The sequence below is a fragment of the Brevundimonas sp. genome, from assembly GCF_051860745.1.
In the GTDB taxonomy this organism is placed as follows: domain Bacteria; phylum Pseudomonadota; class Alphaproteobacteria; order Caulobacterales; family Caulobacteraceae; genus Brevundimonas.
In genome coordinates this window covers 1-56,337 of the sequence record NZ_JBHYDN010000006.1, presented here as the reverse complement: position 1 = coordinate 56,337, position 56,337 = coordinate 1, and the positions used below count along the sequence as shown (strand labels likewise).

The 56,337-nt window shown below is 67.3% G+C and carries 51 protein-coding genes (1 of these 51 only partly in view); 29 read left to right on the top strand and 22 right to left on the bottom strand.

Going from position 1 to position 56,337, the window contains the following annotated elements:
* A protein-coding gene (cobS, locus tag ACTIEW_RS08825; RefSeq protein WP_439477538.1) for a cobaltochelatase subunit CobS crosses the window boundary here: on the top strand, positions 1-862 show its 3' portion. Its footprint begins 143 nt before the window's first position; the window shows 862 of its 1,005 coding nt (coding positions 144-1,005); its start codon lies off the left edge, out of view; the stop codon is at positions 860-862.
* Here cobS and ACTIEW_RS08820 read toward each other — a convergent pair.
* A complete protein-coding gene (locus ACTIEW_RS08820; RefSeq protein WP_439477537.1) occupies positions 859-1,479 on the bottom strand; it encodes a DUF2239 family protein in 621 nt (206 codons plus the stop codon). The two genes, cobS and ACTIEW_RS08820, sit on opposite strands and share 4 nt — an antisense overlap.
* Before the next feature lie 283 nt (positions 1,480-1,762).
* On the opposite strand from ACTIEW_RS08820, the gene ACTIEW_RS08815 reads away from it, so the two are divergent.
* Positions 1,763-2,068 (top strand): CsbD family protein, encoded by a 306-nt coding sequence (locus ACTIEW_RS08815; RefSeq protein WP_439477536.1) that lies wholly within the window; start codon positions 1,763-1,765, stop codon positions 2,066-2,068.
* A gap of 3 nt (positions 2,069-2,071) precedes the next feature.
* On the opposite strand, the gene ACTIEW_RS08810 is transcribed toward ACTIEW_RS08815, so the two are convergent.
* The gene (locus ACTIEW_RS08810) at positions 2,072-2,761 is read right to left on the bottom strand and encodes a TorF family putative porin (RefSeq protein ID WP_439477535.1); all 690 of its coding nucleotides are present in this window, start codon (positions 2,759-2,761) and stop codon (positions 2,072-2,074) included.
* A 133-nt stretch (positions 2,762-2,894) separates the two neighbouring features.
* On the opposite strand from ACTIEW_RS08810, the gene ACTIEW_RS08805 reads away from it, so the two are divergent.
* A complete protein-coding gene (locus ACTIEW_RS08805; protein ID WP_439477534.1) occupies positions 2,895-4,544 on the top strand; it encodes a sensor histidine kinase in 1,650 nt (549 codons plus the stop codon).
* Between the two features lie 29 nt (positions 4,545-4,573).
* On the opposite strand, the gene clpA is transcribed toward ACTIEW_RS08805, so the two are convergent.
* From clpA to ACTIEW_RS08790, 3 genes are all read right to left on the bottom strand, one after another.
* Entirely contained in the window at positions 4,574-6,886 is a 2,313-nt protein-coding gene (gene clpA, locus ACTIEW_RS08800; protein WP_439477533.1) for an ATP-dependent Clp protease ATP-binding subunit ClpA, read from the bottom strand.
* Positions 6,887-6,899: 13 nt separating this feature from the next.
* Positions 6,900-7,235 (bottom strand): ATP-dependent Clp protease adapter ClpS, encoded by a 336-nt coding sequence (clpS, locus tag ACTIEW_RS08795; RefSeq protein WP_305305470.1) that lies wholly within the window; start codon positions 7,233-7,235, stop codon positions 6,900-6,902.
* Between the two features lie 317 nt (positions 7,236-7,552).
* Entirely contained in the window at positions 7,553-8,092 is a 540-nt protein-coding gene (locus tag ACTIEW_RS08790) for a phasin family protein (RefSeq protein ID WP_439477532.1), read from the bottom strand.
* A 252-nt stretch (positions 8,093-8,344) separates the two neighbouring features.
* On the opposite strand from ACTIEW_RS08790, the gene ACTIEW_RS08785 reads away from it, so the two are divergent.
* From ACTIEW_RS08785 to ACTIEW_RS08750, 8 genes are all read left to right on the top strand, one after another.
* Positions 8,345-9,766, top strand: a complete 1,422-nt coding sequence (locus tag ACTIEW_RS08785; protein WP_439477531.1) for a D-alanyl-D-alanine carboxypeptidase — start codon at positions 8,345-8,347, stop codon at positions 9,764-9,766.
* Between the two features lie 118 nt (positions 9,767-9,884).
* A complete protein-coding gene (locus tag ACTIEW_RS08780) occupies positions 9,885-11,936 on the top strand; it encodes a TonB-dependent receptor plug domain-containing protein (RefSeq protein ID WP_439477530.1) in 2,052 nt (683 codons plus the stop codon).
* A gap of 182 nt (positions 11,937-12,118) precedes the next feature.
* Positions 12,119-12,508, top strand: coding sequence for a 30S ribosomal protein S6 (gene rpsF / locus ACTIEW_RS08775; protein WP_056615127.1), 390 nt, complete (start codon positions 12,119-12,121; stop codon positions 12,506-12,508).
* Between the two features lie 12 nt (positions 12,509-12,520).
* Positions 12,521-12,799, top strand: coding sequence for a 30S ribosomal protein S18 (gene rpsR, locus ACTIEW_RS08770; RefSeq protein ID WP_284221729.1), 279 nt, complete (start codon positions 12,521-12,523; stop codon positions 12,797-12,799).
* A 1-nt stretch (position 12,800) separates the two neighbouring features.
* Complete coding sequence (gene rplI, locus ACTIEW_RS08765; protein WP_439477529.1) at positions 12,801-13,385, top strand: 50S ribosomal protein L9; 585 nt, start codon at positions 12,801-12,803, stop codon at positions 13,383-13,385.
* A gap of 163 nt (positions 13,386-13,548) precedes the next feature.
* Positions 13,549-16,026, top strand: a complete 2,478-nt coding sequence (locus ACTIEW_RS08760) for a TonB-dependent receptor plug domain-containing protein (protein ID WP_439477528.1) — start codon at positions 13,549-13,551, stop codon at positions 16,024-16,026.
* A gap of 194 nt (positions 16,027-16,220) precedes the next feature.
* On the top strand, positions 16,221-16,598 hold the full coding sequence (locus ACTIEW_RS08755) for a hypothetical protein (protein WP_439477527.1): 378 nt from the start codon (positions 16,221-16,223) through the stop codon (positions 16,596-16,598).
* Positions 16,599-16,716: 118 nt separating this feature from the next.
* A complete protein-coding gene (locus ACTIEW_RS08750) occupies positions 16,717-18,207 on the top strand; it encodes a replicative DNA helicase (RefSeq protein WP_439477641.1) in 1,491 nt (496 codons plus the stop codon).
* Positions 18,208-18,210: 3 nt separating this feature from the next.
* On the opposite strand, the gene ACTIEW_RS08745 is transcribed toward ACTIEW_RS08750, so the two are convergent.
* From ACTIEW_RS08745 to ACTIEW_RS08715, 7 genes are all read right to left on the bottom strand, one after another.
* The gene (locus ACTIEW_RS08745; RefSeq protein ID WP_439477526.1) at positions 18,211-21,393 is read right to left on the bottom strand and encodes a discoidin domain-containing protein; all 3,183 of its coding nucleotides are present in this window, start codon (positions 21,391-21,393) and stop codon (positions 18,211-18,213) included.
* Positions 21,390-22,214, bottom strand: coding sequence for a carbohydrate ABC transporter permease (locus ACTIEW_RS08740; RefSeq protein ID WP_439477525.1), 825 nt, complete (start codon positions 22,212-22,214; stop codon positions 21,390-21,392). Before ACTIEW_RS08740 ends, ACTIEW_RS08745 begins: the two co-directional genes overlap by 4 nt.
* On the bottom strand, positions 22,211-23,143 hold the full coding sequence (locus ACTIEW_RS08735) for a carbohydrate ABC transporter permease (RefSeq protein ID WP_439477524.1): 933 nt from the start codon (positions 23,141-23,143) through the stop codon (positions 22,211-22,213). The genes ACTIEW_RS08740 and ACTIEW_RS08735 overlap by 4 nt, the downstream gene beginning before the upstream one ends.
* Complete coding sequence (locus ACTIEW_RS08730) at positions 23,140-24,414, bottom strand: extracellular solute-binding protein (protein ID WP_439477523.1); 1,275 nt, start codon at positions 24,412-24,414, stop codon at positions 23,140-23,142. The genes ACTIEW_RS08735 and ACTIEW_RS08730 overlap by 4 nt, the downstream gene beginning before the upstream one ends.
* Complete coding sequence (locus ACTIEW_RS08725) at positions 24,411-25,856, bottom strand: glucoamylase family protein (protein WP_439477522.1); 1,446 nt, start codon at positions 25,854-25,856, stop codon at positions 24,411-24,413. Before ACTIEW_RS08725 ends, ACTIEW_RS08730 begins: the two co-directional genes overlap by 4 nt.
* Positions 25,857-25,950: 94 nt before the next feature.
* Entirely contained in the window at positions 25,951-28,929 is a 2,979-nt protein-coding gene (locus tag ACTIEW_RS08720) for a TonB-dependent receptor (RefSeq protein ID WP_439477521.1), read from the bottom strand.
* Complete coding sequence (locus ACTIEW_RS08715) at positions 28,929-30,017, bottom strand: LacI family DNA-binding transcriptional regulator (RefSeq protein ID WP_439477520.1); 1,089 nt, start codon at positions 30,015-30,017, stop codon at positions 28,929-28,931. The genes ACTIEW_RS08720 and ACTIEW_RS08715 overlap by 1 nt, the downstream gene beginning before the upstream one ends.
* Before the next feature lie 256 nt (positions 30,018-30,273).
* Here ACTIEW_RS08715 and ACTIEW_RS08710 point away from each other — a divergent pair, with 256 nt between their 5' ends.
* The gene (locus ACTIEW_RS08710; RefSeq protein WP_439477519.1) at positions 30,274-31,644 is read left to right on the top strand and encodes a GH1 family beta-glucosidase; all 1,371 of its coding nucleotides are present in this window, start codon (positions 30,274-30,276) and stop codon (positions 31,642-31,644) included.
* A 4-nt stretch (positions 31,645-31,648) separates the two neighbouring features.
* Here the strand turns inward: ACTIEW_RS08710 and ACTIEW_RS08705 are convergent, their stop codons facing one another.
* Entirely contained in the window at positions 31,649-33,580 is a 1,932-nt protein-coding gene (locus tag ACTIEW_RS08705; RefSeq protein WP_439477518.1) for a carboxylesterase family protein, read from the bottom strand.
* 144 nt (positions 33,581-33,724) lie between these two features.
* Between ACTIEW_RS08705 and ACTIEW_RS08700 the strand changes: the two genes are divergently transcribed.
* A complete protein-coding gene (locus tag ACTIEW_RS08700) occupies positions 33,725-34,102 on the top strand; it encodes a response regulator (protein WP_439477517.1) in 378 nt (125 codons plus the stop codon).
* A gap of 3 nt (positions 34,103-34,105) precedes the next feature.
* Here ACTIEW_RS08700 and ACTIEW_RS08695 read toward each other — a convergent pair whose 3' ends face one another.
* The 4 genes from ACTIEW_RS08695 to queF all read right to left on the bottom strand — a co-directional run bounded on the left by ACTIEW_RS08695 (position 34,106) and on the right by queF (position 37,674).
* A complete protein-coding gene (locus ACTIEW_RS08695; protein ID WP_439477516.1) occupies positions 34,106-35,686 on the bottom strand; it encodes a phytoene desaturase family protein in 1,581 nt (526 codons plus the stop codon).
* A gap of 143 nt (positions 35,687-35,829) precedes the next feature.
* The gene (locus tag ACTIEW_RS08690; RefSeq protein WP_439477640.1) at positions 35,830-36,639 is read right to left on the bottom strand and encodes a DUF817 domain-containing protein; all 810 of its coding nucleotides are present in this window, start codon (positions 36,637-36,639) and stop codon (positions 35,830-35,832) included.
* A gap of 142 nt (positions 36,640-36,781) precedes the next feature.
* A complete protein-coding gene (locus tag ACTIEW_RS08685; RefSeq protein WP_439477515.1) occupies positions 36,782-37,216 on the bottom strand; it encodes a VOC family protein in 435 nt (144 codons plus the stop codon).
* Positions 37,213-37,674 carry a preQ(1) synthase gene (gene queF, locus ACTIEW_RS08680; RefSeq protein WP_439477514.1) on the bottom strand — a complete coding sequence of 154 codons (462 nt, stop codon included), beginning with the start codon at positions 37,672-37,674 and terminating at the stop codon, positions 37,213-37,215. The genes ACTIEW_RS08685 and queF overlap by 4 nt, the downstream gene beginning before the upstream one ends.
* Before the next feature lie 198 nt (positions 37,675-37,872).
* Between queF and ACTIEW_RS08675 the strand changes: the two genes are divergently transcribed.
* From ACTIEW_RS08675 to ACTIEW_RS08650, 6 genes are all read left to right on the top strand, one after another.
* The gene (locus tag ACTIEW_RS08675) at positions 37,873-38,799 is read left to right on the top strand and encodes an NAD(P)H-dependent flavin oxidoreductase (RefSeq protein ID WP_439477513.1); all 927 of its coding nucleotides are present in this window, start codon (positions 37,873-37,875) and stop codon (positions 38,797-38,799) included.
* A gap of 32 nt (positions 38,800-38,831) precedes the next feature.
* A complete protein-coding gene (locus ACTIEW_RS08670; RefSeq protein ID WP_439477512.1) occupies positions 38,832-39,536 on the top strand; it encodes a TorF family putative porin in 705 nt (234 codons plus the stop codon).
* A gap of 50 nt (positions 39,537-39,586) precedes the next feature.
* Positions 39,587-39,799, top strand: coding sequence for a hypothetical protein (locus ACTIEW_RS08665; protein ID WP_439477511.1), 213 nt, complete (start codon positions 39,587-39,589; stop codon positions 39,797-39,799).
* A gap of 172 nt (positions 39,800-39,971) precedes the next feature.
* Entirely contained in the window at positions 39,972-40,184 is a 213-nt protein-coding gene (locus ACTIEW_RS08660; protein ID WP_055828888.1) for a cold-shock protein, read from the top strand.
* A 249-nt stretch (positions 40,185-40,433) separates the two neighbouring features.
* Positions 40,434-40,646, top strand: a complete 213-nt coding sequence (locus ACTIEW_RS08655; protein ID WP_055828885.1) for a cold-shock protein — start codon at positions 40,434-40,436, stop codon at positions 40,644-40,646.
* 101 nt (positions 40,647-40,747) lie between these two features.
* The gene (locus ACTIEW_RS08650) at positions 40,748-41,014 is read left to right on the top strand and encodes a hypothetical protein (protein WP_439477510.1); all 267 of its coding nucleotides are present in this window, start codon (positions 40,748-40,750) and stop codon (positions 41,012-41,014) included.
* Here ACTIEW_RS08650 and ACTIEW_RS08645 read toward each other — a convergent pair.
* The 5 genes from ACTIEW_RS08645 to ACTIEW_RS08625 form a co-directional block, all read right to left on the bottom strand.
* Positions 41,011-42,177: a cystathionine gamma-synthase gene (locus ACTIEW_RS08645; protein ID WP_439477509.1), complete on the bottom strand. Its 1,167-nt coding sequence runs from the start codon at positions 42,175-42,177 to the stop codon at positions 41,011-41,013. The genes ACTIEW_RS08650 and ACTIEW_RS08645 overlap by 4 nt on opposite strands.
* Before the next feature lie 11 nt (positions 42,178-42,188).
* Entirely contained in the window at positions 42,189-42,944 is a 756-nt protein-coding gene (locus ACTIEW_RS08640; protein WP_439477508.1) for a dienelactone hydrolase family protein, read from the bottom strand.
* A complete protein-coding gene (locus ACTIEW_RS08635) occupies positions 42,941-43,612 on the bottom strand; it encodes a dienelactone hydrolase family protein (protein WP_439477507.1) in 672 nt (223 codons plus the stop codon). Before ACTIEW_RS08635 ends, ACTIEW_RS08640 begins: the two co-directional genes overlap by 4 nt.
* A 127-nt stretch (positions 43,613-43,739) precedes the next feature.
* The gene (locus ACTIEW_RS08630) at positions 43,740-44,540 is read right to left on the bottom strand and encodes an alpha/beta hydrolase family protein (RefSeq protein ID WP_439477506.1); all 801 of its coding nucleotides are present in this window, start codon (positions 44,538-44,540) and stop codon (positions 43,740-43,742) included.
* A 131-nt stretch (positions 44,541-44,671) separates the two neighbouring features.
* Positions 44,672-46,075 carry a pyridoxal-phosphate dependent enzyme gene (locus ACTIEW_RS08625; RefSeq protein WP_439477505.1) on the bottom strand — a complete coding sequence of 468 codons (1,404 nt, stop codon included), beginning with the start codon at positions 46,073-46,075 and terminating at the stop codon, positions 44,672-44,674.
* A gap of 116 nt (positions 46,076-46,191) precedes the next feature.
* On the opposite strand from ACTIEW_RS08625, the gene ACTIEW_RS08620 reads away from it, so the two are divergent.
* The 10 genes from ACTIEW_RS08620 to ACTIEW_RS08575 all read left to right on the top strand — a co-directional run bounded on the left by ACTIEW_RS08620 (position 46,192) and on the right by ACTIEW_RS08575 (position 56,286).
* Complete coding sequence (locus ACTIEW_RS08620) at positions 46,192-46,458, top strand: type II toxin-antitoxin system Phd/YefM family antitoxin (RefSeq protein ID WP_439477504.1); 267 nt, start codon at positions 46,192-46,194, stop codon at positions 46,456-46,458.
* Complete coding sequence (locus tag ACTIEW_RS08615) at positions 46,458-46,907, top strand: type II toxin-antitoxin system VapC family toxin (protein ID WP_439477503.1); 450 nt, start codon at positions 46,458-46,460, stop codon at positions 46,905-46,907. The genes ACTIEW_RS08620 and ACTIEW_RS08615 overlap by 1 nt, the downstream gene beginning before the upstream one ends.
* On the top strand, positions 46,908-49,211 hold the full coding sequence (rnr, locus tag ACTIEW_RS08610) for a ribonuclease R (protein WP_439477502.1): 2,304 nt from the start codon (positions 46,908-46,910) through the stop codon (positions 49,209-49,211).
* A 61-nt stretch (positions 49,212-49,272) separates the two neighbouring features.
* Entirely contained in the window at positions 49,273-50,268 is a 996-nt protein-coding gene (locus ACTIEW_RS08605) for a DUF4424 family protein (protein ID WP_439477501.1), read from the top strand.
* A 48-nt stretch (positions 50,269-50,316) separates the two neighbouring features.
* A complete protein-coding gene (locus ACTIEW_RS08600) occupies positions 50,317-51,024 on the top strand; it encodes an NUDIX hydrolase (RefSeq protein WP_439477500.1) in 708 nt (235 codons plus the stop codon).
* Between the two features lie 48 nt (positions 51,025-51,072).
* On the top strand, positions 51,073-52,068 hold the full coding sequence (locus ACTIEW_RS08595; protein ID WP_439477499.1) for a 3-oxoacyl-[acyl-carrier-protein] synthase III C-terminal domain-containing protein: 996 nt from the start codon (positions 51,073-51,075) through the stop codon (positions 52,066-52,068).
* Positions 52,065-53,054: an NAD-dependent epimerase/dehydratase family protein gene (locus ACTIEW_RS08590; protein WP_439477498.1), complete on the top strand. Its 990-nt coding sequence runs from the start codon at positions 52,065-52,067 to the stop codon at positions 53,052-53,054. Before ACTIEW_RS08595 ends, ACTIEW_RS08590 begins: the two co-directional genes overlap by 4 nt.
* On the top strand, positions 53,051-53,893 hold the full coding sequence (locus ACTIEW_RS08585) for an MBL fold metallo-hydrolase (RefSeq protein WP_439477497.1): 843 nt from the start codon (positions 53,051-53,053) through the stop codon (positions 53,891-53,893). Before ACTIEW_RS08590 ends, ACTIEW_RS08585 begins: the two co-directional genes overlap by 4 nt.
* Entirely contained in the window at positions 53,883-55,133 is a 1,251-nt protein-coding gene (locus tag ACTIEW_RS08580) for a cell division protein FtsA (RefSeq protein WP_439477496.1), read from the top strand. Before ACTIEW_RS08585 ends, ACTIEW_RS08580 begins: the two co-directional genes overlap by 11 nt.
* On the top strand, positions 55,126-56,286 hold the full coding sequence (locus ACTIEW_RS08575) for a hypothetical protein (RefSeq protein WP_439477495.1): 1,161 nt from the start codon (positions 55,126-55,128) through the stop codon (positions 56,284-56,286). Before ACTIEW_RS08580 ends, ACTIEW_RS08575 begins: the two co-directional genes overlap by 8 nt.
* Positions 56,287-56,337: the final 51 nt, after the last annotated feature.

The following is a 56,337-nucleotide window of genomic DNA, read 5'->3' as shown; positions in this document are numbered from 1 at the left end:
CGACGACGCCTATCGCTTCGACCCCCAGACCACGGTGGCCATCTGCGCCGGCTTCGCCTTCGACCGCCGGGTCATGGTCCAGGGCTATCACGGCACCGGCAAGTCGACCCATATCGAGCAGGTCGCCGCCCGCCTGAACTGGCCCATGGTGCGGGTCAACCTCGACAGCCACGTCAGCCGTATCGATCTGGTCGGCAAGGACGCCATCGTCCTCAAGGACGGCAAACAGATCACTGAATTCCGCGAGGGCATGCTGCCCTGGGCCATCCAGCGCCCGATCGCCCTGTGTTTCGACGAATACGACGCCGGCCGCCCCGATGTGATGTTCGTGATCCAGCGCGTGCTGGAGGCGCAGGGCCGCCTGACCCTGCTGGACCAGAACCGCGTCATCCGCCCGAACAAGTGGTTCCGCCTGTTTTCGACCACCAACACCATCGGCCTGGGCGACACCTCGGGCCTGTACCACGGCACCCAGCAGATCAATCAGGGTCAGATGGACCGCTGGAACATCGTCACCACGCTCAACTACCTCGATCATGACGTCGAGGCCGAGATCGTGGCCGCCAAGGTCCCCGAATGGTCCGACGCCGACGGCCGCCGCCGCATCGCCGCCATGGTCCGCGTAGCCGACATGACGAGAAACGCCTTCATGAACGGCGACATCTCCACCGTCATGAGCCCGCGGACGGTCATCACCTGGGCCCAGAACGCGATCATCTTCGCGGGGGATGTGGGGTTGAGCTTCCGGCTGACGTTCCTGAACAAGTGCGACGAGCTGGAGCGTCCGACGATCGCGGAGTTCTACCAGCGGGCGTTCGGGGAGGACCTGCCGGAAGCGGCGACAAGGGTGAAGGTGGGTTAGGGCGTCCCTTCTCCCCTTGCAGGAGAAGGACCCACTCGCCCCGCCCCATTCCGCCAGGCCCCCCTGGCCATCTCCCGCGCCGTCTCCCGCACCCCCTCCGGCCAGCCCTCCACCGCCGCGTCGAACGCCGTCCAGTCGCCCGCGAACAGCATCCGCGTCGCCTCTTCATAGCCAGGCAAATCCCCCGCCATCGCGGTCATGAAGCGATACGTCGCCTCCTTCGCTCGCCGCGCCCGGTCCGGCCCCTCGGCCGCCTTCAGCGCGCCCTCGACCAGTTTGCGGAGCGCCACCGATGCCCCGCCCGGCTGGCGCGCCAGCCAGTCCCAGTGGCGCGGCAGCAGGGTCACCTCGCGCGCGACCACCCCCAGCTTCGGCCGCCCCGGCCCGCGCTTTTCCGCCATCGGGACGAGCGCCGGGCCCAGCCGCGCCCGCGCCCCCGCCAGGTCGCCCCGCAGATCGAGGTCGACCACCCGCCCGTCGACCAGATCAAACACCAGCAGCCCCTCCCCCGCCGCCGCGGCGGCGTGGATGGCCGGCAGGGCCCGATGGAGGGGCGCACGGGCGATCCGCTCGGCGCCGACGAAGGCGACTACGGGCAGGTCGGACGGAACGGACATGACGAACTCCCGGATGACGGCCATACGACCGCTTTTGACGTAGGCCCCCTCCATGATCCCCCGTCGGCGAGGCGGGAGGCGGAGATGGCGAAATGCGCCGGAGTGGACGGAGTGGACGGAGCGGACGGTGTTTTCCAGATTTACCCGGGTAAAATTTGAGCGTCAATATTGCCCGGGTAAAATAAATAGTCGCCGCCCCGGACCTCTTTCCGCAGGAACCGCCGGCGCCGACATGCACTTTTGCTGCAGGCCTCCCCGCCCTGTACACAACCAAGGATTTCCCATGACCGACCAACGCATCGACGGCGCCGCAACCGAGCTCGAAGGCAATGTCCAGAACGGGCTCGGCCGCCTGACCGGCGACGCCGGGCTGCAGCTCGACGGCCGCCTCAACGAGGTGAAGGGCAAGGCGCTCGACGCCTATGGCCGCGTCATCGACGGCCTCGACGGCCTGGTCGGGAAGGCCCCGGCCCAGTATCAGGACAAGGCGCGTCAGGGCCTCGACTTCGCCCGCCGCAAGCCGCTGCTGACCACCGGCATCGTCGCCGGTCTGGCTGTGCTGCTCAGCGGCCTGGGCCGCCGCCGCTAGGTCTCAGAAGCCCCAGAACACCGAGGCGACGACGGCGTTGTCCTCGGTGTCGCTGTCCACCCAGTCGATGCCCAGCGTGAAGGCGCCCAGCGGGGCCTCGACCCCGACGCGCCAGTCGGTCTTGCCGTCCGGGGCGAAGCCGCCGTCCTCGTGGCCGATCATGGCATGCAGACTGACCGGCCAGGCCTCCGGCGCATACTCGGCGCGGGTCCAGACCCAAGTGTTGGCTTCGTCGCCCGTGCCAGTCTGGGAAGGGGCCCAGACCACGCCGGTGCTAAAGGTCGCGTCGCCGAAGGTGCGGCCGATGTGAAGCGGAAACTCGACGTAGTTCACGTCGTCGCCGTCGGGGTAGACGTTGGACCAGACGCCCAGGTCGATATCGAAGCCCCCCGCCGACCCGGCCCAGCCGGCGTACAGGGTGACCTCGACGGTCGCGCCGTCGCCGTCCGGTCCGACGCCGTATTCCTCGATGCCCGATCCCCAGACGCCGCCGTACAGGCCCGAAGCGTGCGAAAGGGTCGCCTCGCCCTGCAGGACGGGCTCCCCGGCCGACAGGGTGTAGCCCCGGTCGCGATAGTCCGAGACGACGCCGACACGCCCCTCGACCGACCACGGCCCCGCCTCCTGCGCGAAGGCTGGAACGCTGGACGCAAACAGCGCCGCCAGACTCGCCGCGATGACTCGATACTTCATGGTCCACACCCCGTTCAACACCGGGCGAGGGATCGCACAGCAGCGCGCAATCTTCCGTGTACGGATACGATTAATCAGCGGTAACCGCGTTCCATCACCGAACCTTATCGCCCGTCGTGCGACGTCAAGGCGCATGTCGGGACGTAGAAGCATAGAGCGCGAGGACCTGAAGCGGATCATCGTGATCACTCTGGCCGCTCTCACGCTCGTCATCGCCGGCGCGGTCGGCCTGATGGCCTACGCCGCCGCCGGCATCGACCGCGTCCAGGTCGAAACCGAACGCGAACTGGCCGAGGTCCGCCTCGACCGGACGTTGGAGGGCCTGATCGAGAACATCAACACGTCAGCCATCTGGAATGACTCCGTCACCGCCCTGGCGGGCAGGCCGGACATGGAATGGCTCCAGATCAATTTCGGCGACTACTATGCTGACTTCATGGGTCACGCGGTGACCCTGGTCTACGACCGGCACGGTGACCTGATCCTGACTTCCCGCGACAGCGAGCCGGTGGACCCGGCCAGCGAACGGGCCTTCATAGACGCCGTCGCACCGCTGGTGGCCGAGGTCCGGCGCCAGGCTGCGGCCAAGCATGACAAGCCCCGCGTGAGCTTCGACGCCATCATCAACCGCACGGCGATGGTGCGCGCGGGGGCCGAAATCTATCTGGTCGGCTTCGGCACAGTGGTGCGTGAGGATCTGTCGATGCCACGGCTGAACAACGACCCGGTCATTGTCTCCGCCAAGCCCGTTTCCGAACTTCTTACCGCCCTCGAAAAGGATCTGGCGATCCGGAGCCCCACGCTCACCGGGGCCGGGCCCCCGCAGGACGATCAAGGCTACCTCGTGCTGAAGGGCCCGAACGATTTGGTGCTGGGCCAGGTTCGCTGGACGCCCGACCGGCCCGGCCTCTCGGTCCTCAAGGGAGCCGCGCCCGCGGTCGTCGGGCTGATCCTCTTGCTGGCCGCCGCCGCCGTGGCCCTGTTCGTGCGGGTCCGCGGCATCGTGCGGCGGCTGGAAGAAAACCAACTGGATCTGACCGAGGCCCGCGACCGGGCCGAGGGCGCCAATATGGCCAAGACCCGCTTCCTCGGCGTGATGAGCCACGAGCTGCGCACGCCCCTGAACGGCGTGCTGGGCATGGCCGAGGTCCTCGCCATGGGCCAACTCGAAGCCAGGCAGCGAAGCCAGCTGGCCGTGCTGAAACAGTCCGGCGAGAGCCTGCTGACCCTGATCGAACGCATCCTGACCGTGGCCAGGCTGGAAAAAGGCGAGATGGTCCCCGCCCCCACGGGCGTCGACGCCGTCACGCTGATCCAAGCCGTCGCGAACGCGCACCAGGCCGCGGCCGGGCGCGCCGGCCTGTCCCTGATCGCGGAGGCCGACAACTCCATTCAGGGTCTCTGGAGGCTGGACGGCGACTACCTGCGTCAGGTCCTCGATCATCTGCTGGAAAACGCCTTGCGGCACACGCACAGGGGAACCGTGCGGCTGACGGCGCGGGTGATCAGGTCGGAGCTCGAGTTCCAGGTGGCGGACACAGGGGTCGGGATCGCACCGTCCCGCCTGCCCGAACTGTTCGCGAAATTCGTTCAGGCTGACGATTCGCACACTCGCGCCAAGGACGGGGCGGGCGTCGGCCTGACCCTCGCCCGCGGCCTGGTCGAGGCCATGGGCGGCAAGGTCCGCGCGATGAGCACGCCGGGGGTGGGATCGATCTTCACCGTCCACCTCCCGGCCGAACGGATCGAGGCCGCGGAGTCGGCCGAGCAACAGGCCGCCTGAGCCTTAGCCGCTTCCGGCTGTCGAGCCGATCAGTCCGCCGCCTGGGCCTCGACCGCCTTGGTCTGGGCCGCGTTGGGCCCCGCGACGTCGAAGGCGATCTTGCCGTCCTTCAGCGTCACCTTCACATGGCCGCCGCGCGTCAGGCGTCCGAACAGGATGTCGTCGGCCAGCGGCTTCTTGATATGCTCCTGAATGGTCCGGGCCAAAGGCCGCGCGCCATACAGTTCGTCGAAGCCGTTCTTGGCCAGCCAGTCGGCCGCCTCGTCGGTCAGTTCGATGGTGATGTTCCGGTCCGCCAGCTGGGCTTCCAGCTGGATGATGAACTTGGTCACGACCGACTTGATCGTCTCGGCGTCCAGCGCCTTAAAGGCGACAATGGCGTCGAGGCGGTTGCGGAACTCCGGCGCGAACAGGCGCTGGATGGCCTTGTCGTCCTCGCCCTCGACCTTGCCGCGGCCGAAGCCGATGGAGGCGCGGGCGTTGTCGGCGGCCCCGGCGTTGGTGGTCATGATCAGGATGGTGTTCCTGAAGTCGACCTTCTTGCCGACGGCGTCGGTCAGCATGCCGTTGTCCATCACCTGCAGCAGGATGTTGTAGACGTCGGGGTGGGCCTTCTCGATCTCGTCCAGCAGGACCACGGCGTGCGGATGCTGGTCGACGGCGTCGGTCAGCAGCCCGCCCTGGTCGTGGCCGACATAGCCCGGAGGCGCGCCGATCAGCCGGCTGACGGTGTGCCGCTCCATATATTCCGACATGTCGAAGCGCAGCATCTCGATGCCCAGCGTCGAGGCCAGCTGCTTGGCCACCTCGGTCTTGCCCACGCCCGTGGGGCCGCTGAACAGGAAGGCGCCGATGGGCTTTTGCGGATCACGCAGGCCGGCACGGGCGAGCTTCATGGCCGCGGACACCTGTTCGATGGACGACGACTGGCCGAAGACCACGCGGTTCAGGTCGGTCTCGAGCTGGCGCAGGCCCTCGGTGTCCGACTTGGACACTGACTTGGCCGGAATGCGGGCCATGCGGGCGATGACGACCTCGACCTCCTTCTGGCCGATGACCTTCTTGCGCTTCGACTCGGGCAGCAGCATCTGGCTGGCGCCGGCCTCGTCGATCACGTCGATCGCCTTGTCCGGCAGTTTGCGGTCGGTCATGTAGCGCGCCGACAGCTCGACTGCCGTACGCAGGGCCGCGTCGGTGTAGCGGACCTTGTGATGGCCTTCGTAGGAGGTCTTCAGCCCCTTCAGGATCTTGACCGTGTCCTCGACCGTCGGCTCGTTGACGTCGATCTTCTGGAAGCGGCGGGCGAGCGCCCGGTCCTTCTCGAAATGCTGGCGGTACTCCTTGTAGGTGGTGGAGCCCATGCAGCGCAGGCTGCCCGAGGCCAGCGCCGGCTTCAGCAGGTTGGAGGCGTCCATGGCCCCGCCCGAGGTCGCGCCCGCGCCGATCACCGTGTGGATCTCGTCGATGAACAGGATGGCGTTGTCGTGCGTCTCCAGTTCCTTGACGACCTGTTTCAGCCGCTCCTCGAAGTCGCCGCGATAGCGGGTGCCGGCCAGCAGCGCCCCCATGTCGAGGCTGTAGATGGTGGCCCCTTCCAGCACCTCCGGGACCTCATGGTTGACGATCTTGCGGGCCAGGCCTTCAGCGATGGCGGTCTTGCCGACGCCGGGATCGCCGACCAGCAGCGGATTGTTCTTGGTCCGGCGGCACAGGATCTGGATCGCCCGCTCGACCTCGGCGTGACGGCCGATCAGGGGGTCGATCTTGCCCTTGCGCGACTTCTCGTTGAGGTCGACGCAATAGGCCTCCAGGGCCTCTCCGCCCGTCTTGGCGGCGGCAGCGTCCTCGGCGTCCTCGGGACTGGCGCCGGTCTTGGCCGGACGCGTCTCGCCCGAGCCGCCCGCCTTCTTGGCGATGCCGTGGGCGATGTAGTTGACCGCGTCATAGCGGGTCATGTCCTGCTCCTGCAGGAAGTAGGCGGCGTGGCTTTCGCGCTCGCTGAAGATGGCGACCAGCACATTCGCGCCGGTGACCTCCTCGCGGCCCGAGCTCTGGACGTGGATCACCGCCCGCTGGATCACGCGCTGGAAGCCGGCCGTGGGCTTGGCGTCTTCGCCATCGCTGGTGGCGAGCGCCGCCAGATCGGTGTCGACATAGAGGGTCAGCGCGGTCTTCAGCGCGACCAGGTCGACGTTGCAGGCCGTCATCACATTGCCGGCGTCGGGGTCGTCGACCAGGGCCAGCAGCAGGTGTTCGAGGGTGGCGTACTCATGCCGGCGCTCGTTCGCATAGTGGACGGCGCGGTGCAGGGTCTCTTCGAGAGGACGCGAAAATGAGGGCATGGGGAAGTTCCTCTCAGTCCTTTTCCATCGTGCATTGCAGCGGGTGCTGGTGGCGCCTTGCGGTCTCAATCACCTGGGCGACCTTGGTTTCGGCCACCTCATAGGTGAAGACGCCACAGACCCCGACACCATGCTGGTGCACATGCAGCATGATGCGAGTCGCGGCCTCGCGGTCCTTCTGGAAGAACCGCTCCAGCACATAGATGACGAACTCCATCGGCGTGTAGTCGTCGTTCAGGATCAGCACCCGATAGAGCGAGGGCTTCTGAAGCTTCGGCTTGGTCTCGGTGACCGTGGCGGCGCCGAGACCTCCACCTTCCTGTTCACCTGGCCTGCGGGACGGCGGCATTCGTATTCCGTGTGGGGAGAGTCGATGGATCAGATAGGGAATGATGGCCTGATTTGTAGAGGCGTCCAGTCACTCTTGAGTGGGCCGCGTCAATTCTCCCTCCCCCGAAGTGGGGAGGGACGGCGAGGCGAAGACGAGCCCGGGCGGGGAAGTGCGAAACATCCGCGGACCTGGCTCGCCGCCGCAATTCCCCACCCGGATCGCTGCGCGATCGTCCCTCCCCACTTCGGGGGAGGGCCAAACGAAAGAAGCCCCGGCGTTTCCGCCGGGGCCCCCTCGTAAACTTACAAACTACGCTTACTGAAGCTGCAGTCGCCTTAGCGGGCGGCCTGGAACTTTTCGACCGAGGCGGTGACGCGCTCGTTGATCGGCTTGAAGCTGTTCTTGACCGAGGCGGTCAGGACGTCCGTCGCCTTGGTCACTTCAGCCAGATAGGCTTCGGTCGCCGACTTGGCCCAGGTCGTCTGCAGCTCGAGCAGCTCCTGGATCGAACGGGCCTGCGACATCGACTGGGCGGCGGCGACGCCGTCTTCCCACGACTTCTTGGTGAAGGCGACCGATTGGGCCGACAGGGTCTCGGCGCCCTTCTGGGCGGCGGCGGCCGAGGCGACGAGGGCTTCGAGGTTCTGCTTGGACTGGACGTTCAGCTCGGTCAGGCCGGCGGCCGACTTGTCGGCGACTTCGCGCAGCGCCTTGGCGCCGGCGGCCTGGGCCTGTTCAGCGTTGGCCTGGAACGTGGCCTGGGCCTTCTCGGCCGAAGCCTTGACGGTGGCCGTAGCGGTTTCAACGGTCTTCTTCACGGTGTCCGTGGCGGTTTCGACGGTCTTCTTGACCGTATCAGCGGTGGTGTCAGCCATGATGATCTCCAGTGTCGTTTCGCGGCGGGGGACCGCCAGTGATGTGTTCCGCGAGGAGCCAGTCCATCGCGACAGACGGCTATATGGTGCAAGTGCGAAGAGACGTCAAGTGAAAATGGTGCGGCGCACAAAAGTTCACAAAATCGTTGACGGGTTGTTTACCCTCACGAAACCGGAATGACGCATGTTAGCCTTTCGTCAGCGTCGCGTGGTGGGGCCGCCGTCGCGCTAATGTCTTGTGAGGCCTGATCTTTGTCGCTCTCCGCCCTGATCCGTCGCGGATTCCTGTCGCTGCTGCTGGCCGTCGCGGTCACGCTGACGCCGACGCGCGCGCCGCACGCCCAGTCGGCTGACAATGCGCGCTACGCCGCCATCGTCGTGGACGCCGAGTCGGGCGAGGTGCTGTTCGCCCGTCACGCAGACAGCCGCCGCTATCCGGCGTCCATCACCAAGGTGATGACCCTGTACCTGGCCTTCGAGGCGCTCGCGGAGGGCAAGATCAAGCTGGACGATGTCATCACCGTCTCGCCCCGCGCCGCCAGCCAGCCGCCGTCGAAGCTCGGGCTCGCCGCGGGTCAGACCATCACCGTGGACGACGCCATGCGCGCCACAGCCGTGCGCAGCGCCAACGACATGGCCATGGCGCTGGCCGAACATATCGCCGGCTCCCAGGAGCGGTTCGCGGCCCAGGCCACCCTGAAGGCCCGCGAGCTGGGCATGACCCAGACCCGCTACGTCAATCCGAACGGCCTCCCTGACGCCCGCCAGCTGACCTCCGCGCGCGATCTGGCCATCCTGGCCCGGGCCGTCATGCGGGACTATCCGCAGTACTACCGCTATTTCGGCCAGCACGACTGGGCCTACAACGGCCGCGAATATCGCAACACAAACGGCCTGCTGCGCGGCGGCTCCGGCTATGACGGCATGAAGACCGGCTACACCAACGCCTCGGGCTACAATCTGGCGGCCTCGGCGGTGCGCGACGGTCGCCGCATCATCACCATCGTCCTGGGCGGACGTTCGACGGCCAGCCGCAACGCCCACGTCGCCGCCCTGATGGATACGGGGTTCGAAGTCGAACGGGCCCGCGCCCGCGGCGAGACGATACAGGTGGCCCAGACCTTCTTCGAGGCCCGCGGCTTCGGCATCGGCCCCGACAGCAACGGCCCGATCGAATACGCCGCCGTCGCCGATGACGAGGATGAGGAAACCGGCGCCGGGTCCAGCGTCCTGCCGTCCGGCTATGTGACCTACGCCGCCCTGCCCGCCAGTCCGGTCCCGCCCGCGCGCGTGACGCCGCCGCCCTCCGAGCGCGCTGCCGTCGAGCGCCCCGCGGATGTGACCGCCATCCTGAACGGCGGGTCCTCCGTCGCAACCCCGCCCCGTCCGCGACCCCCGGCCCGAACGCCGGTGCGTGAACCCGCGCGCGAGCCCGCCGGCCGCTGGTCGGTTCAGGTCGGCGCCTTCCGCGATGAGACCGTCGCCCGCGACTGGCTGACCGAGATCAACCGCCGCTTCCGCAGTCAGTTCGCCTCGGCCGAACGCACGGTCCAGAACGCCGAAGGCTGGTATCGGTCCCGCTTCACCGGCATGACCGAACAGGGCGCTCAAGGCGCCTGCACCGCCCTCGCGGAGCGCCGTGTCACCTGTATGGTCGTCCGGCCCCAGGAATAGGCGGCGCCACCGGCTATCGCGCAGCCTCGGCTGATTACAATTTCGACAGGTTATGGTCGCGTCCGGGACACAATGCGCGTCAAGGTTCATCGCCCACACGGGTGGGGAATCAAAACACATGGCCGGAACACGCGGACGCTGGCGACTGCTCGGCGCTTCGATCCTCGCATCGTCGGCTCTGGTCGCGGACGCGGCGGCGGCTCAGACGCCGGCGGCGGCCGACCCGAACATCACCCCCTACGCTCCCGCGTATTTCATCGAATATCGTCCGGTCACCGCGCTGGACATGATCGGCCGCATTCCCGGCTTCCAGTTTGACGGCGGCACATCCGCGCGGGGCTTCGCCGGCACCGCCGGTAACGTGCTGATCGACGGCGAACGTCCGCCGACGCGCAGCGACGCCCTGTCCACCGTGCTGTCGCGCATCCCGGCCTCACAGGTGCTGCGCATCGACATCGTGCGTGCCGGGGCCGGCGGCATCGACATGCAGGGCAAGGCGGTGGTCGCCAATGTCATTCGCAGACCTGACGGGGGCGTCACCGGGGCCGTCTCGGCCAACGCCTCACTGTCGGACAGCGGCCGCGTTTCGCCTGGCTTCTCGATCCAGACCCAACGCCAGCGCGACGGTCGCTCACTGGACGGCGCGTTCCAGCTGAACATGGGCGAGAGCGAGAACGGCGGCAGCCGCGTCCGCACCGCACCCGACGGTCAGGTGCTTCTTCAGGCCCAAAGCCGGAATGAGAACGAACACCAGTCGGCCCAGGCCACCACCGTCTATGAAGGCCCCTTGGCCGGCGGGCGTATCCGGGCGAACGCCCTTATCTCCTGGAATACCGGTTCCTTCGAGGGGTTCGACACCTTGTTCGTTCCCACGGGCGAGGAACGATCAACCGGCGACAACGACAACCTCAAGGGTGAGGCTGGCCTGCGTTGGACGCGCAGCCTGCCACGCGGCATGACTCTCGAACTCGTCGGCTTCCAGCAACTGGTGCGCTCGAACGGCGACTTTACCTACAACACGCCGGTCTTCACCTCCGACACCCTGTCGGAGTCGAAATCGGGGGAAAGCATCGCCAGCGCCGCGCTCAAATTCGCCCCCATGGGCAGATGGAACTTCGAAACCGGATCCGAGATCGCCCTGAACTGGGTCGAAAGCCGTTCGGCCTTCGGCTTCAACGCTTCTCCCGTGCTGTTGCCGGGCGACGATACGCGAGTTGAGGAACTGCGCAGCGAGACCTTCGCCACCGGCGTCTGGGCGCCGCGGGCCGGCCTCAGCGTCGAGACCACCCTCCGCTACGAGGCCTCGCGCATCACCGCCACCGGCAGCGGCGGCGAGGCGGAGACACAGCTCAGCTTCCTTAAGCCCCGGCTGAACCTGGCCTGGACCCCCGCCCCCGGCCATCAGGTCAATTTCAAGATCGAGCGCAACGCCGACCAGCTGTCGTTCGGCGCCTTCACCGCCTCGGCCTCGTTCAACACCGGCATCTTCGGTCGCGGCAATCCCGACCTGCGCCCGGCTCAGGTCTGGCTGGCCCAGGCCCGGTACGAACGGGTCTACGACCGGCAGGGGTCGTTCGTGGCCGAACTGACCCATGAGCTGATCAACGACGTCCTGGGGCAGGTCATTGTAACGGAAACGCCCCCCGGCGCGCCCGGTCCCATCGCCTTCAACATCACCCGCAATGTCGGCGACGCCACGCGTGACACCCTGAAACTGAGCAACCGCCAGCCGCTGGACCGGTTCGGCATGACCGGCGGCATTCTTTCCGCAAGCCTCCAGTGGCGCCGCTCACAGACCGAAGACCCCGTCACTTTCGTCGACCGTCGCCTGTCCGGCGAGCAGCCGTTCAGCTGGAGCCTCGGCCTGAGCCAGAATCTGGTCGTTCAGCGCATCAGTTGGAACGTCAACGTCTCCAGCGGTATCGAGGTGGCGTCTTTCGCCCCGCGCACCCTGTCCGGTTTCAGCACAGGCCCCAGCTTTCATGCCGGGGTGACCTACCGCCCCGACGCCCGGCTCAGCATCTCCGGCAGTCTGTTCATCAGCGACGGGTTCGACAGTGATTTTACCCTGTTCGACGCCCCCCGGCCCGCCGGCGCGATCCTTTATGAGGAGCGAAGCACCTCGCCGGGCCAGATTCAGGCGTCGATCTCTGTGCGACGGGCCTTCTAGATCCGAAGACCGGTTGCCCCCCCGGCCCTTTTCCCCTATACGCGCCGCCTTTCCAGGGCTTCGGTCCTGATGCGGAGTTCCAAAGGGTTCGGGAAGTCATCCCGGCCGCCGCTTCAGGATCCATCGTGGGAGAGGACTTACCCGGTCCCCTCGCGCCGACGCCCTACAAGGGAGACTACCGAATGGCTCTTTACGAGCACACGGTCATGTCGCGCCAGGATATCAGCGCGCAACAGGCCGAAGCGCTGAACGACACCATCAAGGGTTTGATCGAAGCCGGCGGCGGCACCGTCGCCAAGATCGAATACTGGGGTCTGCGCAACCTGACCTATCGGGTCAAAAAGAACCGCAAGGCGCACTATTCGCTGCTCGCCGTCGATTGCCCGCCCGCCGCCATGGCCGAGGTCGAGCGTCAACTGTCGATCAACGAGGACGTCCTTCGCTGGCTGACCGTCCGCGTCGAGGAACTCGACCTGGAACTGTCGCCCCTGCTGGCCCGCCGCGAACGCGAGCGCGAACGTGAGCGTGAGCGCACGCCCCGCGACGACGCCGCCGCCGAAGCCACCTTTTAAGGAACCCGGATCATGACCGACACCACCGCTCCGTCGCCGGGCGCGCCGGCCGGCTCCGGCGCCGCCGGACGCCGTCCCTTCTATCGTCGCCGCAAGGTCTGCCCGTTCACGGGCGAAGGCGCGCCGAAGATCGATTACAAGGACGTCAAACTGCTGCAACGCTACATCAGCGAGCGCGGCAAGATCGTCCCGTCGCGCATCACCGCTGTTTCCCAGATCAAGCAACGCGAACTGGCCAAGGCCATCAAACGCGCCCGCTATCTGGCCCTCCTGCCCTACGTGGTGAAATAAGATGAAGGTCGTTCTGCTTGAGCGCGTCGATAATCTCGGCGCCATCGGCGACGTCGTGTCCGTCAAGGACGGCTTCGCCCGCAACTTCCTTCTGCCGCGCGACAAGGCCCGTCGGGCCACGTCCGCGAACCTGAAGGCGTTCGAACTCGACCGCGCCGCCATTGAGGCCCGCAACGAGAAGAACAAGTCCGACGCCGGCACGATCGGCTCCAAGATCGACGGCCAGACCTATGTCATGATCCGGCAAGCCGGTGAGACGGGTCAGCTGTACGGTTCGGTCGCCGCGCGCGACATCGTCGAGGCCGTCACGGCCGAAGGCGGCAAGATCGAGCGCAGCCAGATCGTGCTCAACACCCCGATCAAGACGCTGGGCGTCCACGAAGTGCTGGTTCGCCTGCACGCCGAGGTCTCCGCCTCCGTCAAGATCAACATCGCCCGTTCGGCCGACGAAGCCGAACGTCAGGCGAAGGGCGAGGACGTGATCAAGGCCGCCTATGATGAGGACCGCGAAGCGGCCCTGGAACAGGCCAAGGACATGGTCGCCGGCGGCGCCGGCCAGCAGGACGGCCTCGGTTCGGAAGCCTGAACCGACGGCTGACCGCCGTCATCTGATCGAGGGGCGCGCCCGATGGGCGCGCCCCTTTTCATGTCCATATTGCGACCTTCTCCGAAGCCGGCGAATTAACCGTGCTTGACCTTGGCCATATTGGCTCCCAGCATAGAACTTCATTCTGCGTCTGGGGTCGGTCATGAAAATTTTTTCCACTCGCTCAGCCTTGCTGATGTGTGTTTCCGCAAGCGCCGTGCTGGCGTTTCCGCTCGCTGTATCCGCCCAGCAGGCGACGTCGCCCGGTGATCCCCAAACCAGCGAGATCGATGAGGTGGTCGTGACCGGCACCCGCACAGTGGGCCGCTCTCGACTGGATACCATCGCCCCGGTGGACGTCATTTCCGGCGAGACGCTGAGCCGGCAGGGCGCGGGCACCGAGACCGCCTCCGCTCTGGCCGCGACCGCCCCCTCGATCAATTTTCCCCGTCCCGCCATCTCCGACGGTTCTGACCATGTGCGCCCGGCCACCCTGCGAGGCCTGGCCCCCGACCAGACTCTGGTCCTGATCAACGGCCAGCGCGGCCACATCAGCGCTCTCGTCAACGTCAATGGCAGTCTGGGCCGCGGATCGGCGGCCTTCGACCTGAACACCATCCCGACCGTCTCGCTCGGCACGGTTGAAGTGCTCCGCGACGGCGCTTCGGCGCAGTATGGCTCGGACGCTATCGCCGGCGTCATGAACCTGCGCCTGCGCGAGGCGCGCGGCGGCGGCGGCGTGACGCTGAACTACGGCGTCTACGACACCGAAGTCCAGACGGCCCGGGGCACGCGCGACGAGTCAGACGGCGCACAGACGTCGATCAGCGGCTGGGTCGGTCTGCCGCTCGGCGATGAAGGATTCCTGACGCTGTCAGCCGAGGTCCAGGATCGCAATCCAACAAACCGATCCGACTTTGCCGCACCGACCGCCACCCCGACGGGATCCACGACCACCGTGCTGGGCCGCTTCGGCGATCCCGCGGTCGAGGCCAGATCGATCTGGTTCAACGCGGGTGCGCCGATCAACGCCAACTGGTCGATTTATGGGTTCGGCGGCTACCAGAACAAGGACACCGAGTCCGCGGCCACGGCGCGCGCCTTCAACAACGCCAACAACGTCCTGTCGGTCTATCCAAATGGCTTCCTGCCGATCATCGCCACCCAGATCGATGACTTCAACCTCTACGGCGGCGCCAACGGCGAAGCCGGCGGGATCAATTGGGACATCTCGGCGAGCTATGGCCGAAACGCCCTCGACTATCGCGTGCTGAACACCATCAACGCTTCGTACGGGGCGGCCTCTCCGCTCGAGTTCGACGCCGGGGGGCTGGAGTACGAGCAATGGACCTTCAGCATTGATGGCGTCCGCCAGGCGGAGATCGGTCTCTACGAGCCGCTGAACGTCGCCTTCGGCCTTGAAGCCCGCAGGGAAGGATTCGTCCAGACGGCGGGTGAGCGCCAGTCGTATGACAAGAACCCGGGCAGCACCCAGGGCGGGGGCGCACAGGGCTTCCCAGGGTTCAGCCCCGCCAATGCGGTTGATGTCGATCGCAGCAACTGGGGCGCCTATGTCGATCTGGAAGGCCAACTCAGCGACGCCTTCACCTTCGGCCTGGCGGCTCGCTACGAAGACTATTCCGATTTCGGCGACACCCTGACGGGCAAGGTCTCGGCCCGCTACGACTTCTCGCCCAGCTTCGCCATTCGGGGCGCGGTTTCGACCGGCTTCCGGGCTCCGGCGTTGCAGCAACAGCACTTCAGCTATATTGCCACCAACCTGGTCACCACAGTCGTCGCCGGCGTGCCGGTGACCAACCTCATCCAGTCCGGGACCTTCCGGCCCGGCGATGCGGTGTCCATCGCCCTGGGCGCCACGCCGCTGAAACCCGAGACCTCGGTCAACTATTCGTTCGGCGGCATCTTCCGCTCCGGCGGGTTCGAACTGACGGTCGACGCCTACCAGATCGATGTCACTGATCGCATCATCCTGTCGGAAAACCTTGGCCCGACCCGCCCCAGCCAGTCGGCGGCGACGACCAATGCGGTTCTGGCGATCATCCAGCCGCTCGGCGTCTCGTCGGCCCGCTTCTTCACCAACGGGCTCGAGACCACGACCAAGGGCATTGACGTCGTAGGGCGCTATCGCATGCAGACCGACGCCGCGGGGCGGTTTGACTTCACCCTGGCCGCCAACTTCAACGAAACCGAAGTGACCAAGGTGCCCGGCATCCCCCTGGTCTCCATTCCCGTGTCGCCGAACTTCCTGTTCGATCGCGCCAATATTCTCGCTTTCGAGCAGGGCACGCCCGAGACCAAGGTCGTGGGCTCGGTGGACTGGGAGCTCGACGCATGGAGCGTCACCGCGCGCGCCACCTCTTTCGACAGCGTGCTGGTGGCCAACAACAACGCCACCATCGACTACGAGACGGGCGATCACACCCTGTTCGATCTGGAAGGTCGCTACGAGTTCGATCAGGGCGTCAATCTGGCTGTCGGGGTGAACAACCTGTTCGACGAATACCCTACCTTCACCCCGGCGGCGCTGAACGCGGCGACGGGATCGGTAGGCTACCCGCAGTTCTCGCCGTTCGGCTTCAACGGGCGCTTCCTGTACGCTCGTGTCGGGTATCGCTGGTAAGCACGGCGCCTGTCCGAGAAAAAGGCGCGTCCTTGGCGCCGGCCAGCAGGACGGCCTCGGTTCGGAAGCCTGAATCGACGTCTTTCTGATAACAAGTGAGTGATCGGGCGCGTCCAGTTGGGCGCGCCCTTTCTCTTGGCCGCTATACAGCCGCAAAGTCGCGGCCAAGCTTGGCCGCCCGGGGAGGATAGACCATGAAGAAGTTCGCGCTCGTTGTCGGCCTGGCCGCCTGTCTGGTTGTCGGGCCCGCCTCGGCCCAGTCCAACATGACGCTGGAGGACTTCGTCACCCGCGCCAATCGCATCCCGCTGAACCCGACCGCCATGCTGCGCCCGGACGCCCACCGGCTGAAGGGAGAGGCGGAGCGCGCCTTCCGGACCGTTGGGCGCGAGATTCAGGACGCCCGAACCGCGGGGCGCTCCCCGCCCGCCTGCCCGCCGGAACGCATCAATCTGGACGCGCGCCAGCTTCTGACGTTCCTCAACGGCATTCCCGAGGCCCGGCGTGAGCGGATGACCGTCACCGACGGCATCCGGAACTGGATGCGTTCGCGGTACCCTTGCGGAAGCTGAGCCGTTAACTGTTCCGCCTACGGAATTCCGGAACGTCCACAGCGGCCCGAATCTGTCCCCGACCAAGCCTGCGTCCGCGACTGACGTAGGGGCGATGCATGGGTAAGACATGACCCCGATGAACGCCTTCGCCCCCGTCCAATTCCCGTCGCCGATGGACTCCGGCTCCATCCCGTCGATGCCGCACAACCTGGAGGCCGAACAGGCGCTTCTGGGCTCGTTGATGTTCGACAACGCCGTGTTCGAGCGGCTGTCCGACCGGCTGCGCGGCTCGCATTTCTACGAGCCCTTCCACCAGCGTCTGTACGAGGCGATCGAGGACCATATCCGCCAGGGCATGCTGGCCGAGCCGACCATTCTGATGGAACGGTTCAAACTGGACCCCGCCTTCCAGGAGTTCGGCGGCCTGCGCTATCTCGCCGATCTGGTCGACCGCGCCCCGCCGGCCGCCAACGCCCCCGACTATGCGCGCGTGGTCTATGATCTGGCCCTGCGCCGCGACCTGATCCGCATCGGTGGCGAGATCGTGCGCGAGGCGCCCCAGCCCGAAACCGCCGCCATCGACCAGATCGAACAGGCGGAGCAGCAGCTCTACACCCTGGCCGAGACCGGCAAGCCGTCGTCCGGCTTCGTCAGCTTCTCCAGCGCCCTCAGCGGCGCGGTGCAGATGGCGGCCGAGGCGTATCAGCGCGACGGCAAACTGGCCGGACTGGCCACCCATCTGACCGATCTGGACTCCAAACTGGGCGGCCTGCATCCATCCGACCTGCTGGTGCTGGCCGGCCGCCCGTCGATGGGCAAGACCGCGCTGGCCACGAACATCGCGTTCAATATCGCCCGCAACTACCGCTGGGAGCCGACGCCCGAGGGCCGCAAGACGGTCACCGGCGGGGTGGTCGCCTTCTACTCGCTGGAAATGAGCGCCGAACAGCTGGCCATGCGGATTCTGGCCGACGCCTCGGGCGTGTCGTCGGACAAGCTGCGCAAGGGCGAGATCGACGCCGCCGACTTCGGCCGTATCCGCGAGGCCGCGGTCGAGATCGGCGAGAGCCCGCTGTTCATCGACGCCACCGGCGGCCTGTCGATCTCCAAGCTCGCCGCCCGCGCCCGCCGCCTGAAACGGCAGGAGCACGGCCTCGACCTGATCATCGTCGACTATCTGCAACTGATCACGACCGGCGAGAGCAACAACCAGAAGAATCGGGTGCAGGAGGTGTCGGAAATCACCGGCGCCCTCAAGGCTTTGGCGAAGGAACTGAGCGTGCCGATCCTGGCCCTGTCGCAGCTGTCGCGTCAGGTCGAGCAACGCGAGGACAAGCGGCCCCAGCTGTCCGACCTGCGCGAATCCGGCTCGATCGAGCAGGACGCCGACTGCGTCATGTTTGTCTATCGCGAGAGCTACTACCTCGGCCGCGCCGAGCCGCGCGAGGGCTCGCCCGAACACCTGCAATGGCAGGAGGACATGGACCGGCTGGAGCACCAGGCCGAGGTCGTCATCGGCAAACAGCGCCACGGTCCGATCGGCATCATCAAGCTCAGTTTCGACGCCAATACGACCAAGTTCGGCAACCTGGCCCAGGGCCAGAGGTACGAGAACTACGGAGACTGACGCCTACCGCATCTCGACCCGTCGCGCGCCCGCCGGGATCGCCAGCTCAGACCCGGACCATTCCGCCATTTGCCCGTCGATCCGCACCCGCGCCGGCGGCGTCTCGCCCGCGGGCCACTGGATGACGAAGCCGCCCGGCGGCGTGACCTGTCCGTCCAGCGTCAGCAGATAGCCCGCGCCGTCCTCACGCAAGTTGTAGGTCAGCGGGCCATAGGCGGTGCGCACGCCCGCCACCCCTACGCCCTCGCCTTCCAGCCACGCCGTCGGGACGCCCGCCGCGAGCACCAGCGCATGATCGCGGTCGCGCTCATAGACCAGCAGGTCCAGGGTCGAGCGGATATAGTCCGAGCTGATCCAGGCGTGGGGCATGTCGCCGATGAAGCGCGGCTCGCGTTCGTCGCGGCCGACCACCTCGGCCCAACCGTTCCAGGCCCGCGGACGCATGTCGGCAAAATAGAAATCGAGGGCGCGCAGGGCGTCCCCACGGCGCCCAAGACGAACCAAAGCCCCGACATTGCGCAGCTCATAGGGGGTGTAGTCCCGCCACGCCTGCCGGTTCGCCTGCCGGGCCGTGAAATTCTCCCACCATTTATCAAAGGTCCGCCTCAGCAAATCCTGCGGCAGGTCGTCGATCAGCCCGGCGGGCGACAGGGCGATGGTCGTCGAAGTGGCGTCGAAATCACCGCGGTCGGCGGCCCCGGCGATCCAGTCGATGCCGTGCACCCAAGCGGTCGCCTCGATCGAGGCCATGATGTCGGCGCCAAACTCCGCCTCGGCGGCGCGGATGCGGGCGGCGGCCGCCGTGTCGCCCAGCGTATCGGCGATGAAGGCGGCGTCGCGGTAGCCGAGCAGGCCCCAGAAGTCGTCCCAGTAGCTGTAGGCGATCCGGTCCGAGTAGCCCTCGTGGCTGATCGTGGGCGGCAGCAGGCCGTACAGGTGGCGCTGATCGGCCGCTTCGAACGCGGCCGTCCGGGTCGAGGTGCGCAGCGCGTCCATATAGCCGATGGCCGCCTGCACCTGCGGCCAGACCTCGCGCAGCAGGGCCTCGTCGCCGGTGTAGCGATACGTCTCGGCGGCGAGAAAGACGAACTCGCCGTGGCTGTCGTTCTCGGGCACCGGATCGGCGCCGCGGAAGTCGACGCAGCACGGGACCTTGCCATTGTCGAACACGAACGGGGCGTACCAGCGCAGATAGTCTGCCGACAGATCGGCGTGGCCCAGCCGGTTCAGCCCCTCGGCCATCATGGCGCCGTCGCGGATCCAGCTGCGGTTATAGGAACGCGTGCCCGGCTGCAGGATTGGCCCCTGCCGCGACATCAGCATATGGGCCAGCGAGGCGCGCATGACGTCCTCGATCCGCTGCTGCGCCGGCGGCAGGGTCAGGTCGAAACGGTCGAGTTTCTCGCGCCACGCGGCGGCGACGCGACCTCGAGCGGCGTCGAGCGTCCCCGCCACGTCGGCGACCGGCGCAAGATCGGGGGTCGGCCCGGCGAGGCGGGCGACAAGGCCGACCGTCCGCGCCTCTCCCGGCTGCAGCGCGACGTCATACAGCAGGGCGCCGGCCATCAGCGTGCTGCGGTCGGAGTCCACATGGCGCCCGGCCGGATCGCGGCGGCGGACGGCGGCGGCCAGCAGACTCTGCGGGTCCGCGCCGCCCGCGAACGTCGCCAGGGCCACGGCGTCGGGAGCCGCCAGGCCGCTGATGCGGATGGCGTCGTTCAGCACCAGGGTCGCGCCGTTCCAGTCGATCTGTTCGATCGGTCCGACGCCGCCCGGAATAGCGAGGAACTGCGATGGTCCATTGACCTGGAACGGCCGCGCCATCAGCGCCAGGGTCAGGGTCCGGGGCCGGTTCGAGGTGTTGGTCAGGACGTACTGGCCATACAACTGCGCCTGCTCCGGCGTCCCCTCGGCGAAGGCGGTGACGGCCAGGGTCCAGTCGTCGAAGCTCCAGGTCACCGTTGGGATCGGCAGGTCGCCGTCCTGAAGGCTCTGGCTGATCTCGACATCCGCCCAGGTCGTCAGCCGCCCGTTGTCCAGCACGAACGGCTCGATCGACGGCCCGCCACGGCGCAGTTCGATGGCGCCGTCCTCGCCGATCAGACCGCTCTCGCCGCCGCCGTCGACGCCGACCAGGGTCCAGTAAGGCTGTTCCCCGACGAACCCGCGCGGATAGAGACCGCGCCGGCTCTCATCGGCCACGGCGCGCATGAAGGTCGTAGGCGTCTCACCGAACGACAGGGGCTCGATCTCGAGAGTGTTCAGCGCATAGGCGCCAGCCGGCCGGTCGGCGCCCACAGCGGCCTGCGGCGTCCGCAGGTCCAACCTGAGCCATCGTGCGGATGCCTCCGGCGTCCGCAGCCAGTCAACGCCGCCGTCGCCGTCGTCCACCACCGCCAGATCGCGCCAGGTCTCGCCGTCGGAGGATGCCCGCAGTCGGTAGGCCGAGGCCGCCGCTCGCTCCGCCCAGCGCAGGGTGACCCCGCCGAACTCGCGCTCATAGCCAAGGTCCAGCGTCAGGCTTTGCTCACCCGACCCGGCCGAACGCCAGGTCGTCGCCGGATCGTCGTCCACCGCCCGCGGGGCGACATTCAGCCCGTCCTCGCTGGTCGCGCTGGCGACTGGCCTCGGCGGGACCGAGGGTTCAGGCGGCAGTTCGCGCAGCTCCAGCTGGTCGACCTCGATCCAGCCCGCCCCGCCCTCGCCGGCCGTGACCACGAACTCCAGCCGCTCGGCGCCGCGGAAGGTATGGTCCGGGTTCGGGCCCCAGGCGCGGGTGATCTGGCGCTTCTTGATGGTGTAGCGGTTCCAGTCCGGCGTCGCCTGGAAGCCGCGGATCTGGCGCCAGTGAACATTGTCGCCCGAGGCGTCGGCGAATTTGATCTCCAGCGTATTGGGCGCCATCTCGCCGCGCAGCCAGAAGCTGATCTCATAGTTGTCAGGAACGTCCAGATCGATGGCGCGCGCCGCGAAGGCGTAGCCGGACCGGCCGTTAAAATCATAGCTCAGCCGCATGGCCCGGCCGTCGTGGCCCGGCACGGCGGAGATGGCCGAGGAGACGTCGGTCGAGGCGTCGGCGGTCCACGGCGTCAGGGTCTCGAACGGGTCGAGAACGCGCGGGGACTGGGCATGGGCGGCGGAAGCCAGCAGCGCGAGCGCACCTGCGAGAACGGCGAGCCCCCTCATCCCTTCACGCTCCCCGCCAGCATGCCGCGGATGTAGTAGCGTTGCAGGGCGAGGAAGAGGATCAGGACCGGGGCCACTGTTATGACGGCGCCGGCCATCATCATCTCGATGTCCTGCACGTGCTCGCGCGATAGCGCCGCCAGAGCCACTGGCAGGGTGTAGTTGGACTGGTCCGTCAGGATGATCAGCGGCCACAGGAAGTCGTTCCAGCTGCCGAGGAAGACGAACAGCGCCAGCGTCACGACGATCGGCTGCAGTGTCGGCAGGACCACGCGGCGGAAAATCTGGCCCTCGGAGGCTCCGTCGATGCGCGCGGCTTCCAGCATCTCGTCGGGGATGCTCAGGGCGTACTGGCGCACCAGGAACAGGCCGAAGATCGAGGCCAGCCACGGCACAAGGGCGCCCGCATAGGTGTTCACCAGCCCCATCTGTTTGAGCATCAGGAACAGCGGCAGGGTGCCGATCTGGGCGGGCACCACCAGCGCCGCGACCAGCAGCTGGAACACCTTGTCCCGGCCCTTGAAGGCCAGTTTGGCGAAGGCGTAACCGGCCGGCACGGTGAAGGCCAGCGCCAGCCCGGTGGCCATCGAGGCAAGGGCGAAGCTGTTCCAGAGATAGCGCCCCATCCCCTGCGTCAGGAACAGGTCGCGATAGTGGTCCAGCGTCCATGTCTTCGGCAGTAGCGGCGGCGGGAAGACCGCGGCCTCGCCGGTCGCCATGAAGCTGACCGACACCATCCAGGCCAGCGGAAACAGAACCAGCAAGGCGATGAAGGCCACCGCGAGGTTCAGCAGGATGGTTTTGACGGTCCGGGCCTTCATTCGTAGGCCCCCATCCGCTTGGCGACCGCCAGCTGCACCAGGGTCACGGCCAGGATGCAGAGGAACAGCACGAAGGCGACGGCGCTGGCGGAGCCGAGGTTCCACCATTTGAAGCCTTCTTCGTACATGAAGTAGAGCACCGTCACGGTGGACTGGGCCGGTCCCCCCTGCGTCATCACATAGGGCTCGGCGAACAGCTGGAAGAAGCCGGCGACGGAGATGATCGAGACCAGCAGCAGGGTCGGAGCGATGGCCGGCAGGGTGACGTGTTTGAACTGCTTCCACGAGCCGGCCCCGTCAATGCGCGCGGCCTCGTACAGGTCGTCCGGCACGGTCTGAAGAACGGCCAGGAAGATCAGCATATTGTAGCCGAAAATCTTCCACACCACGAACATCAGGATGGCCGGGATCGAGGTCGAAGGCTGGCCCAGCCAGTCGACGGCGGGCAGGCCGAGGCTGGAGATCGCCCAGTTGATGATGCCGTAGCGCGTGTGCAGTAGATAGTTCCACAACACCGCCGTGGCCACGAGGGTTGTGACATAGGGGGCGAAGAACATGACCCGCCACAGCGGCCGCCACTTCACCACCCGCGCGTTGAGGATCACCGCCGCGCCCAGCGAGGTGATGATCGACAGCGGCACGCCGATCACGGCGAACAGGCCGGTGTTCTTCATCGCCGTCCAGAACAGCGGATTGCCCAGCAGCCGCTCATAGTTCTGCAGACCGACGAAGCGGACATTGCCGATGTCGGCCAGGGCGTAGATGTCGAAATCGGTCAGGCTGAGCAGCAGGGCCGAAAACACCGGCACGGCGAAGAAGACGGCGATGGCGATCAGGGCCGGGGCGACGAAACCCCAGGCCGCCCGCTCGCGGGAGCGCGACGTGCCGGCCTTGCGGACCGGTTTGCCGATGATCGTGGCGGCGGTCACGTCGCCCTCCCCTGTTCGATCATCCAGCGGCGCTTCTCAAGTAGCCGGTCGGCGCGGCGGTCGATCTCGGCGGCGGCGGCGCGGGGCGCGTACTCGCCGCGCACCATCCGCTCAGCGACGATCTGCATCTCGGTGACGATCCGCTCCCACTCCGGCACCTTGGGCACGGCCTTGGCCCGCGACAGCTGACCCTTGAAGGCGGCGATATAGGGATCGTTGGCCACGGCGGGCGTCGCCCAGGCGCTCTCGCGTGCGGGCAGGTTTCCGGTGATGCCGTTGAAGCGCGCCTGCACCGCCGGATCGGACAGGTAGCGGACCAGTTTCCACGCCGCCTCCTGGTGGGGCGAATGGCGATAGACCACCAGCGACGACCCGCCCGGCGCGGACGCCCCCGGCCCGGTCGGTCCCGGCACGCCCGAGGTCATCCAGCGCGTGGTCGGCTTCAGCCGGTCCTTGAACTCGCCGATGGTCCACGGGCCAGAGAAGTAGAAGCTGAACCAGCCGCGTTCGAACTCGGTCCAGACGTTGGAAATCTGGGTCGAGGACGCGACCGGGGCGAGGCCCTCGTCGAACAGGCTCTTGTAGAACTCCAGGGCGGCGATGAAAGAGGCGCTGGAGAAATTCCCGCGTGTGTCGCGGTCGCGCAGCAGCGGCTCGGCGCCCTGCAGGCCGAAGGTCAGCAGCTGTTCGAACTCATTGACCGGCAGCAGGACGGCGTAGGTTCCCGGCCCGGCCACGCGCTTGACCGCATGCATGGCGGTCTTCCAGCCGTCCCAGGTCTGGGGCACGGCGTCGAACCCGGCCCGTTCCAGCATATCGGAGCGGTAGTAGATCAGCCGGGTGTCCACATACCAGGGCGTGCCCATCACCTGCCCGCCGATCCGGTTGGTCTCCAGCACCGCGGGAAACTGGTCGGTCAGCAGGTCGGCGGCGAAGGCCGGCGTCGGGCTGATGGCGCCGATGGCGGCCATCTCGGACACCCAGGTGTTGCCCACCTGGCTGAGGTCCGGCAGCGAGTTCCCGGCATAGGCGGTCAACAGTTTCGAATGGGCGGCGGTCCACGGCAGCGCCTGGACGTTGACGGTGATTCCGGGGTTCAGCCGTTCGAACTCGGGCAGGATCTGCGGGACGTTGGTCGCCTCATTGCCCATGGCCCAGAACGCCAGCCGCGTCGTTCCGTCGTCGCGTCGGCCGCACCCCGCCAGACCGGACACGGCGCCCCCGGCCAGAAGGCCGAGCGTTGCGCGTCGATCCGGGCGGAGAACCGTCATACGGCGTCCAGCCAGCCGCCTGCGAACCCGGCCCGCTTCAGGCCGCGCGTCAGATTGGGCTCGCCGCGCATAGGCCGCCACACAGCGTCGGAGCGGGCGTTCTCGGTCATGATCACGATCGGCCCCTGGTCGATGCCCAGATAGTCGCCGTCGACCCAGCCCACGCCCGGCACGATCCGTCCGTGCTGCAGCCGCCCCTGCCGCTCGGTCAGCGTCGGGTTGAAGGAGTCGAGGAAGCCGAACTCGGTATAGATGCCGGCGCCGTAGCGGGCCTTCATCGCTTTCAGGCAGGCGGTGACCTCGGCCGGGGCGAACGGCATTGAGGCCATCGCCGCCGTGGGCGCGATGGTGCCGTCGTCGCGGTCGCCCGGTCCCCGTGCCGAATAGCTGAAAAACTCCCGCTCGCGCCCGCTGATGACCTGTTTGAAATCGCCGGGCCCGTCGCAGGCCGTAAGGCCCCAGACCTCGGCCGAATAGCCGGCCCAGCCCATGGGATTGTCAGCGGCGTATTTCCGCTGCGCCGCAACGGCGCGCACGCTGTTCTCGAAATAGTCGAAGGCGCCGATTTCGGCCGATTTCGCCCGCATCCACGGGTCGCGAATGCCACGGAAGTCGACATACATATGGCTGTACTGGTGGCCGAACAGCGGGGCGAAGGCCAGGTGTGGGGGACCCCAGCGGCCGGTCCAGCTGCGATCATAGACGCTGCACCACTCGTCCCAGACCGTGGCAGGAACCGGATGGGTCGCGCTGCCGATGGCCAGCAGCAAGACCAGCATGCCCTCGTTGTAGACGTGCCAGTCGGCCTCGATGAAGCCGGTCTCCGGATGCCAGCCCATCGAGATGCGGTTAGGCCGCACCATGACCCAGTCCCATTCGATCCGGTCGTAGACGGCCTGGGCCAGACGCCGGATCTCAGCCTCGTCAGCGTGGTCTCCGTCGAACCAGCGGGCGGAGAACAGCATGCCGGCCACCAGCAGGGTGGTGTCGACCGTCGACAGCTCCGTGCGGCCGAAGCGGTGGCCGGTCTGCATGTCGAGGAAATGGTAGAAGAAGCCCTTGTACCCGCCGACGCCCGTGGCCTCGGGGCCCTGGGGCAGGTCGTGGAAGAAGCGGACGGTGGTCAGGGTGCGCTCGCGCGCCTCGGCCCGGCTGATCCAGCCGCGCTCGACCCCGATCGGCCAGCAGGTCAGGGCGAAGCCGACGGCGGCCACCGACGAGAAGGATTCGGTCGGCCAGCGGTCGGGCGTCAGGCCGTTGGCCCGGTTGGTGACATGGGTGAACCAGCGGAAGGTGCGTTCCTGCAGTTCGTCGATCTCGGGATCAATCGTCGGCGGCGTCGGGCTCATAAGGTCGAGCACCTGTTGCACCGCGCAGCCGGACAGCCCCAGGGCCGCCGCGCCGGCGACCGTGGAACCCATCAGAAACCGGCGACGATCCATGGGCTCCATCCTCATACTCTAACGCAAGTCCGTCAAAAAAGTCGGCCGCCCCCCGGTCAGGATCCGGGAGGCGGCCGTCAGGCACGTGGAAGACCTACCAGCGGTAACGCAGGCCGAGTTGGAAGCTGCGGGTGGGCAGGTATTGGTTGTTGGGAACCCCGTAGTTCGCCGAGCAGAGGCACTGTTCGAAGCCGTTGTAGTTCTCGAAGTTGAACACATTGATCGCGTCCAGGATCACCTCGACCGACTGGCCGTTGAACACCTGAAACTCCTTCGTCAGCCGCAGGTCGATCTGACGGAAGGAGAAGGCGTCCGTGAAGAGGAAGTCCTGTCCCTCTGGCCGGCCGCCGTTCCAGCAGATGTCCGGATTGGACGCCGTCGGGCAGACGAACTGGTGGAAGGGCAGGCCCGATCCAAGGGTCAGGATGCCTGAAAGGCGGAAGTCGAACGGCAGGGCGACGATGCCCGAGGCCACGATCCGGTGACGTTCGTCCTGGTTGGTCGGGAAGGTCGGCGACAGGCCCGGGCGGTTGTAGTCGAAGTCGAAGCCGGTGAGGCCGCCATCCCGGCTGCCGTTACGCTCGGACTCCGACAGGGTGTAGGTGAACTGCATCCCCCAGCCGCTGTCGGTGTCGAACGGCTTGTCGACCGTCAGATACATGGCGCGGAAGGTCTGTTCGGCGTCGTTGTTGCCGAAGAAGATCAGGTTGCGGAACTCCGGATGCCCAACCGAACCCGGGGTGGGGCCGGAGAAGCGGTCGCCCGTCTCCGAACCGGCGTTGGCGATGTACCAGGCGAACAGGTTCTCGGTCTTGCCGTAGGCGAAGGTCAGCGCCGTCTGGAAGTCGCCGAACTTCTGGCGAATGCCGAAGTTGAACTGGTCGGTCCGCGGCGGCTCCATGTCGTTGTTGATCAGGAAAATTTCGCCCGAACCCGGTGTCGCGGCCAGCAGCGGATCCAGCCCGGCCGGAGTCAGATAGGTCGGGTTCCAGGCGACGGTGTTGACGCCGCCGCGCATGCCGCCGGCCACGGAGAAGAAAATCTCCTTGTTGAACTGGAAGGGCTTGAAGCGCTCGTCGAAGGCGAAGTTGAAGCCGACCCGGTCGTAGTAGCGGCCGGCGCCGCCGAAGATCACTGTCCGCTCGTCGTCGAACACATCGAACGAGAAGCCGATGCGCGGCTGGAAGGCGCCGGCGAAGGCGTCACGCCCGTTGGTGATATAGTCCGCCGGGTTGAAGTAGGACGGGAAGTCGTAGCCCGGCAGGGCCTGAATGGCGTTCAGCGTGTCGCGGATCGCCGTCGGCGTCACATAGTCGTTGTTGACCGCATTATCCTCGTAGTCCCAGCGCAGGCCGAGATTGACCTCCAGCTGGTTGGAAATCTGCCAGTCGTCCTGGATGTAGACGCCGAAGACATTGTTATCGACGTCGGCCGGGGCAACGTAGGCACCCAGTTCGACGCGGACCGGGATGTCGCGGCTGCCGTTGATCTCCGGACGCGCATCGACGTCGAAGATGAACTGCGGGTTCCGGCCGAACTGCTTGTTCACATACATGTTCTGGGCGGAGAATTTCACGCCCATCTTGATGGTGTGCTGGCCGTTCCATTCGATGTCGTTGAACGTCAGGTCATCGCGGAAGGTGAAGCTGCGCTGGCGGATGTCCTGGTTGTTGCTCTGGCCGCCGGTGTTGAACACCGTGTCTTCGCGGTTGAACACATTGTACTGGAAGCCTGGCAGCCCGCCATTGTCATCCCGGAAGATCACATAGGACCGGCCGTAGTCCGAGAAGTTCAGCGCCGTCGGGTTGTAGGTGTACTCATAGAAGTCGAATTGGGCCTCGTTCAGGAAGCCGTCCCCCTGGTACTGGTGGCGCAGGACGACCGAGGACACATCGGTATTGATCTCATTGGCGCGGCTGTAGGCGTTGTTGCCGCCGAAGTCGCGGATATCGGCCTCGGTGCGGTAGGTGGCGCTCAGGTCCAGCCTCTGGCGGTCGTCGATCGACCAGGACAGCTTGCCGAAGAACAGATCTTCCTCAAACGGAGCTTCGAACACGCCTGTGTCGGCGCCGAACAGCGGCGCATAGGCCGAGCGGAACAACTGCACGGCGTTGTAACGGGTCTCATCCTTGCGCTCATAGGCGGCGAAGAAGTGGAGCCGGTCCTCGATGATCGGTCCGCCGACCGAGCCGCCGTACTGCAGTCGCTCCACGCCCACGGGGCGGTCGCGGAAGTCATCGGAAGTCCAGTCGCTATCCTGGTAGGTGATGAAGGCGTCGCCGGTCAGTTCGTTTGTGCCCGAACGCGTCACCGAGGTGATGATCGAGGACGAGGCCTGCTCATACTCGGCCTTGAAATTCTGGGAGATGACCCGGAACTCCTGGATGGCCACCTGCGGGAAGGGGTTGCCGCGGCTGTCGTCCTGACCGCCGACGCCGCCGTCAATGATGGTCGACTTCTGGTTCTGGCCGTCGATGAAGACGTTGATCGCCGAGGCGCCCTGGCCGCCGGCCGAAATGGTCCGTTCGGTCTCGCCCTCGGTCACCCGCACGCCGGGCGCGAGCGCCGCGAAATTCAGGAAGTTGCGGCTGATCTGCGGCAGGTTGTTGATCTGGGTCTGGCTGACGTTGGTCGCGACTTCCGAGGTCCGCACCTCGAAAATGCGGCGGCCGGTGACGATCACATCGTCGAGTTCGGATGCGTTCGCGTCAGTGGAACCGGTTACAACAGGGGCCACATCAAGATCGAGCGTGGCGACCTGGCCAAGGGCGATGGTGATCAGGTCCTCGACGGTCTGGCCGTCCGCCGTGGTGACGTTGATCCGATAGGTGCCGGGACGCAGACCCGAGAGCACATAGCCGCCGTCATCGCCGATCCGGCCCCGGCTGACATAGCCGGTGGCGACTTCGGTCGCCGTGATGCTGCCGCCGGTCTCGACCGCCTGGCCTTCATAGATCGTCCCCCGGAGGGTGGACGTGGCGCCCTGGGCCGAGGCCCCGCCGGCGCAGGCCAGCGAGACGGCCATGGCGAGAGCGGACGCCGCCCCCAGATACTGGATGGATTTGCGAGTCATCAGGAATTCTCCCCCTTTAGAGATGGCGTTTCGGCAAGGGCGCGAAGGCGTCCGCCGGAGTTGGATAGAACGGAATGGGCTTGGTTCTGTGTCGCCGGGTGGCTTGACGGGCGTACGACCAGTTCGGGGCGCACGATCTCGCAGGCGGTGTCGGCGACGGCTTCGCCCGCTGCGTTGATGAGGCGGACGAGGCGCTCGAGCGCGCTGCGGCCGGTTTCGGCGATGTGGATTCTCAGGGTGGTCAGACCGGGCCGGACCAGGCTCGCGATCGGGACATCATCGAAGCCGATGATGGCGACGTCCTCAGGGACGCGCAGGCCCCCGTCCTGAAGCGCCAGCATGGCGCCTACGGCCATGTTGTCGTTGCCGGCGAAGACCGCGTCCGGGCGCACCTCGCGCCGCGCCAGTTCCACGCCTGCGGCATGGCCGGACGACTGGGTGAACTCTCCCTCGATGACCGACGGCGGCAAGCCCGCCCGCGCCATCGCCTGGAGATAGCCGGCCAATCGGGCCTCGGCTTCCAGGTTGCCGGCTGGTCCCGAGATGTGAGCGATGCGACGACGGCCCGTGTCGACCAGATGCTCGACCGCCAGGATAGCGCCGCCGTGATTGTCGACGACGATAGAGGGGCGACCCGCGTCGGCGCCGCCGTTCATCAGCAGGATCGGCGTCCGCCCCGCCAGGCCGGCGGCCAGGTTGGCGGCGTCCAGATGGGGCGACAGAACGATCAGGCCATCGACCCGACCGCGCATGGAGCGAATGGCGCCGGAGGCTTCCTCCGCGTTGTCATGAGAGCTGGAGACGATCAGATGATAGCCCAACGACCGGGCGGCCACGTCCATGCCGCGGATCAGTTCCGAGAAGAACTCGCCGTACAGGTCCGGCAGGATCACGCCGATCGTCTGGGTCTTGCTGGTCGACAGGCTGCGCGCGCCCGAGTGGGGCACATACTGCAGCGCCTTGGCGGCCTCGAACACCCGCTTCTTGGTCGCTTCGGTCACCGGCCCGGCGCCGTTCAGGACACGCGAAACCGAGGCGACGGACACTTCCGCCCGTTCGGCGACATCGCGGATCGTGGCGGCCTTCATGCCACCGCCTCCACGCAGATGTGCTGGATCGCCCTCGGCGTCAAAGTCCATCCTCCCTGAGCGCTTCCAGTCCCGGCCCGCTTGGCGCGGGTCCGTCCGAAAAAACCGTGTAACCGATTACATGACACACTAGCCATGGGCCCCGCAAGTGCCCTAGTTTGGCCACACCGAGGTTGTGCTGACGGTCCGACACGCGTACCGACCGCCTCCAATCCGCCCTTCCAGTCTGCGTACCTGCTCACCGAGGCCTTCGAATATGACTTCAAATAACACAGGCAACTATCGGTTTCCCGAGAGTTTTCTGTGGGGCGCTGCGACAGCCGCCTATCAGATCGAAGGCTCGTCCATGGCCGATGGCGCGGGCGCCTCGATCTGGGATCGATTCAGCCACACCCCCGGCATGATGTTGAACGGCGACACCGGCGACGTGGCCTGCGACCACTACAATCGCTGGCGCGAAGACATCGCGATCATGAAGCGGCTGAACCTCCAGGCCTACCGGTTCTCGGTCAGCTGGAGCCGGGTCATGCCGGACGGCCGCGGGGCCATCAACGCCAAGGGGCTCGATTTCTACGACAAGCTTATCGACGGCCTGCTCGAGGCCGGCATCGAGCCGCTGTGCACCCTGTATCACTGGGACCTGCCGGCGGCGCTCGACGACCGCGGCGGCTGGCTCAATCCTGACATCGCCGACTGGTTCGCCGACTACGGCCAGGTCCTGTTCGAGAAGTTCAAGGGCCGGGTGAAGACCTGGGGCACGATCAACGAGCCCTGGGTGATCGTCGACGGCGGCTATCTGCACGGCGCCCTAGCCCCCGGTCACAGGTCGGCCTTCGAGGCCATGATCGCCGGCCACAACGTCCTGCGCGCCCACGGCGCGGCCGTGAAGCGCTTCCGCGAAGTGGGCGAGGGTCAGATCGGCATCGTCCTCAACATCGAGCCGAAATACCCCGCCTCGGACAAACCCGAGGACGAGGCCGCTCGCAAACGCGCCGAGGCCCAGATGAACCGCTGGTTCCTCGACCCCCTGATGGGCCGCGGCTATCCGGAGGAACTGAAGGACGTCTATGGCGAGGCCTACCGCGAATTCCCGCAGGAAGACTTCGACCTGATCGCCACCCCGACCGACTGGATGGGGCTGAACTGGTACACCCGCTCGGTGCCCGAGAACGCGCCGGACGCCTGGCCGACCCGCTCACGCCCGGTTAAACAAATCCAGCACGCCCACACCGAGACCGGCTGGGAGGTCTATCCCCCCGCCCTCACCGACACCCTGGTCTGGCTGCACGAACAGACCGGCGGCAAGCTGCCGCTGATGGTCACCGAGAACGGTTCGGCCTGGTACGATCCGCCCCACGCCATCGACGGCCGGATCCACGATCCGATGCGCGTTGAATACCTCAAGAACCACCTCAAGGCCCTGCACGACGCCATCGGCAAGGGCGTCGACGTGCGCGGTTATATGGCCTGGTCGCTGCTCGACAATCTCGAATGGTCGCTGGGCTATTCCAAGCGGTTCGGCATCACCCACGTCAATTTCCAGACGCAGGAGCGGACCATCAAGGACTCCGGCCTGCTCTTCGCCGAGGTGATCAAGACCCATGGCGAGGTGCTGAACACCCTCTGACGGGTCACCGGATTCGCGCGTAGAAGGCCTCGATCAGGTCCAGCCGGCCGGCGAACGGAATGGGACCCGCGACCGGTCCGCCATTGGTGAACTCCAGCAGCCGGTCGCGCGCGGCCCCGAACTCCGGCCAGGCCGGACGCCCGGGGGCATTGGGATTCCCCTTGGCCGCAAAGGTCGTCCAGTAGTCGGCCATGGCCGCCGCCGCCCGCGCGTCCCGCTCGCCCATCGGCCGCCCGACGGTGTGCAGATTGTCGAACACATACGGCCGCTCCGACGCATGGGTGGCGCCGCCGCTGGGCTCGGGGTTCGACTCGGGGACCACGTCGAACCGGTACAGATACGTCGGATGCCCGTTGGCCGCGTGCAGCCGCGCCAGATGCCGCGCCGGCTCGCTGAACACCAGATCGCTCAGCACCCGCGCGTCATAGCCGTCCTGCCCGCCATAGGCCTCGAGGAAGGCCGCCCGCTCGTCCGCCGTCATGGCGTCGTCCAGCGCGCCATAGGGGCTCAGGTCCGCCGGCTTCATCCACCAGAACTCGGCGCTGTTGGCGCCGATGATCAGCGGGACCGGAGCTTCGCGGCCGGCAACGAAGGCGGCTTCGACATCCTCCGAGACGAAGGCGGCGGGTTGGCGCAGATCGCCGCTGATCAGCCTCACCATGGTGGACGCTTCGCTGATAGTGAACCGGCCTTCGATGATTCCGCTGCCCCCCATGATGGGCGTGTTGACGGTCGGCGCGGAGATCACCTTGCCCTCGAGCACGATCGCAAAGCGTTCACCGACGTGCGCCGCAGTGAATTGGGCAAACAGGCGGGCGCCCAGACCGTCGAACCGAAAGCCGATTGCCGGTCGGTTGTGAGCATCCACGGTCACCGAAACGCTGACCAGATGTCGGCCATTGATCACTGGCGCCGGGTCTATCCACACGGACTGCCCGTCTGTGCCTGGCAACAACATCGCCCCGACAGTCCGCGGATCGACAACGCGGTGGAATGTCAGTGCCGGCGGCGGCCGTTCACCGTCGCGCACAAGGACGTCGCCGCCGTAGAAATTGGGCGCCGGCGTCAGGAGTTTGGCGGCTGGGATGTCGCGCAGTTGCGCCGCTGTCGGATGCTCAAGAGCGAGGCTTTCCGCAAAGGTCACCCCTCGTTCCCGCATCGAGGCCCCGCCGTCGCGGCGTGGACGATCCAGCGGCGTGCCTTCGTCGCGGCCGAGGCCGGACTGGACCACCGCACGGTGGAACAGCCCCCGCGCCTGGGGCGCGATCATCAGCCGGGTGACCATCGTCCCGCCGGCGGACTCGCCAAAGATCGTCACGTTCGAGGCGTCGCCTCCGAAGGCCGCCGCATTGTCTCGCACCCATTCCAACGCTGCGACGATGTCCATCAGTCCGTAGTTCGCCGCAGCCTCCCCCGGTCCTCGCTCCGCCGCCAGCGCCGGATGGTCGAAGAACCCCAGCCGTCCCAGCCGGTAGTTTACCGTCACCATCACCACGCCGCGCTTCGCCAGATTGCTCCCGTCGTAGAGCGCAGCCGTGCCCGAGCCGTTATTCAGTCCGCCGCCATGGATCCAGACCATGACCGGCAGTGGCGCGTCGCCTCGCGCTTCCGGCGCCCAGACGTTCAGCGTCAAACAGTCCTCGCTCATCGGCAGAGGGCCGACGCCGGGGTCGCCGTTCGACGGCGGCTGGATGCACATGGCGCCGACCTGGCCCGCGTCGCGGTCTCCCGCCCATGGCCCCGCCCGCTGCGGCGCTCGCCAACGCAGCGGCCCGAGCGGCGGCGCGGCGTACGGGATCGCCTTGAAGCTGGCGACGCCGTCCGCAAGCCTGCCGACCAGCCGTCCCTGCTCGACGGTGGCGCGAAGGGCTGGATCGAAAGGCAAAGCCGGAGTCGTCATCAGCACCGCCGCTGCGAGGATGGAGGCAAGGATCATCGATCGACCCTAACCGGCTCCGGCCCCCAATGGCCATCCGGTCAGGATCATCGGCCGAATTCAGCAACTGGCGGAGGCGATCGAAGTCCATTACGCATTTTCGTAAAGGGGCGCGGTCACTCCGCCCGACCGAGGAAGACATTCATGAGCCAACCGCTCTCGGCCCGCCGCGTCCTGTTGGTGGAAGACGAGGCGCTCGTCGCCATGCTGTTGGAAACCATTCTCGAGGACATGGGCTGCATCCCTGTCGGCCCCGCCGGGACGGTCGAGGAAGGGCTGGCCATGGTCGCCGACCCGGCGCCGCTGGACGCCGCCCTGCTGGACGTCAATGTCGCCGGCCGTCAGGTCTTTCCGATCGCCGAGGCGCTGAACGCCCGCGGCGTGCCCTTCGTCTTCTCGACCGGCTATGGCGAAAGCGGCCTGCCCGACGAATGGCGCGGCCATTCGACGGTGCAGAAGCCCTTCACCGAAAGCGCCATCCGCGTGGCGCTGATGAAGGCGATGGGCGTCGAGAACGCCTGAGACCTACCGGCCCAGATCCTTCAGCACCGCCCGCGCCGCATTGTGCCCCGGCGCGCCGGTGACGCCGCCGCCCGGATGGGCGCCTGACCCGCACAGATACAGGCCCGGCACCGGCATCCGGTGATCGGCGTGGCCCAGCACCGGGCGGGCGCTGAACAACTGGTCCAGCGTCAGCCGTCCATGGAAGATGTCGCCGCCGACCAGGCCGAAGCGCCGCTCCAGATCGCGCGGTCCCAGCGCCAGCCGCCCGACCACCGAGGCCTTGAACCCCGGCGCATGGGCGTCGACCGTCTCGATCATCAGGTCCGCCACCGCGTCGCGATGCTCGTCGCCCAGGGTCGGATCGACATGCTGGCAGAACAGGCTGGCGACATGCTGCCCGGCCGGAGCCAGGCTGTCGTCAAGGGTCGAGGGGATCAGCATCTCGACGATCGGCCTGGACGACCAGCCGTTCAGCCGGGCCTCGGCATGAGCCCGGTCCATATAGGCCAGCGACGGCGCCATGATGATCCCGGCGGTCAGATGATCGCCCTGCCCCGGCAGGCTGGTGAAGTTCGGCAGTTCCGACAGGGCCACATTCATGCGGAAGGTCCCGGAGCCGGACTGATAGTTCCCCATCCGCTCCCTGAAATCCGCGGGCACGACGGCGTCGTCCACGAACCGTTCGAACAGCAGGCGCGGATGCAGGTTGGACACCACAGCCCGCGCCCGCACGACGTCGCCGGCCTCGGTCACCGCCCCGACGGCGCGGCCCTTTTCGGTCAGCACCTCGGCGATGGGCGTCTCCAGCCGCACCTCGACGCCCTGTTCGGCGCAGGCTGACGCCATGGCCTGGGTGATCGCGCCCATACCGCCGATAGCGTGCCCCCAGACGCCCTTGCGCCCGTTCACCTCGCCGAAGACGTGGTGCAGCAGTACATAGGCCGAGCCCGGCGTGTACGGACTGGCGTAGTTGCCGACGACGCTGTCGAACCCGAACAGCGCCTTGATCGGATCGCTCTCGAACCAGCCGTCCAGCCAGTCGCCCGCCGACTTGGCGAACAAATCCAGCAGGTCGCGCCGGCCGGTGACGTCCAGCCCCGCCGCCTGCTTGCCCAGCGATGCGCCCTTCAGCAGTTCCGGCAGCATGGCCATCCAGCCGCCTTCCACCATGTTCGGCGGCGCCTTCAGGATCCAGGCGCGCAACACCGCCGCCACCGTCTCCAGCCGCGCCTCATAATCGGGCAGCCGTTCCGCATCGCGCGTCGAGAATTTCGCCAGTTCTCCCTGCGTCCGCCCTTCGCCCGCAAGGAAATGACGGCCGTCTTCGAAGGGCAGGAAGTTGGACACCTTGCGCTCGACCACCCGCAGCCCATGCCGGGCCAGGTCCATGTCAGCGATGACCTTCGGGTTCAGCAGGCTGACGGTGTAGCTGGCGGTCGAGTTGCGGAATCCCGGATGGAACTCCTCTGTCACGGCCGCCCCGCCGACGACATGGCGCCGCTCAAGAATGGTGACCTTCAGCCCGGCCCGCGCGAGATAGAAGGCGCAGACCAGCCCGTTGTGGCCCCCGCCCAGGATGACGACGTCGGTCTCTGATTTCATTCTTGTCCGCTCATCCCGGCGAAGGCCGGGACCCAGTGCTTTGGGTGATGGTCGACGAGGGTTTAGCCCGCAATCGCTCGTTCTGAAACGCCAACGTCAAGCTGGACAGGACTGGGTCCCGGCTTTCGCCGGGATGAGCGGTATTATTGTGGCTCCGCCTCCGGCCGATGCACCAGCGACACCAGCACCACGCTGATCATCATCAGCAGGAACCAGCTGCCCAGCTTGGCCAGGGAGACCATTTCCCAGCCGTCGTCCTGCCCCGGATAGACCCAGGCCCGGGCGTACGTCCCGAGGTTCTCCGCCAGCCAGATGAACACCGCCACCAGAAAGAACCCAAGCAGAAACGGCATCGTCCGCCGCTTCCGGTCCGGCGTGAAATAGAACCAGCCGCGCCCGAACAGCACCGCCGTCGCCGCGAACAGGCCCAGCCTCACATCCGGCAGCCAATGATGGGCGAAGAAGTTGACGTAGATCGCCGCCGCCAGAACCCACGTCGTCCACAAGGGCGGATAGTGGCGGAATTTGATGTCGAAGATGCGCCAGATACGGGCGATGTAACTACCCACCGCCGCATACATGAAGCCCGAGAACAGCGGCACCATGCCGATGCGCAGCAGGCTGTCCTCCGGATAGATCCACGACCCGTGCTGGGTCTTGAACAGCTCCATGATGGTGCCGACGACGTGGAAGACGAAGATCACCCTCGCCTCCTCCCAGCTCTCCAGCTTCAGCGCCAGCATGGCCGCCTGGATGCCGAGCGCCCCGACGACGAGGAAGTCGTAACGGCTGACCGGCGCTTGGTCTGGCCACCACAGATGCGTCGCCAGCAACAGGGCCAGCATCGCCCCGCCGAACAGACAGGCCCAGCCCTGCTTTATGCCGAACATCAGGAATTCGAAGGCGTACCGGCTCCAGGCGGCGCGGTCGGCGGCGGTCTGGAGGCGAAGCAGCCAGTGGCGACCCCAGAGTTCGAGCGGGAGGCGGCGGGGGTCGGTCACGACGTCAGACTAGACGCCGGGCGACCGGCGGCGCACCGAAAAGCGGCGTCCTTGAAGGGCTGAACGCTCCGGCGCCATCCTTGCGGAGAGGCGCCTATTTCGCGAACAATCGGCCAAGGTCCTCGAAGGCCTTCATCTCGATGGCGTTGCCGCTCGGATCGCGGAAAAACATGGTGGCCTGCTCACCCGGTTCGCCCTTGAATCGTACATAGGGCTCGATGTCGAACTTCGTGCCCGCGGCAATGAGGCGGTCGGCCAGCGCCTGCCAATCCTTCATCTCCAGCACCACGCCAAAATGGGGCACCGGCACCTGATGGCCGTCGACCGCATTGCCGCCGGTGTCGGCCGTTTCCATCCCCGGAACGAGATGCGCCACGATCTGATGGCCGAAAAAGTCGAAATCGATCCATTCGCCTGAACTGCGCCCCTCGGGGCAGCCCATCGTCCCGCCCCAGAAGCGACGCGCGGCGTCGATGTCATGAACGGGAAAGGCGAGATGGAATGGACGAAGCGACATGAAGCGCCTCACCCCCGCCCGCGATAGGTCGGCACGCCCTGATCGGGCAGCCACAGCCCCTCGGGTGCCGGGCCTGTCTGCCAGAAGACATCGATCGGGATGCCCCCGCGCGGGTACCAGTAGCCGCCGATGCGCAGCCATTTCGGTTGCAACAGGTCGGCGATCTTCTTGCCGATGGCCACGGTGCAGTCCTCGTGGAAGGCGCCGTGGTTGCGGAAGGCGGTCAAGTACAGCTTCAGGCTCTTGGACTCGACCAGCCAGTCGCCCGGCGCGTAGTCGATGACGATGTGGGCGAAGTCCGGCTGGCCTGTCACCGGGCACAGGCTGGTGAACTCCGGCGCGGTGAAGCGCGTGAGATACAGCGTCCCGGCGTGAGGGTTAGGCACCCGCTCCAGCTCGGCCGCTTCCGGGCTCGTCGGCTGGATGGTGTGTTGGCCGAGCTGGTGGAGGCCGGAAGTGTCGGTGGTCATGCCGACGCTCTAGCGCCAACGCGGTTCGGCGTCACGTCCGGTTCTGTCGTAGGGTCGTGCCAGAGTGCCTCTGATCCGGACGCAGTGGACGCTGTGAACGGAGCGGACGCTGTGAACGCTTCGGACGGTGTTTTTCCGGATTTGCCTTCCCCCGCGACAGCCCGCTATCCGTAGCCAAAGACAACCCGGGGAAACGACATGGCCATTCCGGCATCACTGCAAGACGGTCTGAAGCTGCCGGTCATCGCCGCGCCCATGTTCCTGGTCTCCGGACCGGATCTGGTGGTCGAGGCCTGCAACGCCGGGATCATCGGCACCTTCCCGTCGCTGAACCAACGCTCGACCGAGGGCTACCGGGAGTGGCTGCACGAGATCAAGTCGCGCCTGACCCCCGACGCCGCGGCCTATGGCGTCAACCACATCGTCCACCCGACCAATCCGCGCCTGATGTCCGACATGATGGTCTCGGTCGAGGAGAAGGTGCCGCTGATCATCACCTCGCTGGGCGCGGTCCGCGACGTGGTCGACGCCGTGCACGGCTACGGCGGCGTGGTCTTCCATGACATCGCCAACGTCCGCCATGCCCGCAAGGCCGCCCAGGCGGGGGTCGACGGACTGATCCTGGTGGCCAATGGCGCGGGCGGTCACGCCGGCGTGGTCAACCCCTTCGCCCTGGTCGAGGAGGTGCGGTCCTTCTTCGACGGGACCATCATCCTGTCCGGCTGTCTGTCAACCGGCGGCGACGTGGCCGCGGCCATCATGATGGGCGCCGACTTCGCCTATATGGGCACCCGCTTCATCTCGACGACAGAGTCGATGGCCCAGTCCGAGTACAAGCAGATGATCGTCGAGGCCGGCGCCTCGGACATCACCTACACCCCCGCCGTCTCGGGCATTCCGGCCAATTTCCTGACGCCCTCGCTGGTCGCCAACGGCATCGATCCGAAGTCCCTTCCCGAGCACAAGCTCGACATGGCCGACGAGGCCAAGGCCTGGAAAACCGTCTGGTCCGCCGGCCAGGGCTCCGCCGGCGTGCGTGACGTCATTCCCACGGCCGCGCTTGTCCATCGGCTGACGGATGAATTTTCGCAGGCTTGTGACAAATTCGACAAGAAGCGGCTCTAGACCCCGCCTCGATCAAACGAGGCGACTCACACATGCTCCGCACCCTGACGACCGCCGCTTTCCTGGCCACTGCCCTGCTGGCTGCCGCCGCGCCCGTCGCGGCCCAGGACGCCGCCCCCTCCGGCAGCTGGTCCTTTGCCGTCGGCGCCGCCACGGACAACCGCTCCAAGGGCGCGTCCAAGACTGACGGCGAGGCCTTCGTCTGGGGCGAGGCCGAATGGGAAAGCGCCTCGGGCCTGCTTTACGCCGGCTCCGGGTTCCAGACCATCAAGAGCTCCAGCGGCTCCGACCTGGAGGTGGAGATCGGCGCCGGCGTGCGGCCCGGGATCGCCGGCTTCGACCTCGATCTCAACGTCACCCACAAGTCCCAGATCGACGCCGTCTCCGGCTATGACGACAACGCCTGGGAATTCACCGCCGACGTCAAACGCTCGATTGGCCCGGCCAGCGGCCGTGTCCGCTTCCAGTATTCGCCCGACGGCACGGGCGGGACCGAGGCCTGGACCTGGGTCGAGGCGCGCCTTGGCTGGGACTTCACCAACAAGCTGGAAGGCACGGCCGCGATCGGCCGCCGTGAGCAGGACAACAGCCTCGACTACACGGCCTGGAACGCGGGCTTCACCTACGCCGTGACCAACAATATCGACGCCGACCTGCGCTACTACGCCACCGACGCCGACGTGCCGGGCGAGCAATATGCCGACAGTCTGGTCGCCGGGATCAGCCTCGCCTTCTGAGACCTCGACAGGGGCCTCGCTTTTCCGGCCGGGATCCTTATCTAGGACAGATGAGCAACCATCGTCCCACGACCCTCGAACGCGCCTATGAACTGGCGCGCGGCGGCGGCTGCCGCACTGTCGGTGAGATCAAACAGGCCCTCCAGTCCGAAGGCTTCGAGCGGATCCAGGATTCCCTGTACGGCCCGACCCTGACGGCTGCCCTGCGCAAGCTTTGCCAGGAACACTACATCGCCACGCCCGAGGGCGAAGCGGCCGAATAGCCGGCTTGGACGCCTGTCTTGATTTTGGCGCGCCGCCGGTCCAAAAGCGATTTGTCGAGCTCTCTGCGAAACGCCACCCTCTGCTTTCGCACTGAGGTCTAGCCGCTCCTTTCAGACCCGACAGACCACCGGGGCTTTTCCCTGTGGCCAACTGCTAGCGGAGGTCCTGAAAATGGCTACCGGCACTGTGAAATGGTTCAACTCCACCAAGGGCTACGGCTTCATCCAGCCTGACGACGGCGGCAAGGACGTTTTCGTCCACATCTCGGCCGTCGAACAAGCGGGCCTGCGCGGCCTGGATGAAAATCAGAAGGTTTCCTACGAAATCGAGCGCGACAAGCGTTCGGGCAAGGAATCGGCTGGTCAGCTGAAGACCGAAGGCTGAGTTCACGCACCCCTCGCGGGTGCATGATTTCGACGGCGGCGAGGGCCCAGGCCTTCGCCGCCGTTTTGCCGTCTTACGGCGCCGCTTGCTATTGGCCCGTAAAGCGCCCATCTGAGGCTTCGTCGATCTCACTGCGAAACGCTGCTGCCCCTTTGCATCGCGCACCGAGGTCCAAAGCCGATCCCATTCAGACCCGACAGGCCGACCCGGAGCCTCTTCCGGCGGTCAACGCCTAACGGAGGTCTCAAAATGGCTACCGGCACTGTAAAATGGTACAACTCCACCAAGGGTTACGGCTTCATCGCCCCCGATGACGGCGGCAAGGACGTTTTCGTCCACGCCTCGGCCGTTGAAACGTCCGATCTGGGCACGCTGAACGAAAACCAGAAGATTTCCTACGAAGTCGAACGCGACTCGCGTTCGGGCAAGGAATCAGCCGGTCGCCTCAAGGCCGCCGAATAGTTTCCGACAAGCGACCCTGCCGGGCTTGATGCCCGGCTGACGGAAGGGCCGGCCGCCGAACAGGCGCCGGCCCGACTGTTTTTCAACTCCAGGAGAAGCCGATGACCCCGCTGGCCGAAAAGCTCCCGACCATGAGCGATGCTGACCTGAAGGCGTTGCGTCTCAATGCGGTCCGCCTGTCGGAAAGCGGCTCCCCCACCAAGATGGCCACCGCGGCCGAACTGGTGCCCCTGATCGACGAGGAAGTGGCCCGCCGCGCCGCGGACAAGACGACCACCGTCGTCAAAAAGCCCCGCGCCCCGGCCAAGAAAAAGGTCGTCCCCGCCAGCGGCCACCAGACCGCCCTGCCGGACACCAAGGCCGCCTAGACGGCCAGCGCCTGATCCAGGTCCGCGATCAGGTCCTCGACGTCTTCCACACCCACCGACAGCCGGATCAGATTCTCCGTCACCCCGCCGGCCTCGCGCAGCTCCCTGGGCACCGAGGCGTGGGTCATGATGGCCGGGTGGTTGACCAGGCTTTCGACCCCGCCCAGCGACTCCGCAAGCGTAAAGACCTGCACCCGCTCCAGCACCCGTTTGGTCCGCTCCAGATCGCCGTCGATCAGGGCTGTGACCATGCCGCCGAACCGGCCGTTCATCTGACGTGACGCCAGCTCGTGCTGCGGATGGCTGATCAGACCCGGGTAGATCACCTTGGCGATCCCTTTCCGGTCCTCCAGCCAGCGCGCCACGGCCATGGCGTTCTCATTGTGCGCCTTCATGCGCAGGCCCAACGTCTTCAGCCCCCGGTTGGCCAGAAAGGCGTCAAACGGCCCCATGACCCCGCCGACCGAGTTCTGCAGAAACTTGATCTCCTTGGCCAACTCCGGGTTCGCCGTCACCAGCGCCCCGCCGATGATGTCGGAGTGCCCGTTCAGATATTTGGTCGCCGAATGCATGACCACGTCGGCGCTCAGCTTGAGCGGCTGCTGGCTCCACGGCGTGGCGAAGGTGTTGTCGACGATCAGCAGCAGGCCATGGGCTTTGGCGATCTTCGACAGGCCAGCGATGTCGGCCAGCTTCATCAGCGGATTGGTCGGGGTCTCGGCCCAGATCAGCTTCGTCTTCGGCGTGATCGCCGCCTTGACCTTCGCCAGGTCACTCAGATCGACATAGGCGAAGTCCAGCCCCATCGACCGGCGCCGCACCCGCTCGAACAGCCGCCACGATCCGCCGTACAGGTCGTCACCGGTGACGATATGGGACCCGGCGTCCAGCAGCTCCAGCGCGGTCGAGGTCGCGGCCATGCCACTGGCGAAGCCGAAGCCGTGGGTCCCGCCCTCCAGATCGGCCAGACAGGCCTCGAACGCCTCGCGCGTCGGATTCTTGCCGCGGGCGTATTCATAGCCCTTGTTCACGCCCGGGCTTTCCTGGGCGTAGGTCGAGGTGGCGTAGATCGGGGTCATGACCGCGCCCGTGGTCGGGTCAGGCCGCTGGCCCGCGTGGATGGCGCGGGTCGAAAAGCCCTGACTGTTCTTCAGCGATGCCATGGATGATCCGGTTACTGTGAGATTCGGCCGATGTTGCCGTTGAAAAAGTCCGGCGCATAGGCATAGACCTGATCCCACTGGCGTCGGTTCATAATATGGCCGGCGCCGCGCACTGTCCGGGCCCGGACCGGCACTCCGGCCTCGATCAGAAAGTGGCGCCAGTGGGCCGTGCTGACCGGGCGCACATGGGTGTCCCCCTCGGCCGAGATGAGCAGGACGGGAATGTGGCGCGCAGGACGGCGCGGGGTATAGACATCCCAGCCCCCCGCCACCGAGATCGCCGCCGCCCGACTGTCACCCAGGGCGCCGTCCACCGCGATATGGGAGCCCAGTGAATATCCCATGATCCCGGTGCGACTGCTGTCGATGTTCTGTCCGATCAGCCATTCGATGGCGTCGGCGCCGCAGTCGCGCCAGGCGTTCATCACCGGCTCGAGCCGGACCACGTCGTCCTCGGCCGCGTCCAGATAGGTCGGGACGACCGCGACATAGCCGTCGGCGGCGAATTTCTCACCCAGCAGTACCTGCTCCGGCCCGATGCCGCCGGAGCCGTGCATCAGCACCATGCCGGACCCGCGTGCGTTCGCGGTCGGCCGGAACACCGCCGCGCGGATCGCCTTGCTGTTGCTCGGAAAGGACGTCAGCTCGGTGGTGAACGCCGGAGTTTCCGCGGCCTGGCAGACCTCCGCCGGCGGGGCGACCGCCATGGCGCCGACCACGCCCAGCATGGCGCGCCGGTCGATCCCGTCTCTCGTCATTCGGATCATGATGCGGCTCGCGTGGGGCCCCCTTCCAGAAAGGCGCGCGTCCCGCCCATGACCGCGCACCAGGTGGACAGATCGTACTGGTGGCCGTCGAAATCCAGGCCCTGCACCTCGACCGTGGCTCCGGCCCGGCGCAGATCTTCAGCCAGTTCCAGAGTCGCCCGCACCGGAACGGCTTCGTCACGCCGGGCATGCATGAGCAGGAAGGACAGGTCGCGGCCGGTCAGCGTCTCATCCGTCGAACCACCTCCGGCGACCAGTACAGCCGATCGGACAGGGCTTTCCGCCGCGGTGGCGGCGTTCAGGGCGACGCCCGCGCCACGGGAATAGCCCCATAGCGCCACCCGCCCCGGCGACACGCCCGGCTTGCCGGCCAGTTGGCCCGCCGCGTCCAGCGCCGCCTGACGCCAGGCTCGCGCGTTCACCAGCCGTCGGCCCTGAGCGGGTGTATCGGCGTCAAAATAGGCGGGAAGAATGACCCAGTAGCCGCGCGACGCCAGCTGGATGGCGTGGGCGTCGAACAGGATCGAGTTCATTTCGAAGCCGGTCCCGCCGTGCAGCATCACAATGCCGTCGCCGTTGGGGGCGACGCCCGGCGTGTAGAGATAGGCTCGCACCGCACGTCCCCGGCTTTCGAACGAGATCAGGGCTCTCGACGCCCGGACCGCCACGTCGTCCGTGCACCCGGGAATGCCAACCCGGGGTGGGGCCGGAGCCGTCTGGGCCTGGGCGACTGGTCGATCCGTCGTCGCCGCGAGCAGACCAATCAGCGCAATAAGGCTCCAGCGCACCGGCGCGTTACGCGACGGGAGCGGCGGCGGCCGGCAGAAGGTGCGTGTCGAGAAAGCGCCGCGTGTGCTGGAACACCTCGCACCAGACTGCGCCGGTCATCGAGGGGTCGCGGGACATCAACATCTGGACTTCGACAGTTCCACCCCGGCGGCGAAGATCGGCGGCCAGTTCGCGCATCGTCGCGGACGAGATGACGGGAAAGGTGGAATAGCCCTCGATCAGGAGCATCGGCAGCTCGCGGCGGGTCCGGCTGGGCTCGAAGATGTCCTCGCCGGTGGCGACGCCGATAGCCACGCGAGCGGTCGAGTCGGGATGCGCCGAACCGTCTGTGGCGACGAAGCCGCCCAGCGAGAAGCCCCAGATGCCGACCCGCGCCGGATCGACGCCCTCCAGCGTGCCCATATAGGCGACTGCGTCATGGCCCGCTTCTTCCCACAGGCGGACATCACGGCCGTTCCACGGCACCTTGCGCGCCCGCGCCTCGAAATAGTTGGGCACCAGCACGTGGTAACCCCGGGCCGCCAGCTGGATGGCGTGCGGATCGAACGAATGGGCGTCAATCGTGAGGCCTTCGGAACTGTGCAACAGCACAACCGCGGCGCCATTGGCAGGACCGGTCGGCTTGTAGATCAAGGCGCGGACCGTCTGCGAATTGCTGATGAACTCGGTGTTCCCGCGCGTGGCCCGCTGCGGCACGTCGTCGGAACAACCCGCCGGGGCGGCCGCCTGGGCGGAGACTTCACTGGCGCAGAACAGCGCGACGGCGGCAATCGCGGCGGCGAGGACGAGGTTCGGAAGGCGTGTCATTGGATCAGGCCTGACAGCAAATGAACGGGACAACGCCCAGTCAGGACCACAATTTGGCCGCCGTCTAGTCAGATCGCCTCATTTCCACCGCAGGTTAGCCACAATAGGCGGCCGGGTTCTGACCGGGTCGCCTAGCGGTTCAGGCTCAGGTGGTTGATCAGGTCGGTGCGCGTAATCAGACCCACAAACCGCTCGCCGTCCAGCACGATCGCCACCCGGTCGCGGTCGAACAGCGGGATCAGGGCGTCCAGGCTCTCGCCCACCTGCACCGTGTCCAGATCCCGGGTCATCACCGTGCCCACGGGCTTCTTGAAACGTTCCTGTCGGGTGATCTCGTCGGTGTTCATCACATGGACGATGTCGCTCTCGTCCAGAATGCCAACCAGCCGGCCGTCCTGGATGATCGGCAGCTGTGACACGTCAGCGCCGCGCATGCGCTTGAAGGCGGTGTCCAGGGTGTCGTCCGGGCCCGCCACGACCACGTCGCCCTTTTCGTATTTGCGCGAGATCAGGTCCGACAGGTCCCCGTGCAGCGGCTGGTCGCCCAGCCCTTGATCCGCCAGCCAAGCGTCGTTGTAGACCTTGGACAGGTATTTCGCCCCGGTGTCACAGACGAAAGTGACCACCCGCTTCGGTTCGGTCTGTTGCCGGCACCAGCGCAGGGCCGTCGCAATCAGCGTGCCCGATGAGGAACCGGCCAGCACGCCTTCCTTCAGAAGCAGTTCCCGAACCGTGGCGATCGCCTCTGCGTCAGGGATGGAATAGGCCTTGTCGATCAAGTCCATCTTCGCGGTGTCGGGCACGAAATTCTGGCCGATCCCTTCGACGGTATAGCTGCCCTCTGGCCCCGGAACGCCCTCGTTGACGATCCCCGCCAGGGTCGAGCCGACGGGGTCCGCGAGAATGATCTTCGCATCCGACCCGACGCTCTTCAGATATTGGGCGATGCCGGTGATGGTGCCGCCCGAACCGATGCCTGCCACGAAGGCGTCGATGTCGCCGTCCATCTGTTCCCAGATCTCCGGCCCCGTGGTCTGGAAATGAGCCAGGGAGTTGGCGTCGTTGGCGAACTGGTTGACGTAGAAGCCGCCCGGAATCTGCTGCGCCAGCCGCTCGGCCATGTCGGTATAGTATTCCGGATGTCCGTGCGGCACGTCGGAACGCGTCAGGCGAACATCGGCGCCCATGGCCCTGAGATGCTGGATTTTTTCCTTGGACATCTTGTCCGGAATGACCAGCAGCACCTTGTAGCCCTTGGCCTGACCGACCAGCGTCAGCGCCAGACCGGTGTTGCCGGCCGTCGCCTCGACGATGGTCCCGCCGGGTTTCAGAAACCCCTCCGCCTCGGCCGCCGCGATCATCGACAGGGCGATGCGGTCCTTGATCGACCCGCCCGGGTTCTGCGCCTCCAGCTTGAGGAACAGACGGCACGGGCCGGTGTCGATCTTCGTCACCTCCACCATCGGCGTCTTGCCGATCAGGTCCAGCAGCGAACCGGTCGGACCGGACAGGACGGGGGTGGCGGAAAGGGACATGCAGAAACTCCGGGGACGTTCGCGCCGGAAGCTAGGCGCGAGGCGCCCGCCGAACAACCCGGCTGGCGAAGTCCGGGATTTATGGCTATATTTATGGCCAGAATGGAGGTGGACCGATGGCCAACTACGGGGTCGCCGAAGCGAAGAACAAATTCACTCACCTGTTGGAACGGGTCGAGGACGGTGAGCGCATCGTGATCACCCGACACGGCAAGCCGATCGTCGAGATCGTGAAGGCCGCGGCCGCGGCGCCGTCGAAACCCGTCTCCGCCGAGGCGATCGCTGCGGCGCTGGAGAGGCTGCGCATCTTGCGTGAAAGCCTGCCGCCTGCAGACATGCCGGCCGCCGACATGATCCGTGAGATGCGAGACGAAGGCGTTTAGTGCTCACATATCTGGACGCCAGTCTGGTCGCGTCTATCCTGTTCAAGGAATCTGTATCGGACCGGGTGATCGCCTTCGTGCTATCCTTGGGCGTCGAGGTTGTGGTCGGCGACCTCGCCTCCGCGGAGGTCTCGTCTGCCGTCTCACGCCGCTTTCGAATGGGGCGGGTCAGCCAGAAGACCGCGAATGCGCTGTTGTCGGCCCTTGATGAATTCAGATCGAGACTGCCGCCCGCGGCCGCTCTGGATGCTGAAGATATCCGCAACGCCGAGCAGCTGGTTCGCTCCTTCGAACTCAAGCTTCGCGCCCCTGACGCCATTCACGCCGCCATCTGCCTGCGGCACAACTATCAACTGGCCACGTTGGATACCGGGCTGGCCGACGCGGCCCGCCTGCTGGGCGTGGCCTGCATCAATCCCGCCGATTCGATCGGCGAACAGAAGAACTGAATGACAAAGAACCCCAAGAGACCGCCCGCCGGCCTCCCCGACGAAGACACGCTGATCGCCTTCCTCCGCGAAGCCGGATCAGCCGAGAAAACCGACATCGCCCGCCATTTCGGCCTCAAGGGCGGCGAGCGCCGCGCTCTGCGCGAAATGATCCGGGCGCTCGAAGAAGCCGGCAAACTGGGCAAACGCGGCCGCAAGGGCTTTTCCGAGGTCGGCGCCCTGCCGGCCGTCGGCGTCGCCGACGTGGTCGAGCGCGACATGGACGGCGAACTCTACGTCCGCCTGGTCGAGGCCTCGGCCGACGCCCCCCGCGCCTTGCTGGTGCCCGATAACGACAAGCCCGGCCCCGCTCCCGGCCTGGGCGACCGCGTCCTGGTCAAATTCGCCCGCGGCGAGGATGGCTGGGAAGCCCGGCTGATCAAGACTCTCGACGCCGGCGCCAACAAGGTGCTCGGCGTCATCCGCAAGTCCAACAAGGAGGTCCGGGTCGAGCCCGTCGACCGCCGCTCCAAGGACGTGCTCCTGGTGCCCCACGCCCAGGCCGAGGGCCTGCGCGACGGCGACCTCGTCCTGGCCGCCATCGAAAAGGGCGACCAGCGCTATGGTCCCAAACGCGGCAAGATCCTCGAGAAGATCGGCCACGAGGGCGACGCCCGCGCCGCCTCCCTGATCGCCATCGCCGCCCACAACGTGCCGATGGGCTTCTCGGAAGCCGTCGAGAAGGAGGCCGAGGATCAGGAACTGCCCTCGCTCAAGGGCCGCGAGGACCTGCGCGACCTGCCGCTGATCACCATCGACCCCGCCGACGCCCGCGACCACGACGACGCCGTCCATGCGATGCGCGATGAGGATCCGAAGAACGCCGACGGCTGGGTCGTCTGGGTCGCCATCGCCGACGTCGCCGCCTACGTCCGCCCCAACACCAATCTGGACCGCGAGGCGCGCGACAAGGGCAACTCCACCTACTTCCCCGACCGCGTCGAACCGATGCTGCCCGAGCGGCTGTCCAACGGCCTGTGCAGCCTCAAGGAAGGCGAGAATCGCGCCTGCATGGCCGTGCGCATGGTCTTCGACAGGGACGGCAAGAAGACGGGCCACAAATTCGTCCGTGGCCTGATGCGATCGCACGCCAAACTCAGCTACGAACAGGCGCAAGCCGCCATCGACGGCCAGACCGACGACACGACCGGCCCGATCATGGCGGCCATCCTCACGCCGTTATGGGAAGCCTACCGGACCATGCTGAAGGGTCGGCTGAAGCGCAGCCCCCTGGCCATCGAAAGCTTGGAACGCCGCATCCGCATGAACGACCAGGGCCAGATCATCTCGATCGAGCCCCGCGTCAGCCTCGAGGCCCATCGGCTGATCGAGGAGATGATGATCCAGGCGAACGTCTGCGCCGCAGAGACGCTGGAGCAGAAGAAGACGCCCCTGCTCTACCGCGTCCACGACGCGCCCAGCCAGGAGAAGCTGTTCAACCTCGGCGACTTCCTCCAGACCATCGGCAAGCCGTGGACCAAGGGCGAACCCGCGACGACCAAACGGTTCAACAAACTGCTCGACGAGACCCGCGGCGGTGACCACGCCGAGGTCGTCAACGAGGTCGTCCTGCGCAGCCAGATGCAGGCCATCTATTCGGCCGAGAACGTCGGCCACTTCGGCCTCAACCTCGACCGCTACGCCCACTTCACCTCGCCGATCCGGCGCTACTCCGACCTGATCGTCCACCGCGGCCTGATCCGCGCCCTGGGACTGGGCAAAGACGGGCTTACCGACCGCGAGGTCACGGAACTGCCCGCCATCGCCGAACAGGTGACCATGACAGAGCGCCGTTCCATGGCCGCCGAGCGCGGGGCCATGGACCGCTACATGGCCGCCTTCCTGCAGGAGCGGGTCGGGGCGACCTTCCCCGGCCGTATCACCGGCGTGACCCGCTTCGGCCTGTTCATCCGGCTGGACGAAACCGGGGCCGACGGGCTGGCGCCGGTCTCCACCCTCGGGACCGAATATTTCACCCACGACGACAAGTCCCATGCCCTGGTCGGCGAGCGCAGCGGCGCTCGCTGGATGCTGGGGCGGACGGTCGAGGTGCGGCTCAAGGAGGCCACGCCGATCACCGGCGGTCTGATTTTTGAGATGCTCTCCGACCCGGCCCCGCGCGATCCCAACGCCCCCGCGCCCCGGCTGGGCCAGCGCGCGCGCGGTCCCGGCGGCGGCGGCTTCCCCAAGCGCGGCGCCGGCCGCACGGGCGGACCCAAGCCGTCCGGGGGGCTGAAGGGCGTCCGCAAGGGCAAGCGGCGCTGACGACAGAATTCGTCACGACTTCGCCGCACGCGATCGGTTAGTCTCGCCGCGGGAGGACGAGATGATCAGATTGAACCAGGGCGTCGCCGCCGTGCTGGCCGCCATCCTGCTCGCCGCGCCGGCGGCGGCCAACGACAGCGTCGCCTCCATGGGCGCGGGCGGCCTCGTTCTGCAACGCACCGACGGCATCGAGATGCGATCCGAGGACCTCTATGTCTCGGCGGCCGAGATCCGCGTCCGCTACCGCTTCTACAATCGCACCGACCGCAACATCTCGACGATCGTCGCCTTCCCCATGCCCGACCTGCGGGGCGGCATCGAAAGCGATGTCGCCATCGAGGACCCGCTGCGGATGCCTTTCACCACAACGGTGAACGGCCGCCGGGCGGCGACCAATGTGGAACAAAAGGCAGTGCTGAACGGAGTGGATCACTCCGACCTGATGCGCGGTCTCGGCGTGCCGTTCACGCCCCGGGGCGATGCGACGATGCAGGCGCTGGCGGCCCTGCCCCGACCCCAGATCGACATGCTGATCGAAATGGGGCTGATCGAGGACCGCTCCTGGATGGACCGGGGCGTTCGCGTCCTCGAGCTCGCGCCCCTGTGGACGCTGAAGACCACCCACTACTGGACCCAGGTCTTTCCGGCCGGGCGGGAACTCGACGTCCGCCACCAGTACACCCCCGCCATCGGCGGCTCGTCCGGCAGCGTGTTCGGCGACCCGGCCATGGCGGATAGCGAATACGCCAATCAGGAAGCCACCCAGTATTGCACCGACGACGCCTTCCGGGCCGGGGCGCGGCGGATGCGGGCGCGCGGCCTGCATCTGTCCGAGACATGGGTCGACTACATCCTGACCACCGGCGCCAACTGGGCCGAGCCGATCGGGGAATTCCGGCTGGTCGTGGACAAGGGATCGTCGCGCAATCTGGTCAGCTTCTGCGGCGAGGGCGTGCGAAAGATCGGCCCGACCCGGTTCGAGATCCGGCGGCGCAACTACACGCCTCGGCAGGACCTCTCTGTGCTGATCCTCACCGGAACGCGGATAGACGACTGATCTTCCAGTCGGTCGTCCGCCGGCCGGCGAGCGTGCTATGGCCCGGCCATGACCACGCCCTTCGATTCCGACCGCGACCTGAGCGACGCCCCGCGCGTTGGCGGCCGCCAGCCGCCGAAGGACGCCGCCACCCTGATCCTGACCCGCGTCCGCAAGGGCGAGGCCGAGGTGCTGATGGGCCGGCGCGCGCCCGGCCACGTCTTCATGGCCGCCAAATGGGTGTTTCCCGGCGGACGGATCGACCGGTCTGACTTCAGCGCCGCCGCCGCCAATCACCTGCCCGCGGCGGACACGGCCCGCCTGACGCGCGAGGTCCCGGCCCGCCGCGCGCGCGCCCTGGCCCTGGCCGCCGTGCGTGAAACCTTCGAGGAGACGGGGCTGTTGCTCGCAGAGTCTGCGCCCGCTGCCTCCGTTGCCGGTTCGTGGCGCGAGTTCCGGGCCATCGGGGCACTGCCGGACCTCGCCGCCCTGTCCTACGTGGCCCGCGCCATCACCCCGCCGGGACGGACGCGCCGGTTCGACGCCCGCTTTTTCATGGCGGACGCTCGCGCCCTGTTGCACCCGGAGCCGACCGCCGGCTCGGGTGAGCTGGACGAGATCGCCTGGCTGCCGCTGGCGGATACCAGATCGCTCGACCTGCCGGCCATCACCCGGTTCGTGCTGGGCGAGGTGGGCGAGCGCCTCGCCCACCCGGATCGGCCCCTGCCCTATGTCCGTATGGTGCGTGGACGGCATGTAATCGAGCATCAGGACTGAGGCCGCGGGCGCATGGACGGGCTTCGACGGCGAGGCTAACCTGACGCCATGACGCCGATGATCCTGGCCGGCCTTGGTGCCTATGCCCCGCGTGAGAACCGGTCGTCGCAGGCGCTGGACGGCGTCTTCGGCCAGCCGGCCGGCTGGACTGAGGCGGAGTTCGGCATCGCCTCCCGCGGCGTGGCGGGCCCCGACGAAACCACTTCCATGATGGGGGCCGAGGCCGCAAGGCGCGCCCTGGCGATGGCGCGTTGGGAGCCGGGCGAGTTCGATGTCCTGATCGGCGCCTGCGGGGTGATGGAACAGCCCATCCCCGGCGCCTCGGTGCTGATTCAGGAGGCGCTGGGTCTCGGCCAGTCGGGCATCTGGGCCTTTGACGTCAACCAGACCTGCCTGTCCTTCGGGACCGCGCTCGACGTCGCCGCCATGGGCTTCGCTGCCGGCCGCTTCCGGCGCGCCCTGATCGTGTCCAGCGACATCGCCTCGTGCGGCCTGGACTGGGACACGCCAGCGTCCGCCGCCATCTTCGGCGACGGCGCGGCGGCCGTTTGCATCGAGGCCGGCGACGACCCCCACGGCCCGGGTCTACTGGCCCGAGGCTTCGAGACCTATGGCTCGGGCAAGGACCTCGCCACGGTGCGGTCCGGCGGAACCCGCGTTCGCCTGGACGACGGGCTGGAGGCCTTTTCCGAAGGCGCCCGCTTCAGGATGGACGCGTTCGGCATCTTCAAGGCCGCCTCGAAGACCCTGCCCGCCCTGATCGACCGGGTTCTGGGCGAAGCCGGTCTGACCCGCGAGACGGTCGATGTCATCGTGGGCCATCAGGCCAGCCGGCCCGCGATCGAACACGCCCGCCGGCTTATGGGCGGCGATCCGGAGCGGGTGGTCGACATCTTCGCCACCCGGGGCAACCAGATCGCGGCCTCCCTGCCCACGGTGCTGGTCGAGGCGCATGCGACAGGGCGGCTGGGTCCCGGCCAGACCGTCCTGCTTCTGGGCACGGCGGCGGGGATCAGCCTCGCCGCGATGGTGCTGCGGACGTGAGCCGGCGCGCGCTGGTCACCGGCGCGACCGGCGGCCTCGGGCTGACCCTGACGCAGGCCTTGCTGGACGATGGCTACAAGGTGCGCGCCACCGGCCGCAGTCCGACCGCCATCCGACGCCTGCACGATACGGGCGCCGAAGCGGTGGCGGGCGACTTGTTCGAGCTCGGCCCGGACGACCTGTGCAAGGACATTGACGTCGTCTTCCACGCCGCCGCCCTGTCCAGCCCTTGGGGCCCCGACACTGACTTCCAGCGCGCCAATGTCGATCTGACCCACGACCTGCTGGACGCCGCGCGGCGATCGGGCGTCGGGTCGTTCGTCTTCGTCTCATCCCCCTCGGTCTATGCCCGCTGGGCCGACCAGACCGGGCTGACCGAGGAGACCCCGTGGCCCGGCCGTCCCCTGAACGCCTATTCCCGCACCAAGGGCGAGGCCGAGCGGCTGGTTCTCGCCGCCGACGCGCCCGGCTTCCGCACCGTCGCCATCCGCCCGCGCGCCATCATCGGCCCCGACGACGCGGTCCTGCTGCCGCGCATTCTGCCGCTCGTGAAGCGCGGGCGGTTCCCCGTGTTCCGCGACGGGCGGGCCCTGGTGGAGCTGACCGACGTGCGTGACGCGGCGCGCGCGATCCGGCTGGGCGACGTCCACCGCGAGGCGGCCGGCGGGCAGGCGATCAACATCACCGGAGGCCAGGCCCTGCCCGTCCGCAATCTGGTCCATCGGCTGGGAGATGCGCTCGGAGTGGAGGTCCGCACGGTCTCGATTCCCCTCGCCCTCGGACAAGTCGTGTCGGTCGGCGCCGACGCCCTGTGCCGCGTCCTGCCGGGACGGCCCGAGCCGGTGCTGACGCCATACACCCTGTCCACCCTGGCCTGGACGCAGACCTTCGACCTCAGCAAGGCCCGATGCCTGCTTGGCTATGAACCGGCCCATGACGCGGTCGAGACGGCGCTGGCGGTCGCGCCCCGGCTGGCGGCGTCATGAAGCGCTGCCGCGTCCACATCCTGCGCGCCGGCGAGTGTTCGCATCCCGCCGTCATGACCCGCCGCGACGCCGGACTGGCCCCGGCGATCTTCCCGGCGCTGGCGGCGCTGATCGTCCATCCGGACGAAGGGCCGATGCTGTTCGACACCGGCTATGACCCCGCCTTCTTCGCCGCCACCGAGCCCTTTCCCGAGCGCCTCTACCGCTGGACCACGCCGGTGTCGCTGGAGCCGGGGGCAGCGGTCGCCGACCAGCTGCCGGCCTTCGGCTTTGCACCGGAAGACATCCGCGCCGTCGTCGTCTCACACTTCCATGGCGATCATATCGCCGGACTGACCCGTTTCCCCAGGGCCCGCATCTTCTGCGCCCGCGCCGGGCTGGCGCAGGTCAAGCGCAAGGGCCGTGTTTCCCGCGTCCGCCGCGGAGTGCTGGCCGCCCTCGCACCGGCCGACATCGACGCCCGCGCGGTCTTCTTCGAGGACCGGCCGCAGGTCGCCCTCGGGCCGGATATGGCCCCGTTCGAAACCGGCGCCGACCTGTTGGGCGACGGCTCGCTGCTGGCGGTCCAGCTGCCCGGCCACTGTCCCGGACACTGGGGCTTGCTGACAAGGCAGACGGACGACCGGACGCGGTTCCTGATCGCCGACGCGGCGTGGTCCAGCGGCGCCGTGCGCGACGACGTCCCGCCGCCGCGGCTGACCACCGCCCTGCTCGGCCAGACCGGGCCGTACCGTGAGACCCTCAACGGCCTGCACCAGCTGTGGGCGCGCAATCCCGAGGTGATCATCACCCCCTCCCATTGCGGCGAGGTCGAGATCGAGACGGGCCGTGCGGACTGACCGGCTCGCGGTCCTGCGGGCATGGCTCGGCGCCCGCTGGAGCCGCTGGAGCCTGCGCACCCCATCCGATGTCGCGCGACGGCAGGCCCGGCTGTGGCGGGCCATGGCCCCCGTCATCGCTCGCACCCCGGCGGTCAGCGCCCTCGCGGGCCGCCCGCTGGCGGAGTTCCCCGTCATGCGGCCCGAGGCCCTGCGAGACGGCTTCGACGCCTGGAACACTCTCGGCCTCACGCGGGCCGGGGCCGAGGCCGCCGCGCTGGCCGGAGAGACCGGCGGTTCGGGCGAGGTCAGGCCAGGCGTCGTGGCCGGCTTCTCCTCGGGATCCTCGGGGCGGCCCGGCCTGTTCGTGACCAGTCCGGCCGAACGCGCCGGCTGGGTGGGCCATATCCTCGCCCGCCTGCTGGCGGCCGAGGCCCTGCTTCGCCCCACGCGGATCGCCCTGTGCCTGCGCGCCGACAACCGTCTGTATGGCGATGTCGCCTCGGCGGGTCCGTTCCGATTCCTGTTCGTCGGCCTCAATGTAGCTGCGCCAGAACGGTTCGAACGGCTGCGGGCGTTTGCTCCCGACATCCTGATCGCTCCGACCCAGGTGCTGGCCGATCTCGCCCGCCGCACGGACGGTCCGTGGCCGCTGCGCCGCCTCTTCTACGGCGCCGAACCGATGGGCGAAGCTGAGCGCGGCTGGATCGCCGCGGCCCTGGGCGTCCGGCCCGACCCCATCTATCAGGCCACCGAAGGCTTCCTCGGCGCCGCCTGCCGCCTCGGGACCCTGCACCTGAACGAGGACGTGCTGATCATCGAGCGCGAGCCTGTGGCCGGGACCAATCGCTTCCTTCCGATCGTCACCGACCTGCGCCGCACCACCCAGCCGATGATCCGCGTCCGCCTGCCCGACCTCCTCGAGCCGCTGCCTGCGCCCTGCCCCTGCGGCTCGCCGCTGACAGCCGTGCATCCGATCGAGGGCCGGCTGGAGGACCTGTGGCGCTGGCCCGGCGCCGTGATCTGCCCGCGCCAGGTCGAGACCGCTGTCAGTGCCGCCCTCGGCCCGGAGCCCGACTGGCGCGTGGTCGCCACGCGGGGCGGCGTCACGGTCGAGGCTGATCCGGATCGGGTCGAAGCCGCAAGGTCGGCCGTTGCGACCCTGCTCGCGGAACATGGCGTGGACGTCCCCATAACCGCCCGCGGCCGCCCGGTGCAGGACGGGATCAAACGGCGACGGGTGCGCTGGTCCGATGGCTGAGCGGGTCCTGATCACCGGCGCCCGGGCCGTGGCGGCGCTGGACATGGCCCGAAGCCTGCGCGCCGCAGGGTATGAGCCGCATCTGGCCGATTGCAGCCCGGCCTGGCTCGCACGCCTGTCCAGCGCCGCCGGACCGGTGCATCGCTATGCCTCGCCGGTGGAACGGCCCGCCGACTTCGCTCGCGACATCGGCGACCTGATCGCCCGACTCGATCCCGTCTGCATCATCCCGACCTGCGAAGAGGTGTTTCACCTCGCCGGCCTGGCCGAGGCCGACGGCTTCTCCGACCGGCTGTTCGCCCCGCCGCCGGACCGGCTGGCGACCCTGCACGCCAAGGACCGCTTCGCCGGCCTGTGTCGCAGCCTCTCCCTGCCGGTACCCGCCACCACCGTGATCGCTGACCGGGCGGCGCTGGAAGCTCTGTGCGGCGACGCCGCGGACCATGTGTTCAAGCCGGTCTGGTCGCGCTTCGGCGCCCGGACCCTGATCGCCCCGACGCTTCCCGAACTCGCCGCCGTCACGCCGGTGCCCGACGCGCCCTGGGTCGTCCAGCGGCGGATCGTCGGCGAGGAGGTCGGCTTTTACGCCGTCTGCCATGAAGGACAGATCGCCGCCTTCTGCGCCTACGGGTCAGACTGGCGATTGCCCGGCGGCGCCAGCTACGTCTTCCGTCCGCTCCAGGCAGACCAGACCGCGCGTCTGCGACTGATGGCCGAGGCCCTCGCCGCCTTCGCCGGGACGAGCCAGATCGCCTGCGACGCCATCATCGACGCCCACGGGCAGCCGTGGCTGATCGAGTGCAATCCGCGGGCGACCAGCGGGGTCCATCTGTTCGGTCGCAACGCCGCCTTCGGCCGGGCGCTGATGGGATGCGGCGAAGCAGAGCCCGGCGCCGGGGCGCGCCACCTTTCCACGGCCCTCTGGCTCCACGGCCTGCCGACCGCCTTGCGCGACGGACGGCTCGCGGACTGGCGCAAACAGGGACAACAGGGTTCCGACGCAGTGGCCGCTCCAGGCGATGGGCTCCCGGTGCTCGGAGCCCTGATCGACGCCGCCGTCTTTGGCTTTCGCGCGCTCCGAACGGGCCTCCCCCTTACCGAGGCCATAACCGCCGACATCGAGTGGAACGGCCGGCCGTTCGATCCCGACTAGAGCGGGACTCGTTCACACGGAACCGTATCCGGAGTTGACGAGGTAGTTGGC

Coding starts and splice junctions, on each gene's coding strand:
- ACTIEW_RS08820 (WP_439477537.1), bottom strand. CDS start 1,479: ATGTCCGTTCCGTCCGACCTGCCCGTAGTCGCCTTCGTCGGCGCCGAG.
- ACTIEW_RS08815 (WP_439477536.1), top strand. CDS start 1,763: ATGACCGACCAACGCATCGACGGCGCCGCAACCGAGCTCGAAGGCAAT.
- ACTIEW_RS08810 (WP_439477535.1), bottom strand. CDS start 2,761: ATGAAGTATCGAGTCATCGCGGCGAGTCTGGCGGCGCTGTTTGCGTCC.
- ACTIEW_RS08805 (WP_439477534.1), top strand. CDS start 2,895: ATGTCGGGACGTAGAAGCATAGAGCGCGAGGACCTGAAGCGGATCATC.
- clpA (WP_439477533.1), bottom strand. CDS start 6,886: ATGCCCTCATTTTCGCGTCCTCTCGAAGAGACCCTGCACCGCGCCGTC.
- clpS (WP_305305470.1), bottom strand. CDS start 7,235: ATGCCGCCGTCCCGCAGGCCAGGTGAACAGGAAGGTGGAGGTCTCGGC.
- ACTIEW_RS08790 (WP_439477532.1), bottom strand. CDS start 8,092: ATGGCTGACACCACCGCTGATACGGTCAAGAAGACCGTCGAAACCGCC.
- ACTIEW_RS08780 (WP_439477530.1), top strand. CDS start 9,885: ATGGCCGGAACACGCGGACGCTGGCGACTGCTCGGCGCTTCGATCCTC.
- rpsF (WP_056615127.1), top strand. CDS start 12,119: ATGGCTCTTTACGAGCACACGGTCATGTCGCGCCAGGATATCAGCGCG.
- rpsR (WP_284221729.1), top strand. CDS start 12,521: ATGACCGACACCACCGCTCCGTCGCCGGGCGCGCCGGCCGGCTCCGGC.
- rplI (WP_439477529.1), top strand. CDS start 12,801: ATGAAGGTCGTTCTGCTTGAGCGCGTCGATAATCTCGGCGCCATCGGC.
- ACTIEW_RS08760 (WP_439477528.1), top strand. CDS start 13,549: ATGAAAATTTTTTCCACTCGCTCAGCCTTGCTGATGTGTGTTTCCGCA.
- ACTIEW_RS08755 (WP_439477527.1), top strand. CDS start 16,221: ATGAAGAAGTTCGCGCTCGTTGTCGGCCTGGCCGCCTGTCTGGTTGTC.
- ACTIEW_RS08750 (WP_439477641.1), top strand. CDS start 16,717: ATGAACGCCTTCGCCCCCGTCCAATTCCCGTCGCCGATGGACTCCGGC.
- ACTIEW_RS08745 (WP_439477526.1), bottom strand. CDS start 21,393: ATGAGGGGGCTCGCCGTTCTCGCAGGTGCGCTCGCGCTGCTGGCTTCC.
- ACTIEW_RS08740 (WP_439477525.1), bottom strand. CDS start 22,214: ATGAAGGCCCGGACCGTCAAAACCATCCTGCTGAACCTCGCGGTGGCC.
- ACTIEW_RS08730 (WP_439477523.1), bottom strand. CDS start 24,414: ATGACGGTTCTCCGCCCGGATCGACGCGCAACGCTCGGCCTTCTGGCC.
- ACTIEW_RS08725 (WP_439477522.1), bottom strand. CDS start 25,856: ATGGATCGTCGCCGGTTTCTGATGGGTTCCACGGTCGCCGGCGCGGCG.
- ACTIEW_RS08720 (WP_439477521.1), bottom strand. CDS start 28,929: ATGACTCGCAAATCCATCCAGTATCTGGGGGCGGCGTCCGCTCTCGCC.
- ACTIEW_RS08715 (WP_439477520.1), bottom strand. CDS start 30,017: ATGAAGGCCGCCACGATCCGCGATGTCGCCGAACGGGCGGAAGTGTCC.
- ACTIEW_RS08710 (WP_439477519.1), top strand. CDS start 30,274: ATGACTTCAAATAACACAGGCAACTATCGGTTTCCCGAGAGTTTTCTG.
- ACTIEW_RS08705 (WP_439477518.1), bottom strand. CDS start 33,580: ATGATCCTTGCCTCCATCCTCGCAGCGGCGGTGCTGATGACGACTCCG.
- ACTIEW_RS08700 (WP_439477517.1), top strand. CDS start 33,725: ATGAGCCAACCGCTCTCGGCCCGCCGCGTCCTGTTGGTGGAAGACGAG.
- ACTIEW_RS08695 (WP_439477516.1), bottom strand. CDS start 35,686: ATGAAATCAGAGACCGACGTCGTCATCCTGGGCGGGGGCCACAACGGG.
- queF (WP_439477514.1), bottom strand. CDS start 37,674: ATGACCACCGACACTTCCGGCCTCCACCAGCTCGGCCAACACACCATC.
- ACTIEW_RS08675 (WP_439477513.1), top strand. CDS start 37,873: ATGGCCATTCCGGCATCACTGCAAGACGGTCTGAAGCTGCCGGTCATC.
- ACTIEW_RS08670 (WP_439477512.1), top strand. CDS start 38,832: ATGCTCCGCACCCTGACGACCGCCGCTTTCCTGGCCACTGCCCTGCTG.
- ACTIEW_RS08665 (WP_439477511.1), top strand. CDS start 39,587: ATGAGCAACCATCGTCCCACGACCCTCGAACGCGCCTATGAACTGGCG.
- ACTIEW_RS08660 (WP_055828888.1), top strand. CDS start 39,972: ATGGCTACCGGCACTGTGAAATGGTTCAACTCCACCAAGGGCTACGGC.
- ACTIEW_RS08655 (WP_055828885.1), top strand. CDS start 40,434: ATGGCTACCGGCACTGTAAAATGGTACAACTCCACCAAGGGTTACGGC.
- ACTIEW_RS08650 (WP_439477510.1), top strand. CDS start 40,748: ATGACCCCGCTGGCCGAAAAGCTCCCGACCATGAGCGATGCTGACCTG.
- ACTIEW_RS08645 (WP_439477509.1), bottom strand. CDS start 42,177: ATGGCATCGCTGAAGAACAGTCAGGGCTTTTCGACCCGCGCCATCCAC.
- ACTIEW_RS08640 (WP_439477508.1), bottom strand. CDS start 42,944: ATGATCCGAATGACGAGAGACGGGATCGACCGGCGCGCCATGCTGGGC.
- ACTIEW_RS08630 (WP_439477506.1), bottom strand. CDS start 44,540: ATGACACGCCTTCCGAACCTCGTCCTCGCCGCCGCGATTGCCGCCGTC.
- ACTIEW_RS08625 (WP_439477505.1), bottom strand. CDS start 46,075: ATGTCCCTTTCCGCCACCCCCGTCCTGTCCGGTCCGACCGGTTCGCTG.
- ACTIEW_RS08620 (WP_439477504.1), top strand. CDS start 46,192: ATGGCCAACTACGGGGTCGCCGAAGCGAAGAACAAATTCACTCACCTG.
- rnr (WP_439477502.1), top strand. CDS start 46,908: ATGACAAAGAACCCCAAGAGACCGCCCGCCGGCCTCCCCGACGAAGAC.
- ACTIEW_RS08605 (WP_439477501.1), top strand. CDS start 49,273: ATGATCAGATTGAACCAGGGCGTCGCCGCCGTGCTGGCCGCCATCCTG.
- ACTIEW_RS08600 (WP_439477500.1), top strand. CDS start 50,317: ATGACCACGCCCTTCGATTCCGACCGCGACCTGAGCGACGCCCCGCGC.
- ACTIEW_RS08595 (WP_439477499.1), top strand. CDS start 51,073: ATGACGCCGATGATCCTGGCCGGCCTTGGTGCCTATGCCCCGCGTGAG.
- ACTIEW_RS08585 (WP_439477497.1), top strand. CDS start 53,051: ATGAAGCGCTGCCGCGTCCACATCCTGCGCGCCGGCGAGTGTTCGCAT.
- ACTIEW_RS08575 (WP_439477495.1), top strand. CDS start 55,126: ATGGCTGAGCGGGTCCTGATCACCGGCGCCCGGGCCGTGGCGGCGCTG.